Source organism: Streptomyces kronopolitis (assembly GCF_050953795.1).
GTDB classification, from domain to species: Bacteria; Actinomycetota; Actinomycetes; order Streptomycetales; family Streptomycetaceae; genus Streptomyces; species Streptomyces kronopolitis_A.
Window position 1 is genome coordinate 6,785,408 of record NZ_CP191850.1, and the last position, 57,168, is coordinate 6,842,575.

At 73.5% G+C, this 57,168-nt stretch carries 47 protein-coding genes (2 of these 47 only partly in view); 18 read left to right on the plus strand and 29 right to left on the minus strand.

From position 1 onward, the window contains the following. The 6 genes from ACQP17_RS29945 to ACQP17_RS29970 form a co-directional block, all read right to left on the minus strand. Positions 1–636: the 5' portion of a DUF309 domain-containing protein gene (locus ACQP17_RS29945; RefSeq protein ID WP_433859071.1), read on the minus strand. The gene continues 126 nt to the left of window position 1, outside the view; the window shows 636 of its 762 coding nt (coding positions 1–636); the start codon lies at positions 634–636; the stop codon falls past the left edge of the window. A gap of 32 nt (positions 637–668) precedes the next feature. Next, positions 669–1,001, minus strand: coding sequence for a DUF427 domain-containing protein (locus ACQP17_RS29950; protein WP_433859072.1), 333 nt, complete (start codon positions 999–1,001; stop codon positions 669–671). A gap of 140 nt (positions 1,002–1,141) precedes the next feature. Then, positions 1,142–1,627, minus strand: a complete 486-nt coding sequence (locus ACQP17_RS29955) for a thioesterase family protein (protein ID WP_433859073.1) — start codon at positions 1,625–1,627, stop codon at positions 1,142–1,144. Then, a complete protein-coding gene (locus ACQP17_RS29960; RefSeq protein ID WP_433859074.1) occupies positions 1,624–2,595 on the minus strand; it encodes a 3-hydroxyacyl-CoA dehydrogenase NAD-binding domain-containing protein in 972 nt (323 codons plus the stop codon). The genes ACQP17_RS29955 and ACQP17_RS29960 overlap by 4 nt, the downstream gene beginning before the upstream one ends. 50 nt (positions 2,596–2,645) lie before the next feature. Then, a complete protein-coding gene (locus ACQP17_RS29965; RefSeq protein ID WP_433859075.1) occupies positions 2,646–3,533 on the minus strand; it encodes a 3-keto-5-aminohexanoate cleavage protein in 888 nt (295 codons plus the stop codon). A 60-nt stretch (positions 3,534–3,593) separates the two neighbouring features. After that, positions 3,594–4,457 (minus strand): TetR family transcriptional regulator C-terminal domain-containing protein, encoded by an 864-nt coding sequence (locus ACQP17_RS29970; RefSeq protein WP_433859076.1) that lies wholly within the window; start codon positions 4,455–4,457, stop codon positions 3,594–3,596. A 206-nt stretch (positions 4,458–4,663) separates the two neighbouring features. On the opposite strand from ACQP17_RS29970, the gene ACQP17_RS29975 reads away from it, so the two are divergent. The 3 genes from ACQP17_RS29975 to ACQP17_RS29985 all read left to right on the plus strand — a co-directional run bounded on the left by ACQP17_RS29975 (position 4,664) and on the right by ACQP17_RS29985 (position 9,688). Then, positions 4,664–6,727, plus strand: coding sequence for a SpoIIE family protein phosphatase (locus ACQP17_RS29975; protein WP_433859077.1), 2,064 nt, complete (start codon positions 4,664–4,666; stop codon positions 6,725–6,727). 82 nt (positions 6,728–6,809) lie between these two features. Then, positions 6,810–8,210: a glutamine synthetase family protein gene (locus ACQP17_RS29980; RefSeq protein ID WP_433859078.1), complete on the plus strand. Its 1,401-nt coding sequence runs from the start codon at positions 6,810–6,812 to the stop codon at positions 8,208–8,210. A 203-nt stretch (positions 8,211–8,413) separates the two neighbouring features. Beyond that, positions 8,414–9,688, plus strand: coding sequence for an MFS transporter (locus ACQP17_RS29985; RefSeq protein ID WP_433859079.1), 1,275 nt, complete (start codon positions 8,414–8,416; stop codon positions 9,686–9,688). A 102-nt stretch (positions 9,689–9,790) separates the two neighbouring features. On the opposite strand, the gene ACQP17_RS29990 is transcribed toward ACQP17_RS29985, so the two are convergent. After that, positions 9,791–10,567: a L,D-transpeptidase family protein gene (locus ACQP17_RS29990; RefSeq protein ID WP_433859080.1), complete on the minus strand. Its 777-nt coding sequence runs from the start codon at positions 10,565–10,567 to the stop codon at positions 9,791–9,793. Positions 10,568–11,044: 477 nt separating this feature from the next. On the opposite strand from ACQP17_RS29990, the gene ACQP17_RS29995 reads away from it, so the two are divergent. Beyond that, positions 11,045–12,442: an NADP-dependent succinic semialdehyde dehydrogenase gene (locus tag ACQP17_RS29995; protein ID WP_433859081.1), complete on the plus strand. Its 1,398-nt coding sequence runs from the start codon at positions 11,045–11,047 to the stop codon at positions 12,440–12,442. A gap of 177 nt (positions 12,443–12,619) precedes the next feature. Here ACQP17_RS29995 and ACQP17_RS30000 read toward each other — a convergent pair whose 3' ends face one another. The 6 genes from ACQP17_RS30000 to ACQP17_RS30025 all read right to left on the minus strand — a co-directional run bounded on the left by ACQP17_RS30000 (position 12,620) and on the right by ACQP17_RS30025 (position 19,476). Further along, on the minus strand, positions 12,620–14,755 hold the full coding sequence (locus tag ACQP17_RS30000) for a SpoIIE family protein phosphatase (RefSeq protein ID WP_433859082.1): 2,136 nt from the start codon (positions 14,753–14,755) through the stop codon (positions 12,620–12,622). Further along, positions 14,752–14,928 (minus strand): hypothetical protein, encoded by a 177-nt coding sequence (locus ACQP17_RS30005; protein WP_433859083.1) that lies wholly within the window; start codon positions 14,926–14,928, stop codon positions 14,752–14,754. The genes ACQP17_RS30000 and ACQP17_RS30005 overlap by 4 nt, the downstream gene beginning before the upstream one ends. 84 nt (positions 14,929–15,012) lie before the next feature. Next, positions 15,013–16,236, minus strand: a complete 1,224-nt coding sequence (locus tag ACQP17_RS30010; RefSeq protein WP_433859084.1) for a metallophosphoesterase — start codon at positions 16,234–16,236, stop codon at positions 15,013–15,015. A 174-nt stretch (positions 16,237–16,410) separates the two neighbouring features. Further along, positions 16,411–16,920, minus strand: a complete 510-nt coding sequence (locus ACQP17_RS30015) for a DUF1990 family protein (RefSeq protein ID WP_433859085.1) — start codon at positions 16,918–16,920, stop codon at positions 16,411–16,413. A 124-nt stretch (positions 16,921–17,044) separates the two neighbouring features. Beyond that, positions 17,045–17,812, minus strand: coding sequence for a crotonase/enoyl-CoA hydratase family protein (locus tag ACQP17_RS30020; RefSeq protein ID WP_433859086.1), 768 nt, complete (start codon positions 17,810–17,812; stop codon positions 17,045–17,047). Beyond that, positions 17,812–19,476 carry an acyl-CoA dehydrogenase family protein gene (locus tag ACQP17_RS30025; protein ID WP_433859087.1) on the minus strand — a complete coding sequence of 555 codons (1,665 nt, stop codon included), beginning with the start codon at positions 19,474–19,476 and terminating at the stop codon, positions 17,812–17,814. The genes ACQP17_RS30020 and ACQP17_RS30025 overlap by 1 nt, the downstream gene beginning before the upstream one ends. 73 nt (positions 19,477–19,549) lie before the next feature. Between ACQP17_RS30025 and ACQP17_RS30030 the strand changes: the two genes are divergently transcribed. Continuing rightward, positions 19,550–20,323 carry a PaaX family transcriptional regulator C-terminal domain-containing protein gene (locus tag ACQP17_RS30030; protein ID WP_433859088.1) on the plus strand — a complete coding sequence of 258 codons (774 nt, stop codon included), beginning with the start codon at positions 19,550–19,552 and terminating at the stop codon, positions 20,321–20,323. A 2-nt stretch (positions 20,324–20,325) separates the two neighbouring features. Here ACQP17_RS30030 and ACQP17_RS30035 read toward each other — a convergent pair whose 3' ends face one another. Beyond that, positions 20,326–21,732, minus strand: coding sequence for an amino acid permease (locus ACQP17_RS30035; RefSeq protein WP_433859089.1), 1,407 nt, complete (start codon positions 21,730–21,732; stop codon positions 20,326–20,328). 158 nt (positions 21,733–21,890) lie between these two features. Continuing rightward, a complete protein-coding gene (locus ACQP17_RS30040; RefSeq protein WP_433859090.1) occupies positions 21,891–23,099 on the minus strand; it encodes a lactonase family protein in 1,209 nt (402 codons plus the stop codon). Positions 23,100–23,392: 293 nt separating this feature from the next. On the opposite strand from ACQP17_RS30040, the gene ACQP17_RS30045 reads away from it, so the two are divergent. Continuing rightward, positions 23,393–24,481, plus strand: a complete 1,089-nt coding sequence (locus ACQP17_RS30045) for a tetratricopeptide repeat protein (RefSeq protein ID WP_433859091.1) — start codon at positions 23,393–23,395, stop codon at positions 24,479–24,481. Here the strand turns inward: ACQP17_RS30045 and ACQP17_RS30050 are convergent. After that, positions 24,375–25,799 (minus strand): lipase maturation factor family protein, encoded by a 1,425-nt coding sequence (locus ACQP17_RS30050; protein ID WP_433859092.1) that lies wholly within the window; start codon positions 25,797–25,799, stop codon positions 24,375–24,377. The genes ACQP17_RS30045 and ACQP17_RS30050 overlap by 107 nt on opposite strands. Before the next feature lie 424 nt (positions 25,800–26,223). Here ACQP17_RS30050 and ACQP17_RS30055 point away from each other — a divergent pair, with 424 nt between their 5' ends. After that, positions 26,224–26,394 carry a hypothetical protein gene (locus ACQP17_RS30055; protein ID WP_159742382.1) on the plus strand — a complete coding sequence of 57 codons (171 nt, stop codon included), beginning with the start codon at positions 26,224–26,226 and terminating at the stop codon, positions 26,392–26,394. A gap of 295 nt (positions 26,395–26,689) precedes the next feature. Then, positions 26,690–28,252: an AMP-binding protein gene (locus ACQP17_RS30060; protein WP_433859093.1), complete on the plus strand. Its 1,563-nt coding sequence runs from the start codon at positions 26,690–26,692 to the stop codon at positions 28,250–28,252. 31 nt (positions 28,253–28,283) lie between these two features. On the opposite strand, the gene ACQP17_RS30065 is transcribed toward ACQP17_RS30060, so the two are convergent. Continuing rightward, positions 28,284–29,126 carry a nitroreductase/quinone reductase family protein gene (locus ACQP17_RS30065; protein WP_433859094.1) on the minus strand — a complete coding sequence of 281 codons (843 nt, stop codon included), beginning with the start codon at positions 29,124–29,126 and terminating at the stop codon, positions 28,284–28,286. Positions 29,127–29,979: 853 nt separating this feature from the next. Between ACQP17_RS30065 and ACQP17_RS30070 the strand changes: the two genes are divergently transcribed. Then, positions 29,980–30,198, plus strand: a complete 219-nt coding sequence (locus tag ACQP17_RS30070; RefSeq protein ID WP_364875874.1) for a hypothetical protein — start codon at positions 29,980–29,982, stop codon at positions 30,196–30,198. Positions 30,199–30,232: 34 nt separating this feature from the next. Further along, positions 30,233–31,957 (plus strand): DUF6895 family protein, encoded by a 1,725-nt coding sequence (locus ACQP17_RS30075; RefSeq protein ID WP_433859095.1) that lies wholly within the window; start codon positions 30,233–30,235, stop codon positions 31,955–31,957. A 256-nt stretch (positions 31,958–32,213) separates the two neighbouring features. Here ACQP17_RS30075 and ACQP17_RS30080 read toward each other — a convergent pair whose 3' ends face one another. Continuing rightward, positions 32,214–32,645 carry a hypothetical protein gene (locus tag ACQP17_RS30080; RefSeq protein WP_433859096.1) on the minus strand — a complete coding sequence of 144 codons (432 nt, stop codon included), beginning with the start codon at positions 32,643–32,645 and terminating at the stop codon, positions 32,214–32,216. A 159-nt stretch (positions 32,646–32,804) separates the two neighbouring features. After that, positions 32,805–33,218 carry a hypothetical protein gene (locus tag ACQP17_RS30085; protein WP_433859097.1) on the minus strand — a complete coding sequence of 138 codons (414 nt, stop codon included), beginning with the start codon at positions 33,216–33,218 and terminating at the stop codon, positions 32,805–32,807. 112 nt (positions 33,219–33,330) lie between these two features. On the opposite strand from ACQP17_RS30085, the gene ACQP17_RS30090 reads away from it, so the two are divergent. Continuing rightward, a complete protein-coding gene (locus tag ACQP17_RS30090) occupies positions 33,331–35,415 on the plus strand; it encodes a restriction endonuclease (RefSeq protein ID WP_433859098.1) in 2,085 nt (694 codons plus the stop codon). 89 nt (positions 35,416–35,504) lie between these two features. Here the strand turns inward: ACQP17_RS30090 and ACQP17_RS30095 are convergent, their stop codons facing one another. Next, positions 35,505–36,308, minus strand: coding sequence for an alpha/beta fold hydrolase (locus ACQP17_RS30095; protein ID WP_433859099.1), 804 nt, complete (start codon positions 36,306–36,308; stop codon positions 35,505–35,507). Between the two features lie 210 nt (positions 36,309–36,518). On the opposite strand from ACQP17_RS30095, the gene ACQP17_RS30100 reads away from it, so the two are divergent. The 4 genes from ACQP17_RS30100 to ACQP17_RS30115 all read left to right on the plus strand — a co-directional run bounded on the left by ACQP17_RS30100 (position 36,519) and on the right by ACQP17_RS30115 (position 42,118). Beyond that, positions 36,519–37,676, plus strand: a complete 1,158-nt coding sequence (locus ACQP17_RS30100) for a CapA family protein (RefSeq protein ID WP_433859100.1) — start codon at positions 36,519–36,521, stop codon at positions 37,674–37,676. A 250-nt stretch (positions 37,677–37,926) separates the two neighbouring features. Continuing rightward, on the plus strand, positions 37,927–39,327 hold the full coding sequence (locus tag ACQP17_RS30105) for an NAD(P)/FAD-dependent oxidoreductase (protein WP_433859101.1): 1,401 nt from the start codon (positions 37,927–37,929) through the stop codon (positions 39,325–39,327). Positions 39,328–39,347: 20 nt separating this feature from the next. Further along, on the plus strand, positions 39,348–41,822 hold the full coding sequence (locus ACQP17_RS30110) for an ABC transporter (RefSeq protein ID WP_433859102.1): 2,475 nt from the start codon (positions 39,348–39,350) through the stop codon (positions 41,820–41,822). 83 nt (positions 41,823–41,905) lie between these two features. Continuing rightward, positions 41,906–42,118, plus strand: a complete 213-nt coding sequence (locus tag ACQP17_RS30115) for an EF-hand domain-containing protein (protein WP_364875898.1) — start codon at positions 41,906–41,908, stop codon at positions 42,116–42,118. Positions 42,119–42,197: 79 nt separating this feature from the next. On the opposite strand, the gene ACQP17_RS30120 is transcribed toward ACQP17_RS30115, so the two are convergent. Beyond that, positions 42,198–44,570: a GH92 family glycosyl hydrolase gene (locus tag ACQP17_RS30120; RefSeq protein WP_433859103.1), complete on the minus strand. Its 2,373-nt coding sequence runs from the start codon at positions 44,568–44,570 to the stop codon at positions 42,198–42,200. A gap of 454 nt (positions 44,571–45,024) precedes the next feature. Here ACQP17_RS30120 and ACQP17_RS30125 point away from each other — a divergent pair, with 454 nt between their 5' ends. After that, positions 45,025–45,498 carry a hypothetical protein gene (locus ACQP17_RS30125; RefSeq protein WP_364875902.1) on the plus strand — a complete coding sequence of 158 codons (474 nt, stop codon included), beginning with the start codon at positions 45,025–45,027 and terminating at the stop codon, positions 45,496–45,498. A 65-nt stretch (positions 45,499–45,563) separates the two neighbouring features. Here ACQP17_RS30125 and ACQP17_RS30130 read toward each other — a convergent pair whose 3' ends face one another. The 4 genes from ACQP17_RS30130 to ACQP17_RS30145 all read right to left on the minus strand — a co-directional run bounded on the left by ACQP17_RS30130 (position 45,564) and on the right by ACQP17_RS30145 (position 48,800). Next, positions 45,564–47,018: an amino acid permease gene (locus ACQP17_RS30130; protein WP_433859104.1), complete on the minus strand. Its 1,455-nt coding sequence runs from the start codon at positions 47,016–47,018 to the stop codon at positions 45,564–45,566. Between the two features lie 170 nt (positions 47,019–47,188). Continuing rightward, positions 47,189–47,404: a dodecin gene (locus ACQP17_RS30135; RefSeq protein WP_364875907.1), complete on the minus strand. Its 216-nt coding sequence runs from the start codon at positions 47,402–47,404 to the stop codon at positions 47,189–47,191. Between the two features lie 110 nt (positions 47,405–47,514). Beyond that, complete coding sequence (locus ACQP17_RS30140) at positions 47,515–48,021, minus strand: universal stress protein (RefSeq protein WP_433859105.1); 507 nt, start codon at positions 48,019–48,021, stop codon at positions 47,515–47,517. A gap of 77 nt (positions 48,022–48,098) precedes the next feature. Then, on the minus strand, positions 48,099–48,800 hold the full coding sequence (locus ACQP17_RS30145) for a PAS domain-containing protein (protein WP_433859106.1): 702 nt from the start codon (positions 48,798–48,800) through the stop codon (positions 48,099–48,101). Positions 48,801–48,904: 104 nt separating this feature from the next. On the opposite strand from ACQP17_RS30145, the gene ACQP17_RS30150 reads away from it, so the two are divergent. Continuing rightward, positions 48,905–52,090, plus strand: a complete 3,186-nt coding sequence (locus ACQP17_RS30150; protein ID WP_433859107.1) for a cytochrome P450 — start codon at positions 48,905–48,907, stop codon at positions 52,088–52,090. Positions 52,091–52,374: 284 nt separating this feature from the next. Then, complete coding sequence (locus tag ACQP17_RS30155; RefSeq protein ID WP_433859108.1) at positions 52,375–53,409, plus strand: phosphatidylinositol-specific phospholipase C domain-containing protein; 1,035 nt, start codon at positions 52,375–52,377, stop codon at positions 53,407–53,409. On the opposite strand, the gene ACQP17_RS30160 is transcribed toward ACQP17_RS30155, so the two are convergent. The 4 genes from ACQP17_RS30160 to egtC form a co-directional block, all read right to left on the minus strand. Continuing rightward, positions 53,381–54,505 carry a trypsin-like serine peptidase gene (locus ACQP17_RS30160; RefSeq protein WP_433859109.1) on the minus strand — a complete coding sequence of 375 codons (1,125 nt, stop codon included), beginning with the start codon at positions 54,503–54,505 and terminating at the stop codon, positions 53,381–53,383. The genes ACQP17_RS30155 and ACQP17_RS30160 overlap by 29 nt on opposite strands. Before the next feature lie 245 nt (positions 54,506–54,750). After that, a complete protein-coding gene (locus tag ACQP17_RS30165) occupies positions 54,751–55,686 on the minus strand; it encodes a phosphatidylinositol-specific phospholipase C (RefSeq protein WP_433859110.1) in 936 nt (311 codons plus the stop codon). Between the two features lie 148 nt (positions 55,687–55,834). After that, positions 55,835–56,797: an L-histidine N(alpha)-methyltransferase gene (gene egtD / locus ACQP17_RS30170; RefSeq protein WP_433859111.1), complete on the minus strand. Its 963-nt coding sequence runs from the start codon at positions 56,795–56,797 to the stop codon at positions 55,835–55,837. Continuing rightward, positions 56,794–57,168, minus strand: the 3' portion of a protein-coding gene (gene egtC, locus ACQP17_RS30175) for an ergothioneine biosynthesis protein EgtC (protein WP_433859112.1). 381 nt of this gene lie beyond the right edge of the window; 375 of the gene's 756 nt are visible here — the last part of the coding sequence; its start codon lies off the right edge, out of view — the gene reads right to left on this strand; the stop codon is at positions 56,794–56,796. The genes egtD and egtC overlap by 4 nt, the downstream gene beginning before the upstream one ends.

Here is a 57,168-nt window from a genome sequence, read left to right on the forward strand (position 1 = left end):
CGCCTCCTCGTACGGTGCGAGGGCCGAGGTCCCCCGGTCGAGGAGTGCCCTGCCGCCCACGGCGTTGCCGCGTGCCGCATGGGTGAGTCCCACCGCGAGCTGGGCGAGTCCGCGCCACAGCTCGCGCTCCGCCTCCGGCGCCGCCTTCCAGGCGTCCTCCAGCACCTCGTGGGCGTGGAACGGCATCCCGTCGTCGAGCAGCCGCTGGGCTTCCGTCAGCGACTGTGCGGGCGTGCGGGACACCCCCTCGGGCTGGCGCGCCACCCCCGGGGACCCGTAGGGGAGCGGGCGGCCGAGCCCGTCGCGGGGGCGGGCGCTGCGCGCCCGGCCCTCCTCGTCACGGTCCCGGCGGGGCGCGGTCGGCGGCTCGGGGGCGCGGCGGGAGCCGGTCCCGGCTGCACCGTCGCGGGCGGTGTCCCCTGCTGGGCCGTCCGCCCCCTGCGTGTCGTCCGCCGCCCCCGCGCCGCAGTACGCACAGGCCCCGCCGCCGGGCCGTTCGCGGATCTGGCCGCAGGCCTCGCACACCTGGTCCAGCCAGCAGGCCGGGTCGCCGCCCTGCTCGCCCGCCCAGGGGGTGCCGGGCGTCCGGGACGGGGGCGGGTTCGGGGCGTCGGGGTTCTGGTCCGCGGGGTTCACCCTTCGATTGTGCGGGGTGGGGCCCGCCGGTGTCAGTCCCGCTCGACCTCGTAGAAGCAGAAGTGATCCTTGATCGGGGCGACCTGGTCGTGCGGCTCGGGGTAGGCCCAGACGAGGTCCTCGGGGCCGCCGGGCAGCGACCAGTAGGAGGCCGTGCCCTTGAAGGGGCACACCGTGTGCGTGTCGGAGGGGACCAGCAGCTCGGTCCGTACGTCCTCGGGCGGGAAGTAGTAGCGCACCGGGTAGCCGGTCTCCGTGAGCAGGAGCGGGCGGCTGCTCTCGGCGATCAGCCGGCCGTCGATCTCGACGCGGACGTGCTCGGTGCCCTGCGTGACGTCGATGTGGTGGCCTTGCGTCGTGCTCATGGTCGGGTCTCCTTGCCGGATCGGTGGGGCGTTGCCCGCCTCCCAGGATGGCACCGGGGCGGGACGGTGGCGCTCCCGCGCGGCATCCGGCGGCGGGACACGGGCGGCGGTCATGGCCACCGCCCGTGTCCCGCCGTGCCTCACACCTCGCGGATGCCGTGTCCCGCCCACGGCGGCGCGGGGGCGACCAGGCCGGTGAGGAAGGCGCGGGTGGCCTCCGGCAGGGGCACCGAGCGGCCCGCGGCCCGGTCCACATGCAGGGTGAACTGCTCCCCGGTGGCCACCGGTTCGCCCGTCGGCTCACCGTCGAACATCTCGTGGAGGAAGCGGAGCTTCTTGCCGTCCACCCCCAACACGGTCGTGCGGACGGTGAGTTCGGCGCCGCGGGACACCTCGCGGAGGTAGCGGACATGTGTCTCGACCGTGTAGAGGGAGCAGCCGGCGCGCTCGCGGTAGGACGGGCCGAGGCCGGCCGCCGCCATCAGGGCGTCGGTCGCGAAGCCGAAGACCAGGACGTAGTAGGCCTCGCTGAGGTGGCCGTTGTAGTCGATCCAGTCGTCCTGGACCGTGCGGCGGAAGAGCGGGAGGCCCTCCGGGGGGAGGTGCTCCGGCGGGTGGGTGCTCATCGGGCGGTGCCTCCCAGCCGGCCGGTGGCGCGCAGGACGTCTATGACGCCCTGGTCGCGCGCGGCGACCAGGTCCGCGTAGCTGCGGTCGCCCGCCGCCTGCGCGCAGCCCTCGACCATGGCGTCGCGCAGCGCGCGGTCCAGTTCGGGCGCCTCCAGCCGGGTCCACGGCGATTTCAGGGACGGGCCGAAGTGGTCGAGCATGTGCGCCATGCCGCCCTCGCCGCCGGCCAGCGCGAAGGTCAGGCAGGGGCCCATGAACGCCCAGCGCAGCCCCGGCCCTTCGGTGATCGAGGCGTCGATGTCCTCGACCGTGGCCTCGCCGTTGGCGACCATGTGCAGCGCCTCGCGCCACAGCGCCTCCTGGAGGCGGTTGGCGACGAAGCCCGGCAGTTCGCGGTCCATGGTCAGGACGGACTTGCCCGCCACCTCGTAGAAGCGGGACGCCCAGTCGACGGCCGCGCGGTCGGTCCGCTCGCCGCCGACGACCTCGACCAGCGGGATGAGGTACGGCGGGTTGAAGGGGTGGCCGACGACCAGGCGGCCGGCGTCGTCGGCCGCGGTCTGCATGTCGGTCATCGGGTAGCCGGAGGTCGAGGAGGCGATGACCACGCCCGGCCGGGTCGCGGCGGTCAGCTCGGCCAGCAGTGACCGCTTCAGCTCCAGCTTCTCGGGGGCGCTCTCCTGGACGAAGTCCGCGTCGGCGACGGCCTCGGCGAGCGACCCGGCCACGGTCAGCCGCTCCGGCGCCGCCCCCTCGGCCGTGCCCATCTGTTCCAGTGCGGGCCAGGCGGCGGCCACCAGGCGGCGGAGCTTCTCCGCGGCGTCGGGGGCCGGGTCCCAGGCGGTGACGTCGTAGCCGCGGGCGAGGAAGTGGGCGGCCCAGCCGCCGCCGATCACTCCGGCGCCGATACAGGCGACACGGCGTACGTCCTCGGGGGCGCAGGGGGCGGGGGTGGTCTCGGACATGACGGGCGGCTCCAGAAGGGGGAGGCGGGGAGGGGGGAAGAGCGTTCGGTTCAGCCGCGCGGCTTCAGCCCCAGGCGGGCGCGTGCCTGGTCGGGGGTGGCGACCGTGGCGCCGAGCAGCTCGGTGAGCCGGACGGCACGCTCGACGAGCTGACCGTTGGTGGCCTTGACGCCCTTGCTGAGGTAGAGGTTGTCCTCCAGGCCGACCCGGACGTTGCCGCCGAGGAGGATCGACTGGGCCGCCCACGGCAGCTGCATCCGGCCGAGCGCGAAACTCGCCCACTGCGCGCCTTCGGGGAGCATGTGCACCATGGACTGGAGCACTCCGGGGTCGGCCGGGGCGCCCCACGGGATGCCCATGCACAGCTGGAAGACGGTCGGGTCGTCCAGCAGCCCCTCGTCCAGCAGCTGCCGGGCGAACCACAGCTGACCGGTGTCGAAGATCTCCAACTCGGGCCGCACGCCCAGCTCCTGGATGCGCCGGGCGCCGGCCCGCAGCATGTCGGGGGTGGAGACGTAGAGCGTGGAGCCGTCCCCGAAGTTGAGGGAGCCGCAGTCCAGGGTGCAGATGTCGGGCAGCAGTTCCTCGACGTGCGGCAGCCGCTCCAGGCCGCTCACCAGGTCCGTGCCGGGCAGCTGCCGCAGCGGGCGTTCCGGGTCGATCACCAGGTCACCGCCCATGCCGGCGGTGAGGTTGATGACGACATCGGTGCCGGTCTCCTTGATCCGCTCGACCACCTCCGCGTACAGCCGCGGATCGCGGGACGGGTCGCCGGTCTCGGGGTCGCGGACGTGGATGTGCACGACGGCGGCGCCGGCGGCGGCCGCCTCCACGGCCGAGGCGGCGATCTGCTCGGGCGTCACCGGGACGTGCGGGGAGCGGCGGACGGTGTCACCGGCGCCGGTGAGCGCACAGGTGATGATGACCTCGTTGTTCACGGGGATCCCTTCGGTGGGGTGGGGTGCCTCGGGGGCGGGGGGGAAGGGCAGGAGGGGGCGTCAGTCGGCGGGGGTGAGTTCGCTCGTCACGAAGGCCAGCAGGGCGGTGTGCATGGTGTCGGGGCCGGTGCTGTCCGGCGCGGTGGCCAGCACCTGCGTGGCCAGGCCGTCGATCAGCGCGGTCAGCCGCAGCGCGGTGAACTCCGGGTCGACGGCCCGGAAGACGCCCTGGTCGACGCCGCGCCGGACGACATCGGCGACGGTGGTGCGCCACTGCCGGTAGTAGTGCTCGTGGAGCCGCCCGACGGCGGTGGAGCGGGCGGCCTGGGCCCACAGGTCCAGCCAGACCAGCCACTGGCGGCGCTGCTGCGCGGAGCGCGGGGTCTGCAGTGCGATCAGGTGCAGCAGTTCGGCGTGCGCGTCAAAGGCCTCGGCGAGGCCTGCTGCGCGGCGTTCGGTGTCCTCGTCCATGCACCAGCGGACCGCGGCCTCCAGCAGCTCGTCGCGGCCGGGGAAGTGATAGTGGACGGCGGCGGTGCTGGTGCCGCAGGCGGCCGCGATGTCGGCGACCCGTACGCCGTGGAAGCCGTGTTCGGCGATCAGCCGGACGGTCTCCCGCACGATCTGCAGCGGCCGGCCGCCCTCGGGGACGGCCGCCGGCTCGCGGTCGGGCGCCGGCGCGGGCCGGGCCGGGGCGCCGAGCAGCCAGCCGGTGTCGACCGCGCCGATGTCGGCGATCCGCACGATCTCGGCCAGCGTGAACCGCCGGGTGCCGCCCAGTGACCGGGAGAGCTTCGAGGGGTCCATCACGATCCGGCGGGCGAATTCGCGGTGGCTGCAGCCGAGCCGGCCGATCACCTGGCGGACACGGTCCGTGACATCGCCGCTGTCGTCGGTGACCCGGGCTCCGGGGGAGTCGTCCATGGTCCGGGACCGTAACAGCGTGTTGAGATCATCGCAATGGTGTGACGGAGGAGCTAGGGGCTTCATCAGCTTGTTGCGGCGGATTCCGGGCGTGGAGTGGGGGCTCGGCTGATGCTTGAGTCAGTGTGAAGCGAAGGCGTGCCTGACGGCTTCGCGCCGGTACGCTGGATACGCCGCAATCCGGGTGAATGTGGCAAAGTGACGTCATGGCTGACCGGGGAGCGAAGCGGCCCACCGTGTCGGTGCCGGACGACTGGCCCGCCCACCCGGACCTGACCCTGGCCCTCAACGGGATGGGCGGCTTCGACTGGGACCTCGACAGCGGGCTGATGCACATGGACGCGCCCGCCCTCGAGGTGTTCGACATGCTCCCGGGGGACTACGACGACCGCCCCGAAAGCCTGCGGCGCCACCTCCCGCCCCATGAGGCGGCCCGGCTGGACGCGCTGGTCGCGCGCGCCCTCAAGGACGGCAGCGACTCCTACGGCGCCTACTTCCGGGTGCGGCTGCGCGACGGCGAACTGCGCTGGACCCACAGTCAGGGCAGCATCCGCCGGGACGGCGGCGGCCGGCCCCGCCGCATCATCGGCGTGGTCCGCGACGCCAGCCAGGAGTACACGCACGCGGCGGAGCGGGTCGCCGGCGACGAGGAGCGCCGCCGGCACACCAGCGTCGTCGAGCGCACCACCGCCGCCCTGGCGCACGCCCGGACGGTCGGTGACGTGATCGCCGTGCTCGCCGACGAGCAGGGGCTGAGCCGGCTGGGCGCGGAGAACGTGATCCTCGGTCTCGTCGAGGCGGGCCGGATCCGGCTGATCTCCGAGGGCAAGGCGGGCAGCTTCGTACCGGACCTGGAATACACGCGGGTGGGTGACGAATTCCCGATGAGCGAGGTGGTCCGCACCCTCACCCCGCGGTACGTGGCCAGCCGCGAGGAGTTCCGGCACGGCTGGCCGCGGCTGTGGCCGGCCGTCGAGCCGCTGAACGTCAACTCCGCCGCCTATCTGCCGCTGATCGCCCAGGGCCGGCCGATCGGTGTGATCGGCCTGTTCTTCGAGCGCGAGAGCGACTTCCGCGACCAGGAACGCAGCGTCCTGCTGGCGCTGGGCAGCAGCATCGCGCAGAGCCTGGCCCGCGCCATGCTCTACGACCAGGAGCACGATCTCGCCGCGGGCCTCCAGCAGGCGATGCTGCCCCGCCGGATCCCCGGCGTCCCGCACGCGCAGATCGCCGTGCGCTACCGCTCCGCCCGCATGGGCCGGGACATCGGCGGCGACTGGTACGACGTCATCCCGCTGCCGGACGGCCGGGTCGCCGCCGTCATCGGCGACGTCCAGGGCCACGACACCCAGGCCGCGGCGCTGATGGGCCAGCTGCGGATCGTGCTGCGCGCCTACGCCGCCGAGGGGCACGCCCCGGCCACCGTCGTGGCGCGGGCCTCCGCCTTCCTCCACGAGCTGGACACCGAGCGCTTCGCGACCTGCACCTATGTCGACGCGGACCTGAGCACCGGCTCGGCCCGGATCGTCCGGGCCGGCCATATCGACCCGCTGCTGCGGCACGCCGAGGGCATCTGCCGCAGACTGCCGGTGGCCGGCGGGCTGCCGCTCGGCATCGCGTCCGAATTCCGCCGGCTCGACTACCCCGTGACCACCGTGCAGCTCGCCCCCGGCGACACCCTGCTGCTGTGCACCGACGGCATCGTCGAGCAACCCGGCACCGATCTCGACGTCGGGATGCGGCAGTTGGCCCGCGAGGTCCGCGACGGTCCCCAGGACGTCCAGCAACTCGCCGACCGGCTCTGCGAGTCGGCGGACGTGCGGACCGGCGAGGACGACATGGCGCTGCTGCTGCTGCGCCGCCTCGGCGTCCCGGAGCACGACACCGTCGGACGGTTCCGCCAGCACATCGCGCCCGCCGACCCCGACGGACTGTCGGCCGCACGGCACATGATCCGGGCCGCGGTGCGCGCCTGGGGCGCCGCCGAGCGGTCCGAGGAGATCGAACTGGTCGCCGATGAGCTGATCACCAATGCGCTGCTGCACACCGACGGCGAGGCCGTCGTCAACATCCGTATGCCGCACAGCGTCGGGCGGCTGCTGCGGCTGGAGGTCGAGGACCACTCCAGCAGCCTGCCGCGCCGCCGGGAGCCGGGGGAGGCCGGTGTCTCGGGCCGCGGTCTGCTCCTCGTCGACCGCCTGGCCGATGTGTGGGGTGTGGAACCGCGCGGCAGCGGAAAGTGCGTATGGTGCGAGTTCAACTGCTCCTGACCCGCGCGGCATCGGGCCGCGGCGGGCGGCAGTCGGCGCAGCGGGCGCCGAGGGTTCGGCACGGTCGAGTGAGGACGGTTCTATGGCATCGCGGGCACCGGAACAGCGCGAGGAAGCCCGCCGGCTGGCGGCGCAACTGACCGCGGAAGGCGTGCTGAACACCGCGCTGACCTGGGTGGACAACGCGGGCATCACCCGCGTCAAGACCGTTCCCGTGCAGCGGTTCGCGGCGGCGGCCCAGCGCGGCGTGGGGATGTCGCCGGTCTTCGACGTGTTCACCTCCTACGACGACATCACCGCCTCCGACCACGTCGGCGGACCCGACGGGGACCTGCGGCTCATCCCCGACCTGGACCGCGTCGTCACCCTCGCCGCCCAGCCCGGCTGGGCCTGGGCGCCGGTGGACCGCTACGACCAGCTCGGCCGGCCGCACCCCGCCTGCCAGCGGCAGTTCGCCCGGCGGATGGTGGAACGGGCCGCGGCGGCGGGCCTGCAACTGCGGATGGGCTTCGAGACGGAGTGGATCGTCACCCGCGCCCCGGCGGGGCACGGCCCGGCCGCCGGCGGCGCGGACGAGGTGCTCGATTACCCCTGCGCGGGCCCCGCCTACGGCATGACGCGCGTCGTCGAACTCTCCGACTACCTCCGGGACGTCACCGAGGCGCTCGGCGTCCAGGGCCTCGACGTCCTCCAGCTCCACCCCGAGTACGCCCCGGGCCAGTTCGAGGTCACCACCGCCCCCGCCGATCCGCTCCGCGCCGCCGACGACGTGGTGCTGGTCCGCGAGACCGTCCGCGCCGTCTCCGCCCGGCACGGGCTGCGCGCCTCCTTCGCGCCGTCGTTCGTCGCCGGCCAGGTCGGCAACGGCTGCCACCTCCACCTCGGCCTCTACCGCGACGGCGCCAGCCTGCACCGCGCCGCCGGCGCCGAATGGGGCCTGGCGCCCGACGCGGTGGCCTTCCTCGGCGGCCTCGTCGACGCCCTGCCCGCCCTGCTCGCCCTCGGCTGCCCCTCGCCCGCCAGCTATCTGCGGCTGCAGCCCTCCCACTGGGCGGGCGTCTACCAGTGCTGGGGGGTGGAGAACCGGGAGGCGGCGCTGCGGCTGATCACCGGTGCCCCCGACGACCCGGACGGCGGCCACGCCGAGCTGAAGACCTTCGACGCCGCCGCCAACCCGTATCTCGCCGTCGGCGCGGTCATCGCGGCCGGACTGCACGGCATCGAGTCGGCGACGCAGCTGCCCGCCCCGCAGACCGGCGACCCGGGCGTGCTCGGCGTCCGCGAACGGGCCCGGCGCGGCATCGTCCGGCTGCCCGCCACCCTCACCGAGGCCGCCGACCGGCTGGAGAAGTCGGCCCCGCTGCACGAGGCGATGGGGGAGATGCTGCACGGCGCGGTACTGGCCGTGCGGCGTGCGGAGGAGGCCCACTTCGCCGACAGCGAGCCCGAGGAGATCGCCGCGGCCACCCGCTGGCGCTGGTGAGGTCCCCGGGGCTCCCGCCGCGTGCACGGATCCGGGGGCCCGGGGGAGCGGGCGCGGAACCGGACGGCCGACGTCCGTGCGGCCACCGGTGGAGCGGCCGGGCGGCGCGCTGGAAGGCGGCGGGAGGTAAGGGGCGGGAGCCGTGAGTGGCTGTTCCCGCCCGGCTGCCCGTTCCGTTCCGACGGCATGCTTTACTGCGCTGCGTGGCCCCTACAACGACCGCCGAAAAAGGCGAAATACCCCTGCGTTCCCGGATATTCGCCGATCTGACCCCGCTGCGCACCTCCCCGGACTACCGCCGCCTGTGGTGCGGCAACACCATCTCCTGGATGGGCCAGCAGATGACCGCCCTCGCGGTCTCCCTCCAGGTCTACGCCCTCACCCACTCCACCTTCTCGGTCGGTCTGGTGGGCCTGTGCGCGCTGGTCCCGCTGGTGGTCTTCGGGCTGTACGGCGGCGCCATCGCGGACACCGTCGACCGCCGCACCCTGGGCCTCTACAGCGCCATGGGCGCCACCGCGATGTCCGTCGTACTGGCCGTCGCCGCCATGGCCGGATTCCACCGGGTCTGGCTGCTCTACGCCGTCGTCGCCGTCCAGGCCGTCTGCTTCGCCTTGAACTCGCCGGCCCGCTCCTCGATGATCCCCCGGCTGCTGCCCGCCGAGCAGCTGCCGGCCGCCAACGCGCTCAACTCCCTGACCAGCAACATCGGTTGGATGGGCGGGCCGATGCTGGGCGGCGTCATCGTCGGCCTGTGGGGCTACCAGACCGCCTATCTGATCGACGTGGTGGCGTTCGGCGGCTCGCTGTACGCGATGTGGCGGCTGCCGTCCATGCGACCGGACCAGGGGGAGGGGCCGCGGCGCCGGGCCTCCGTCCTGGACGGGCTGCGCTTTCTCGCCACCCGGCCGAATCTGCGGATGACGTTCCTCTCCGACCTGGCGGCGATGGTGCTGGCCCAGCCGCGGGCGCTGTTCCCCGCGGTCGCGGTGCTCTGGTTCGGCGGGGACGCCAAGACCGTCGGTCTGCTGGTCGCCGCGCCCGCGGTGGGCGCCGTACTGGGCGGGCTGTTCTCCGGCTGGCTCGGTGGGATCCGCCGGCAGGGACTGGCGATCCTGGTGGCGGTGGCCGCCTGGGGCGCGGCCGTGGCCTGCTTCGGGCTCTCCCGTCAGCTGTGGCTGGGCCTGTTCTTCCTGGCGGTGGCCGGCTGCGCGGACACCGTCTCGATGGTGTTCCGCAGCACCATGCTCCAGGCCGCGACGCCGGACGCGATGCGCGGCCGGCTCCAGGGCGTCTTCATCGTCGTCGTCGCGGGCGGACCGCGGCTGGGCGACTTCCTGGCCGGGTCGGTGGCCGATCTGACCTCCCCGGCCACCGCGGTGATCGGCGGCGGTCTGGCCTGTGTGCTGGTGGTGGCCGGCCTGGGCCTCGCCCGCCGGGGCTTCGCCCGCTACGACGCCCGCGACCCTCAGCCGTGAGGAGCGGGCCCGCCGCGGGGTCGCGAGGAGGCCCCCGGGACGCCGGACGGCGCGACGGCCCTTTGCCTGCCTCGCCTGCCTCCCCGTGCCGCCCGGACGGCGTCAGTAGCGGGTGAGCGCGGTCGGTCCGTGCGCCGTGCCGATGGCGAGGTGCGGGTGCCGGGACGGCCGCACCCAGGACAGGATCCGCGCCATCGCCCCGGCCGGTACGGACACACAGCCGGCCGTGGCGCCCTTCCCCTGGACGTGGAGGAAGATCCCGGCGCCGCGGCCGTGCACCGGGCGGTGGTAGTTGAAGCCGGTGACCAGGGCGTGGGCGTACTGCGTGGGATAGTCCGCCAGCCGTTCGGACTCGGCGGCCGCGCAGTCCGCCGGCAGGGGTGCCACCCAGCGGTTGTAGGAGGCCGAGGCGTTGTCCTCGCACCACCAGGCGTCCGCGCCGGCCCGGCGGTAGGGGACGGTGGTGCCGGGCGGCGCCGGGGCGAGGCCGAACGCGAACGGCAGGTCGTACAGCCCGGTCGGGGTGGTCGAGGTGCCCTGCACCCGGGTGCGGCCCTCGGTCAGTCCGCCGGCCCCGAACCGGGCCGGGGACCAACCGGCCCGCCACCAGCGGCCGTTGCGGCGTTCCCACCACGTCACCGTCCCGGTGGTGTCGCGCGGGGTGCGCGCCCGGGCGGTGATCAGCTGCCCGCCGCCCCCGGTGTCGGCCATACGGGCGGGCAGCGGACGGGCGGAGTCCGCGGGCCGGGCGGCCGCCGGGGCGGGCGCGCAGAGCGCGAGGAGCAGCGCGGCGGCGGCCGGCAGCACCGCGGCCCGGATCGTGCCGGCGGTGGTCCCGGCCGCGTCCGGGGGCGTCGTCCGGTGATGCGTCATGGGCATGACCGCACGGTAGAGCGCGGTGGGCTCCCGGGGCGCCGCCCGATCAGGTCACATCCGCCGCCCCGGCCCCCGCGCACTCCGTCCGCCGCAATCCGTCGTGCGCCGGGGCCATGGACGGGCGAAACTCGGGTACGGGGCCCATGTGCCACTAGACGTCTCATGCTGGAGGCCCACCGTGCAGCGGCAACCGCACACGCGCGGCGAGCGCACGCTCGACCGCGATCCGCAACCCACCCCGGATCCGGGAGGCCCGTCGCCGGACCCCGTCCCGGACCCGCTGCCCGGCCCGCCGAGCCCGCCCGGCCCGCCGGACCCCATCCCGCCGGAACCGTCCCCGATCCCACGGCCGCCCGGACCCGATCCCGACCCGGTCCCGGAGCCGTCCCCGGCCCCCTCGCCGCTCTCCTAGGAGTCGCCCGGACCGTCGCCCCGTCGTCCGCGGGCGCTTTCGCCCGCACCACCAAGGAGGTGCCGACCATGGCCATCGCCACGGTCAACCCGGCCACCGGCGAGACGCTGAAGACCTTCGACGCGCTCAACGCCGGCGAGATCGAAGACCATCTGGTCCGGGCGGACCAGGCCTTCCAGGAGCACCGCCGTACCAGCTTCGCCCACCGCCGGGAACTGCTCCACAAGGCCGCCGAACTGCTCGACGCCGACCTGGACGACATCGCCCGCACGATGACCACGGAGATGGGCAAGCCCCTGGCCCAGGCGCGCGCGGAGGCCGCGAAGTGCGCCAAGACCATGCGCTGGTACGCCGACCACGCCGAGGAACTGCTGGCCGACGAGCACCCCGACCCCGCCGATGTCCGCGACTCCGGCGCCGCCCGCGCCGTGGTGCGCTACCGCCCCCTGGGCACCGTCCTCGCGGTCATGCCGTGGAACTTCCCGCTGTGGCAGGTCGTCCGGTTCGCCGCACCTGCCCTGATGGCCGGCAACACCGGACTGCTCAAGCACGCCTCGAACGTCCCGCAGACCGCGCTGTACCTGGAGGAGCTCTTCCGCCGCGCCGGCTACCCCGAGGGCTGCTTCCAGACCCTGCTGATCGGCTCCGGCGCCGTCGAGGACATCCTGCGCGACCCGCGGATCGCCGCCGCCACGCTGACCGGCAGCGAGCCGGCCGGCCGCGCGGTCGCCTCCGTCGCCGGTGACGAGGTCAAGAAGACCGTCCTCGAACTCGGCGGCAGCGACCCGTTCATCGTCCTGCCCTCCGCCGACCTCGACAAGGCGGCCCGGGTCGCGGTCACCGCCCGTGTCCAGAACAACGGGCAGTCCTGCATCGCCGCCAAGCGGTTCCTCGTGCACGACGACGTCTACGACGCCTTCACCCAGCGGTTCACCGACCGGATGGCGGCGCTGACCGTCGGCGATCCGATGGACGAGTCGACCGATGTCGGCCCGCTCGCCAGCGAACAGGGCCGCTCGGACCTGGAGGAACTCGTCGACGACGCGGTCCACAAGGGCGCCACGGCGCTGTGCGGCGGACGGCGTCCGGCCCACCACCCGGCGGGCTGGTTCTACGAGCCGACGGTGCTCGCGGACATCACCCCCGGCATGCGCATCCACTACGAGGAGGCGTTCGGGCCGGTGGCCACGCTCTACCGCGTCGCCGACGTGGACGAGGCGGTGCGGATCGCCAACGACACGCCGTTCGGCCTCAGTTCCAACGCCTGGACCCGGGACCCCGACGAACAGGCGCGGCTCGCCCGCGATGTGCAGGCCGGCGGGGTGTTCTTCAACGGGATGACCGCCTCGCACCCGGGCCTGCCCTTCGGCGGCGCCAAGCGCTCCGGCTACGGGCGGGAGCTGTCGGGGCACGGCATCCGGGAGTTCTGCAACATGACGACGCTCTGGTACGGGCCGGAGGACTGAACGGCCCGTTCCGGCACGGTTTTCGTCGCGCGGCTCAGGGTGTACGGTCCCGTCAGGCCGAGTCGGCCCACGGCCAGGTCGGCCGGCTCGGCCACCCCTCCACGCGCCGGTGTCAGACGGCCGGAGGGTGACAACTGCGTTGTACCCAGCGGATTCTGACGCCTCATCGGGAGAGTCTCACTGCGCGCCGTCGGGGACCGTGAACTCACACCACAGTGCCTTGCCCGCGCCGCGCGGCTCCGCGCCCCAGCGGTCCGCGAACGCCTCGACCAGCATCAGCCCCCGGCCGGAGGTGGCGGTCTCCCCGGGGCTGCGCCGCCGCGGCCACCGGCTGGAGCGGTCCTCGACCTCCAGCCGGATCCGCCGCGGGGTGCCGGGCAGCAGCTCCACGGAGACCAGGGCGCCGCTCTCGGTGTGGGTCAGCGCGTTGGCGATCAGCTCGGACGCGGCGACCTCGATGTGGTGCGCGACGGCGCCCGCCCGCCACTGGTCCAGCGTGCGGCGCAGCGCCGAGCGGACCTCCGCCGTGCCCGAGGGGTCGGCCTGGTGGACGTGCAGCCGCAGCCGGGGAGTGGTGGCCGGCCCGGGGCCGGGGAGCCGGTGCAGCAGCAGGAGCGCCATGTCGTCCTCCGAGCCGGGCGCGGCCCACAGCTGGTCCGAGAGCAGGTCGGCGAGCGCCTCCAGCTCCGTGGGGCCCTCGCGGACGGCCTCGGACAGCGCGTCGATGCCCCAGGAGATGTCGTGGCCGGGCCGCTCGACCAGCCCGTCGGTGCACAGCAGCAGCGTCGAGCCGGGCTCCAGGAACAGCTGGGTCTCCGGGAAGTGGTCGTGCCCGAAGGCGGTGGCCAGGCCCAGCGGCAGTCCGCCGCGGACCTCGGGCCAGTCGATGTGCCGGGAGCTGTTGCTGATCAGCGGGCCGAGATGGCCGGCCCGGGCCAGGTGCAGCGCCCCGGACTCCAGATCGGCCTGGATGTAGGTACAGGTGGCGAAGCGTTCGGTGTCCAGCTCGGCCAGAAAGCGGGAGGCCCGCACCAGCACGGTCTCCGGCGTGTGCCCCTCGCTGGCGTAGGCGCGCAGCGCGATCCGCAGCTGGCCCATCACGGCGGCCGCGTGGGTGTCGTGGCCCTGGACGTCGCCGACCACCAGCCCGGTGCGGCCCTGCGGCAGCGCGATGACGTCGTACCAGTCGCCGCCGACGTCCCGCCCGACGCTCGCCGGGTGGTAGCGCACGGTGACCGCGCCGCCCGCCAGCGGCGGCAGCCGGCGCGGCAGCATCGTCGCCTGGAGCCCCGTCGCGAACTCCCGTTCCTGGTCGAAGAGGGTCGCCCGCTGCACCGACTGGGCGACCGCACCGGCCAGCGCCAGCGCCAGATTCCTGGCCTCCGGCGACTGCACCGCGGGCTCCGCGTTGAACAGCCCCAGCGACCCGATGACGGTGTCCTGCGCCACCAGCGGCAGGAACGCCGAGCTGCCCTTCGGCAGCACCTCGGTGTACGGGCGCAGCCGCGGAAAGCGGGCGATCAGTTCGCTGCGGCTGCTGAGGAAGAGCGGCCTTCGCGAGCGCGCAGTGTCGGCCAGCGGCAGGGTGTCGTCCAGCCGCGAGGTCATCATGTCGTCGGGCACCTCGCCCGCCAGACCGGCGGCGGCGATCACCTCGAACCGGTCGTTCTCGACCAGCCCGAGCAGCAGCCCGTCCGCGCCGAACCGCCGGGCGCCGCCGCTGTCGGTGAGCACCCGGGTGACGTCCTTGACGGACAGCGCGCGGGCCAGCTCCGCGGTCGTCTGCTGCACCATCACGGTCTGCCGCTGCCGCTCCTGCTGGAGCGAGCGCAGCAGCGCGGAGTCGGCCAGCTCGCTGGTCGCCTCCCGGACGATGCCGATGATCCGGTACGGCATCCCGTCCGCGTCGTGCAGGATCCGCCCCTGGGAGTGGGTCCAGCGCTGGGTCCCGTCGCGGCACTGGATCCGGAAGTAGGACCCGTAGGAGGAGTGGCCGTCCCGCAGGGCCTGGGCGAGCGCCTCGTCCAGCCGCAGGGCCTCCTCCGGAGGCACCCGCGAGACCAGCGACATCGGCGCGCCGTCGTATTCGTCCGGGCGCAGGTCGAAGACGTCCATGGCGCCGGGGTCCAGGTCCATGACCCCGTCGTCCAGATCCCAGTCGAAGGTGCCCATCCGGTTGAGTGACAGCCGCTCGCGCAGGCCGATGGGCTCGCGGTCCGACACCCCGGGGGCGTCCTCGGTGACCGGACGCCAGTCCCGGTCGGCCCGGGGATCGTAGTCCTCGCCGGGCGGTTCCACGAACCGGCCGGTCACGGCGCGTCACGCCTCGCGGCCCGGTCGTCGGCGGGGCGGGCGGCGGCGGGGCGGGCGGCGGCCGCCCCCGCCGGGCAGCCGCGCACCAGTGCCGGCCGCACCGCGCCGAGCACGTCTCGTGCCCACGGTCGCGGGCCGTTGACCGGGGCCGGTGTCCACCGGAACGCGGCCATGCGCTCACCCTAGGCGCGGGCCGGAAAACCCGCATTTCCGGCGCCGCGGCCCAGGAGTCGTGCCCCGTCAGGCGTGTGCCCCCGTCAGGCGTGCGCCCCCACGGGAGCGGACAGCGGACGGGTCTGCCGCGCGCGGTGCGCCAGGGTGGCCTTGCGGGTCGCCACGTCCACCGTGTACGCCTCGATGGTCAGCCGCGCCCCGGACACCTTCAGCAGCATGAACCCGTGGTCGGAGAAGTTCTGCCAGGCCGCCGGGTTCGTGAAGTGCGCCTTGCCGTCCTCCGTCTTGGCCGACGCCCCGCACACCACCTGCCGGGTGCCGCCCGTGCGCGCCGTCGGCTCCAGGATCTGGAGGGTGTGATCGTGACCGGAGAGGATCAGGTCGGCCCGGCCGGCGACCACGTTCTCGTACATGTCCTTGAGGTGGACGCCGCTGGTGTAGTTCCCGATCTCGAACCCGTCGTAGGAACCGGCGCTGCCGTGCTTGCCGTTGTTGAGGAACGGGTGATGGCCGAACACCACCTTCCAGCGGGCGCGCGAGGCCCGCAGCGCGCCGTCCAGCCAGCTCCGCTGCTCGCGCATGTACGGCCCGTCCCAGCGGTAGTGCGGGTCGAGCTGGGCGACGTAGGAGGACCACGGGATGGTGTCGATCGCGAAGAACTCCACCAGCGGGTCGGCGGCCGGCAGCGGCACGCTGTAGTAGCGGCTCGGCATGTACCAGCGCCGCGACGTGGCGGCATAGGCGACCTCGCGGTCACCGCGGGACGGGTCGCCGCCGCTGCCGGGGATCAGCCCCGAGCAGTCGTGGTTGCCCAGCACCATCAGCCACGGCACATCGATGCCGCTGTTGGGCTTCTCGAACTTGTCCTGGAATTCGGAGTCGTCGGCGGACTCCGGGCCGTTCTCGTAGATGTTGTCGCCCAGGCCCACCGCGAGACCCACCCGCTCGGCCCGGCAGACATCGCGGGCGGCGGCCGCCACCGCGTACTGCGCCTCGTCGCCCGTTCCCGCGTCCCCGGTGATCAGGATCGCGAACTCGCCCTTTCCGTTGGGGTGTTCGGGGAACGGGAAGGCGCCCGGCACTCCCGGGCGGGGAGCGGCGGAGGCGGACGACTGCCCCGGTGACGGCAATACCGCGAGTGCCGCGCCGGCCATCGCGCCGCCCAGCAGTGTCCGCCGGTTCACGAAGGACGGCGTGCGCCCCGTCGTGGGCATCGACGGCGCCCCGGTCGCCGTCGCCGAGCCGGTGCGCAGCCACTCCTGCTCGGTCATATCCGCCTGCGGCGGGATCAGTTCGTCCTCACACATGTCTGGATTTCTTTCACGGGCACCGGAGGTGATGGTGACGGTTCGATGAAGGCGAAGTGGACGTATCGAAACGGGGAGTCCGGAATCTACGCGTCGGTAACAAAGCGTGCTCAGGCGACCTGCAGGGAGTGGCGAACAGGGTGAACGGTGAAGGAATCGCCCCGCGCGGCGCGCTCACCGAGTGGGCGTCAGACGGCGCAGCGTGCGGCCGAGACGGCGCACGTAGCGGCGCTGGAAGACGGGGATCAGCGGGCCGGCGAGACGGGTGAGCGTCCGGGCGGGGCGGCTGAAGGCGGTCACCGTGAACCACACCGAGCCATCGGCGCGCAGCTCGGCGACGAACGACTCCTCACCGCACGCGGGGTGCCCCTCGCGGGTCCCGTAGCCGAAGCCGACGCGGTCCTCCTCGTCCGCCGTCCACACCACGGTGCACGGCGCCCGCAGCCGCAGCGGGCCGATGCCCGGCGCGACCTCGACCCGCACGCCCGGCGCGGCGCGCGGCGCGTCGGCCCGGACGCGGGCGCCCGCCGCGCGGTGCATCCGGAAGGTGCTGATCGCCTCGCCCGCCGCCGCCAGCGCCGCCCGCCCCCGGCCGATCGGCAGCTCCTCGTGGAGGTGGCGGTAGCCCGGCGGCAGCGGGGTGCGTCGGGTGCCGCCCTCCTCGGGGTAGTTCAGCTCGCTCATGCGGTGCTCCTGGCAGCGGGGCGGGGACGGCGCGACCGTACGCGGCCGGCCGTCCGCGGGCAACGCGCCCCGCCCGCGCGGAGGCGGGCGGGCGTCCGCGGCCGGCACCCGGCCGGGCGCCGTCTCACCCGTTCGGGTCCGCCGCCCCGTGCCGCCCCGCGCCCGCGGCGAACCGTGCCGCCCCCTCCTGGGCCCCGGCCAGGACGGCACGGCCGTGGACGAGTTCCGCGGCCATCGCCGACTCCTCGTCCCGGCCCTCCTGGTCCAGCAGGGAGGCGCGGTCGCTGCGCAGGCACGCCTGCGGGAAGCGGGCGATCTCCGCCGCCAGCAGCTCCGCCTCCGCGCGCGCCGAACCCGCCGGCACCACACGGTGGACCAGCCCGATGTCCAGCGCCTCCGCGGCCGGCACCGGCCGCCCGGTCAGCACCAGGTCCCTCGCCCGGCTCGCGCCGATCAGCCGCGGCAGCCGCACCGTGCCGCCGTCGATCAGCGGCACGCCCCAGCGCCGGCAGAAGACGCCGAGGACCGCGTCCTCCTCCGCCACCCGCAGATCGCACCACAGCGCCAGCTCCAGTCCGCCGGCCACCGCGTGCCCGGCGATCGCCGCGATCACCGGCTTGCCCAGCCGCATCCGGGTCGGCCCCATCGGCCCGTCCCCGTCCGCCGCCACCCGGTTGCCGCGCTCGGTGCCGATCGCCTTGAGGTCCGCACCGGAGCAGAAGGTCCCGCCCTCGCCCCACAGCACGGCCACCCGCGCCCTCTCGTCGGCGTCGAACTCCCGGAAGGCGTCCGCCAGTCGGCCCGCCGTCGGGCCGTCGACCGCGTTGCGGGACGCCGGCCGGGAGAGCACCACCGTGGTCACCGGACCGGCGCGCTCCACCCGTACGGACATCAGGCCCCGTCCCCGTCCCCGTGCGCGGTCCGCGGCCGCACGTGCTCCAGGATCGCCGACAGGTCGGCGCCGGCCGGCAGCGTGCCGAAGGCGTTGCCCCACTCCCCGTCGAGCCGCGAGGCGCAGAACGCGTCGGCGAGGGCCGGGTGGCTGTACCGCACCAGCAGCGAGCCCTGGAGCACCAGTGCCATCCGCTCCGCCAGCGACCGCGCCATCAGCTGTGCCCGCTCCGGGACGGCCGCCGCGCCGAGCATCTTGCGGACGCCGGCCACCGCCGCGTCCAGCCGGCGATCCGCGCCCGCCGCGGTCTCCACCTCGGCGAAGAACGCCTCCAGGGCGGCCGGTTCCCTGCCCAGGGCCCGCAGCACATCGAGCGCCGCGACGTTCCCCGAGCCCTCCCAGATGGACAGCAGCGGCGCCTCCCGGTAGAGCCGCGGCATGCCGGAGTCCTCGACATAGCCGTTGCCGCCCAGGCACTCCAGTGCCTCCGCCGCGTGCGCGCTGCCCCGCTTGCACACCCAGTATTTGCCGGCCGCCAGCGCCAGCCGGCGCAGCGCCGCCTCCCCGGCGTCCCCGGCCTGCGAGCGGTCCACCGCCGTCGCCAGCCGCATCCCCAGCAGCGTCGCCGCCTCCGACTCGACGGCCAGATCCGCGAGCACCGCGCGCATCAGCGGCTGCCGGTCCAGCTCCCGCCCGAACGCCCGCCGGTGCGCGGTGTGGTGCAGCGCCTGCCGCAGCCCGGCCCGCATCCCGGCCGCCGAGCCCAGCACACAGTCCAGCCGGGTCATGTTCACCATCTCGACGATGGTCCGCACCCCACGGCCCGGCTCCCCGACCGGCCAGGCCACCGCCTGGTCGTACTCGATCTCGGAGGACGCGTTGGAGCGGTTGCCCAGCTTGTCCTTGAGCCGCATCAGCCGCATGCCGTTGAGCGTGCCGTCCGGCAGCACCCGCGGCAGCAGGAAGCAGCCGAGGCCCTCCTCGGTCTGCGCCAGCGCCAGGAAGACATCGCTCATCGGCGCGGAGGTGAACCACTTGTGGCCGGTGATGCGGTACGTGCCGTCGCCGGCCGGCACCGCGCGGGTGGTGTTGGCCCGTACGTCGGAGCCGCCCTGCTTCTCCGTCATCGACATGCCCGCGATCAGGCCCGACTTGGTCAGCGGCGCCCGCAGCCCGAAGTCGTAGCTGCGCGCGGCGAGCAGCGGCTCGTACTGCGCGGCGAGATCGGGGGCGGCGCGCAGCGCGGGGACCGCGGCGTACGTCATGGAGACCGGGCAGCCGTGTCCCGGCTCGGCCTGCGACCAGACGTAGAACTTCGCGGCCCGCACCAGATGCGCGCCGGGGCGGTCGTCGGCCCAGGGCGCGGCGTGCAGCCCCCGCTCCACGGCCACCGTCATCAGCTGATGCCAGGCCGGGTGGAACTCGACCTCGTCGACGCGGTGGCCGAACCGGTCGTGGGTGCGCAGCTCGGGCGGATGCGCCTCCGCCCAGCGGGCCTGGTCCTGGACCGCCGCCGAACCGGCCAGCGCCCCCAGCTCGGCGACCTCCGGCACGCCCCATGCGGCACCGTCCCGGCGCAGCGCCTCCAGGAGGGCCGGCTCGTCCGCCGTACTGAACCCGGTCAGCGGCGGAGCCTGATTCACGACTTCATGGGTGACGGTCATACCCTGACGTTACAGAAGTCGAACAGCTGTGGGAAGACTGTAAGGGGAGGCCTCGCTAGAGTTTGGGGCACATATGAACGACGACGACACCGGCACCCGCGGCGACCCGGCGGTCGCCGCGCTCGCGCTGCGCCCGCTCACCGCCCGCTCCATCGTGCTCAGCACCCTGCTGGGGCATCACCCGCCACGGCTGCCCGCCCGTGCCCTGGTGCGGGTCGGCGAACTCTTCGGCGTCGCCGAGGGCACCGTGCGGGTCGCGCTCTCCCGCATGGTGGCCGCCGGTGACCTGCGCCAGAGCGAGGGCGCTTACGTCCTGACCCCCCGGCTGCTGGACCGCCAGACCCGGCAGGACGAGAGCCGCACGCCGAGCACCCGGCCCTGGCACGGGGACTGGGAGATCGCCGTGGTCACCACCCCGGAGCGCCGGCCGGCCGCCGAGCGCACCGCCCTGCGCCAGGCGATGGCGGGGCTGCGGCTGGCCGAGCTGCGCGAGGGCAGCTGGCTGCGCCCCGCCAACCTCGACCGGCCCCGCCCGGCCGTCGTCACCGCACAGTGCACCTGGTTCACCGGCACCCCGGACGACGACCCCGCCGCGCTCACCGGCCGGCTGTGGGACCTGCCCGGCTGGGCCCGGCGGGCCGGTGACCTGAGCGCCGCACTGGGCCGCGCCACGCGCCCCGCCGACCGCTTCACCGTCGCGGCCGCCGCCCTGCGCCACCTCCTCGCCGACCCGCTGCTGCCCGCAGGACTGCTCCCCGAGGACTGGCCCGGCGCGCGACTGCGCCGGCGCTACGCCGAGTTCGAGGACGAACTGGGCGCGCTGCTGCGGCAGTACGTGGGCGGGTAGCGCTACGGGCCGGCCGGGCCCTTGCGGCGGCGCAGTTCGTAGCCCGCGAGCACCACGGCCACCGTCAGCACACCGAGCCAGAACTGCGCCCGGCGCTCCGGCAGGAAGGCCATCGCCCCGATCACCACCGTCATCAGCGCGATGGTCAGCCTGCTCAGCCACGGGAACAGCCACATCCGCAGCGTCAGCCGCGCCGGGTCCGTGCGCTCCAGCTTCCGCCGCATCCGCACCTGCGCGACCGCGATCGCCAGATAGACGAACAGGGCGACGGCGCCGTAGGAGTTGATCAGGAACGAGAAGACGACATCGGGCGAGATCCAGGCCGCGATCACCGACAGATAGCCGGCGGACGTCCCGGCCAGCAGCGCCCGGCGCGGGACCCCGCTGCGGCCGACCTTCGCGAAGCCGCGGGGCGCGTCCCCGTTGCGGGTGAGCGCGAACAGCATCCGGGAGGAGGTATAGAGCGCGGAGTTCAGGCAGGACAGCACGGCGACCAGCACCAGGGCGTTCATGACCGTGCCGGCCGCGGGGACGGCGAGCCGGTCCAGCACCGCCGCGTACGGACTGACCTCGACCGCCTTCGAGGTCCACGGCACCACCGCGACCACCAGGAAGACCGACAGCACGTAGAACGCCACCACGCGCAGCACGATCGAGCGGATCGCCTCCGCCACCGCCCGCTCCGGCTCGGCCGATTCGGCGGCCGCGATGGTCACGATCTCGGCGCCGGTGAAGAACCCGACGCAGGGCACGACCCCGGCCAGCACCGCGCCGGCGCCCGCGGGCGCGAACCCGCCGTGCGCCGTCAGCGGGCCCAGACCGCCCGGCGAGCCCGGCCACAGCCCCAGCACGTACAGCGCCCCGAGGAAGAGGAACACCACGATCGCCAGGATCTTGACCGACGAGAACCAGTACTCGAACTCGCCGTAGGAGCGCGCCGAGACCAGGTTGGTCGCGGTCAGCAGCCCCATCAGCACCAGGCTGACCGCCCACAACGGGGCGCCGGGGAGCCACAGTTGGACGATCCGGCCGCCGGCCACCGCCTCGACGGCGACCACGATGACGAAGAAGTACCAGTACAGCCAACCCACCGTGAACCCGGCCCGCAGCCCCAGGGTCTCGCGGACATGGGCGTAGAAGGACCCCGGCGCCGGTCGGGCGACGGTCATCTCGGCCAGCATCCGCATGATCAGCACGGTGAGCACCCCGGCCGCCAGGAACGACAGCACGGCGGCCGGACCGGTGGCGCGGATGACCACTCCGCTGCCCACGAACAGTCCGGCCCCGATGACCCCGCCCAGCGCGATCAGCCGCATATGGCGCTGCCTGAGCCCCTGCCGCAGCCCGCCCGGCGCCGCCGGCGCCCCGGTCCCTGCCGTGGTGATGTCCCGTGTCGTTCCCGTACGCATGCAGACCGACGCTAATCGGCCAACCCTGCGGGGCCATTGCCGCAGTGTTTCAGCAGTCGGACATCGTCAGACGGGGACGGAGAGCGCGATACGGGGCGCGGACGCGGGCGGCGCCCCCTCCATGGCAGGGCGCGGAACGGACCGCCGGAGCCCCGCCCTCACAGCGGCAGCACGCACACCGGGACGGGCGCCGCGAACGGCGCACCGGCGCTGCGCAGCGCCCCGGTCCGGGCGTCCACCGCGAACACCGTCACCGACCCCGACTTCTGGTTCGCCGCGAACAGCCACCGCTGATCCGGTGAGAAGGCGATCTGCCGGGGGAAGTCCCCGCCCACCGGCACGGTGTCCAGCAGCCGGAGCCGCGCCCCCGCCGCCTCCACTGCATACCGGGTCAGGCTGTTGTGCCCGCGATTGGCGAGATAGGCGAAGCGGCCGTCCCGGGTCACCAGGATCTGTGCCGGGAAGTTCGTGCCCGGACCGGTCCCCGTGGACTGCGGCGCACCGGGCACCAGCCGCCCCGTCCGGCGGTGGTAGCGGCAGACCACCACCGTGTTGTCCACCTCGTTCGCCAGATAGGCGAAGGCCCCGGAGGGGTGGAAGGTCAGATGCCGGGGGCCGGCGCCGGGCCGCAGCGCCGCAGTCGAGACCTGGGCGAGCCGGCCGGCCGGCTCCTCCAGCCGGTAGGTGTAGACGGTGTCGTTGCCGAGGTCGACGGCCAGCACGAACCGGCCGTCCGGGCTGCTGAGGATCTGGTGGGCGTGCGGCCCGTCCTGGCCGGGACCGGGCGGCGGGTCGGAGTGGGTGACCAGATCCGTCCGCGCGCCCAGCGCCCCCGTGGCCGGGTCGATCGGATGGACCGCCACGCTGCCGGAGAGGTAGTTGGCGCTCAGCAGCCGGCGCCCGCCGGGATGCACCGACAGATGGCAGGGGCCGGCACCGCCCGTCGGCCGGGACCCCAGCACCACGGGCGGTCCGTCCGGCCGCAGCGCCATGGCCGTCACCGCGCCCCGCTCCTGCTCGTCGACCGCGTAGAGGGTGCGGCCGGAGGGCGCCACGGCGAGAAAGGAGGGGTCGGCGACGCCCGCCACGACCCCGGTGGTGGTGATCCGCCCCGTCGTGGTGTCGTACGTGCCGACCCCGACGCCGCTCCCGCCGCCGGGCGGGGAGGTGTACGTCCCCAGGAAGAGCGGCCGGGTACCGGGGTAGGGCCGGCCGGGCCGGTGGGTGGCGGGTGCGGTCCGCGCGTCGTTTCGCGTCGGCAGTCCCGCTCCCGTTCCGGCGGTCGCGGTCAGCCCGGCCGCGACGCCCAGGAGCCGCCGGCGGCCGATCCCTGCCGCGGCCCCGGATCCCCTACGTGCTGCGCTCATGCCACACCTCGTGGTCGGCGGCGCCGGCCGGTGAGCGGCCGGTCGGGGAAAGCCTGGCCCGTCCGGCCCGCGCAGGCAAGCGAGGCAGGGCGCGGCGGCCGGCGGGCCACCCGCCATGACGGCCGTGTCGGCCGGTCGACCCTGACATCCCCCTACATCCCCATGATGACCACTAGTCCCATCCGTAGCACTCGAGTCGTACGGCACAACACATACGCGGACGGATTCGCCGGGCGCACACCGCTCATAGGTTGGTGATCAAGGTACGGAGCCGATCGGGAGGCCACGGAAATATGTACGGCAAGGCATTCGCCCCGGAATACCAGGGCGAGTTGGGCTCGGCGCTGGGTGTGAACTCCTCCTACGAGGAGGTGTTGGCCACGGCGAGTCGCGCACACGCCGAGGCGGGCACCGCACTGGAGCGGGCCCGGGCCGCCCTCGCGGTCGCCGAGGCCAACCGGCGGCTCGGCCGTGTGACGGAGGCGGGCGACGCCTGGCGCGCGAGCTACCGCAGCGCCCGCACCGCCGACGATGCCGGCGCCCGGGCCTGGGCGTTGTGGAGTGGCGGCACCCTGGCCCGGCAGTGCGGCTCCCTGCCGCTCGCCCGCCGGCTGCTCGCCCACGCCGTCACCCTCGCCGAGGCCGGCGGCGATCGCCTCGCCCACGGCTACGCGCTCGCCGGCCTGGCCGAAACCGGCCGTATCCAGGGCGACTACGCCGCCGTCGCCGCACTCCACGAGGAGCTGCTGGCCCAGGCCCAGAAGCACGGCGAGGCCCGGCACACGGTCTGGGCGATGTCGGGCATCGCCCAGATGCACCGCAACACCGGCGGCTACGCCAAGGCCCTGGAACTCTTCGAGGAATCCGCCCGGATAGCCGCCGACGCGGAGGACCACCGCGGGCGCGCCTGGTCGCTGCGCGGCGTCGCCGACGTCCTGTCCGTACAGGGCGAGACGGAACGGGCGCTGACGCTGCTGTCCGAGGCGGAGGCGATCTGCCGCACCATGGACCTGGCGAGCGCGCTGGCCTACAACCACAAGATGCGCGGCAACGTCTACTACCGCGCCGAGCGCTACGAGTCCGCGCGCGAGACCTACGCGCTCGCGCTGCGGGAGTTCCGCGCGATGCAGGAGCCGCGCGGGGTGGCCCTCTCCCGGCTCGGACTCGCCAAGTCCCGCGCCCGCCTGGGCCGTGACCGGGACGAGACGCTGGCCGAACTCACCGCGCTGGAAAGCGACTTCCGGCGCATAGGGCTGCACCACGCCCGCGACATGGTCATCGCCTTCCGTGCAGAGCTGACCGCCCGACCGGCGCCAGGAACTCCCGCTCCTCGGTCCGGTGCCACCACGCTCCGGTCTCCCGCAGTTCCCGCCACGTCGTGAAGCGGTAGCGGAAGACCCGGGCCCTGATCCGGGCCGGCGGCACACCGGGGAACGGATTGCCGCGCAGCAGCCGCAGGGTGTCCCGGTCGTTCTCCAGCAGCCGCGCCACGAACGGCACGAACCACTCCCGCGCATAGGCGGGTGACAGCGCGGCGAACCACATCAGCCAGTCCAGACGCAGGTGATACGGCGCGAACTGACGCGGCAGCCGCCGCACCGCACCCGGCTTCCCGTGGAACTCGTACGCCCGCCAGACGGTCTCCGGCCCGGTCACCGCGTCCTCGGTCCCCTCCACCACGATCTCCCGGCGCACCCGGGTGATCGAGCCGAAGGCCCCGTACGCATTGACCAGGTGCAGCGACTCGTAGGAGGTGTTCATCATCTGCCGCCGGATCAGCAGATTGCGCGCGGGCCGGTAGCTGAGCGCCAGCACACCGGCGCCGGCGAGCAGGACCAGCACCTCGAACCACACCGGAGACGCACCGGACGGTGCGGACGGCCCGCCCCACAGCGGGGCGGCGGCCGACAGGGCGAGGGCGATGGTCACCCAGTTCAGCCAGGCGAAGTTCCCGGACAGCACCAGCCACAGCTGGGTGATCACCATCGCGACGGCGGCCCACCCGGCGATCGGCTGCGGAGTGAACAGCAGCACGGGGACGGCGAGTTGGGCGACGTGGTTGGCGGCCGTCTCGACCCGGTGCAGGGGCCGCGGCAGATGGTGGAAGAACCAGCTCAGCGGGCCGGGCATCGGCTGGGTCTCGTGGTGGTAGTACAGACAGGTCAGATCCCGCCAGCAGCGGTCGCCGCGCATCTTGATCAGCCCGGCCCCGAACTCCACCCGGAACAGCACCCACCGCAGCAGCCACATCACCAGCACCGGGGGAGCGGTGTCGGCGTTGCCGAGGAACACCGCCAGCGAGCCGGCCTCCAGCAGCAGCGATTCCCAGCCGAAGCCGTACCAGGTCTGTCCGACGTTCACGATGGACAGATACAGCACCCACAGCGCGGCCCACATCAGCATGGCCGCCCACAGCGGGACGGCATCCGCGGCCCCCGCCGCCACGGCCGCGGACAGCAGGACCCCGCCCCACGACCAGAGGGCGAAGAAGCGGTCCGAGTAGCGCCAGTGGAAGACCGAGGGCGCGGCACGGAACGGCACCCGCGCCACGTACGCGGGCACCGGCAGCATGCCGCGCGCCCCGATGAGCGCACGGAACTGGCGCACCGCCGCGAGGAACGCGACCAGGTAGAGCACGGCCAGCATGCGCTGGAAGACGAGCCGCCCGAGCCAGTAACCGGAATCCGAGAACCAAGCCACCCGCCCATGGGTAGCACTGCGGCCGCGCGCTCTGCGGCACGGCGCGCGGCCTCGACGGCGGGATCCCCGCTCACTCTTCAGCGTAGGGAGCGGGGCGAATGCAGCAACCCGGAGGCCGTTGAGGTGACCGCGGGCGGGGGTGAAGGGGGCCGTTCGGGTGAGTGACGTACATCACACAATCTGCCGGATTTCCCACTGCTCAAAGGGGACCGAATGAGCGCCTTACCGTCCCATTACCCTCGCGTGGCAAAACGTCGAGCGCGGCGCGTGCGGCGTAGTTACTCTGAGGGACGACGGACGACCTTTCTGGGAGACGCCAACACCATTGGCCCGTCGCGGGAACGCCACAAACCTTGGCTGACCTCCCGGTTTGTGAAACACGGCGCCACCGCGTCAGACCAATACCTCGATGAAGGAGTGCGTGGTGGCTTTGCACAAGGCTCAACACAAGCAGCCCCGCTTGAAGCAGGGCGAGCGGCCAGGCCGGATCAAGGAAGTCCGCAATCTGGAAGTCTGGGACCGCTGTGCCCCGGTGCGTCTGGCCGGCTGCGAGGACGACCCCGCCGAGCCCAACATCTTCCGCGGCATCGACTGACCAGCTGAACCCTGCGCCGGTCCTGCCCCCGGGTCCGTTTCCCCGGGGGCAGGGCCGGCGCCCGAGCGGGCAGCGGCGTCCCGGTGCGGTCGGCCGGGGCGCCTGCCGGGGCTCGGGCTGCCGGTGCCGGGAAGCACGGAACCGGTCGATCCCCACGGGCCGAGACCGGCGGGACCGGCCGCGGAAGAGCTGACCGGAAGTCGGCGTTTGGTCCGCCGGCCCGCCCTGGTCACCCTGGCGGACAGCGGGACGTGACGGTTCAATGAGCGGCCGGGTCGCACTCATTGGAGGCACCATGGAAGCCGTCGTCCCTTCCGCCGCCGGCATCCCGGCCATCCGCTGCGCGGGCCATGAACGCGACTACCGGGCCTTCCTCGACCGTGCGGCGCGGATCGCCACCGGCCTGCGGGACGCGGGCGTGTCCCCCGGCGACCGGATCGCCGTCGTGATGCGCAACGAGCCGGCCCATCTGGAGATCACCGCCGCTGCCGCCCTGGCCGGCGTCTCGGCGGTGCCCGTGAACTGGCACTTCCGGCAGCACGAACTGCGGCACGTGCTCACCGACAGCGGCAGCAAAGTCGTCTTCGCGCACACCGATCTGCTCGCCGGGGTGAGCGCGGTTCTGCCCGACGGCGTACGGATCATCGAGGCCGCCGTCCCGCCGGGTATCGCGGCCGCCTGCGGATTCGAGGCGCCCGCCCCCTCCGGCGACCATCCGCTGCTGGAGCGCTGGTTGGCCGGCCACCCACCGCTCGACCGGCCCGCCGCGGAGCACCCGCCCACCGTCATCTACAGCTCCGGAACCACCGGACGCCCCAAAGGGGTGCTGCGCGAACCGGTCGCCCAGGACCGGCTCGACGAAGCGGTCCAGCGGTTCCTGGAGTACTTCGCGGTCGCTCCCGGCGGCCGCACCCTCATCCCCGCCCCGCTCTACCACGCCTCACCCAGCCAGCACGCCGTCCTCGCCCTCGCCGCCGGGCTGGACATCACGCTGATGCCGCGGTTCGACGCCGAGGAGTTCCTGCGGCTGATCGCCCACCACCGCATCGAGCAGGTGCAGGTCGTCCCCACGATGTTCGTCCGGCTGCTGCGGCTGCCCAAGGAGGTCCGTGAGCGCTATGACCTCTCCTCTCTCACCTCGGTCGTCCACGCCGCGGCGCCCTGCCCGCCGCACGTCAAACACGCCATGATCGACTGGCTGGGACCGGTCCTGCGGGAGTACTACGGCGGCAGCGAGACCGGCGCCGTGACCTGGTGCGACAGCACGGAGTGGCGGGATCACCCCGGCACCGTCGGACGGGCCGCCGGCACCTGCGCGGTCGCGGTCCTCGGCCCCGGCGGGAAGCCACTGCCGGCCGGCGACACCGGCGACATCTACCTCAAGCCGGGCGACGACTGGCCCCGGTTCACCTACCTCGGCGACCCGGACCGGCGCGCCGCCATGGAAGCGCCGGACCTGCCCGGCTACGTCACCATCGGGGACGTCGGCCATCTCGACGCGGACGGCTACCTCTACCTCAGCGACCGCCGCAACGACATGGTCATCTCCGGTGGCGTCAACATCTACCCCGCCGAGATCGAGGGCTGTCTGCTGGCCCTCGACGGGATCAGCGACGCGGCGGTCTTCGGCATCCCCGACGAGGAGTACGGGGAAACCCTCGCCGCGCATCTGCAGACCGAACCCGGTGTGGTGCTCAGCGCCGAGGAGGTACGCGCCCACGTCGCCGGGCAGCTCGCCGGGTACAAGGTGCCCCGGGCGGTGGTCTTCGAGGAGCTGCTGCCGCGCGACGAGTCGGGCAAGCTCTTCAAGCGCCTGCTGCGGGACCCGTACTGGGCGGGTCACGACGGCGCGATCTGACCGAAACGTGCCCCGCCCGGCGGGACCGGTCTCAGCAGGCCGGTCCGTCGAGGACCGGTATCAACTGCTCCTCCTCGTAGTCCAGATGCCTTTCCACCTCTTCGGTCAGCCGCTCGACCTCGGCGCGCACCCGTGCGGGATCCGCGTCCCTCGCGGAAATGACCTGCTGTAGTGCGCCGAGGAGAACGGCGAGTTTCTCGTGTTCCCGGCGCATCCGCTCCAGGGCCGGGGCGAGTTCGGGGTGACCCTGGCCGAGCAGCGGAAACATTCCGGCGTCCTCGCCGGTGTGGTGATTTCGCAGCCCCTGGCAGAGCGTCAGGCAATTGATCCGGAGCTGGGCGCCGAGGCCGGGCCCCGAAGCGGCGATTTCCGCGCGGACCAGGGTGAGTTCCCGCCGGAACCCGTCGTGAACGGCCCTGAGCGCGGCGCCTGCCGAGGAAGCGGCGATGTTCGGCGGTCCCGCGGGAATTTCCCGGAGGGCGATGACGGGAAGAATCCGCTCGGTCCGGTCCTGATATGCCGACCATCCGGGATCGGCCTCGACCGCGCGGGCGAAGGCGCGGTCGCGTTCGGCGCCCTCCAGGACGAGGGCCTCCGCTTCGTAGGTGAAGACGCCGGCCTCGACCGTGACGCGAGGATGGGCCACCAGATTGTGGAACCAGGCCGGATGCCTCGGCGCCCCGGCGGCCGAGGCGATGACCAGGACCCGTCCGCCGTCGTCGGGAAGGTAGCCGAGCGGGGTGGTGTGCGAGGCGCCGGTCCGGGCTCCGGTGGTCGTCAACAGCAGCAGGCGGCCGCCCTCGAAGGGGCCACCGACCTGCCCGCCACGGGCGCGGAATTCCTCGATGACCCCTCGGTTGAAATCGTTCGGCATGGAGGGTGCTTTCTCCTTTGACGGTGAGCGCGGACGAGTCCGCGAAAGATGTGTGAACGGTGTGCGGGCAGGCTGGACCACCCGGGCGCATTGCCCGCGAGACGGCATGACGCAGTACCCGGCGAACGAGCCGCGAAAAGGCGTCAGTTGGCCCTGCAGAGCGGGAAGGTGAAAGGGAGGGCGGGAAGGGGAACGAGAGGGGCGCGGCAGGCACGCAAGGGCGCGCCGGGCTCGCGGAACGCGTGTCTCTCGCTCCGTGACCCACGGTGCGTATCCCGTAGGGAGAACGGCAGCGCCCACAGGCGGAATTCGCCTACGGATACGGAGAAGAAGAAGGCGCGAAGCGCGCGAATGGTGGAGGAGGGGAGGGGCGGGCCTCTGATCGCCCGCCTCGCGGTCACGTGGTGACCGGGAACCTCACTCGCTCGTGGCCCATGGCCGACCCGGTAGTCACGGCGTCAGGGTGCTGCCGTAAGGGAGCCCGGGCAACGGCGGAGGGGTACGGGAGTTCGGTTCCGTTGGGTTCGGGCGGGCACGAACCGGTCGGTGCGAGTCGGCCGGCCTCGGCGACCACTTCGCCCCCCATGTGCCCACCCAACTCCTGTTGGACGAGCGGCTGATGGGACCTCACCGGTCGGCCGCCACCCCGTTCCCGTGGAGTCAAGTCGCGCCCTTCTCTCCCGAACCCCTTAGCGATTCACCACCCCTCGGGGTGGTTTGGCGCGTTCGGCAGCGGCTCCGAACAGGTCTGATGGAGGCGCCCGTGCCGCGGCCTGGAGTGCATGCGGTGACCACTCAGTCATTCGTCGTGATACTCGCAATGTCCCTCCGAACCACTCAAAAGGAGCACATCATGTCCTGTCCCCCTCCGTCCGTCGATGCCAGGAAGGCACTCGACTTCCTGAGAACCAGCGGGCTCGTCGACCTCAACGTCCCGTTGGCGCGGGTCGTCGACCAGGTCAGCCAACTCGACGAGGTGGCCGGCTATGTCCTCGCCTGGGAGCGCTACGTACTGGTCGTCGCCAACCACGTAGCGGAGTCCGACGACGCCACCACCACCGCCGGTAACTGAGGTATCGACAGCACCGATCGCCGGGAGGCATTCGATGGACACGACGCAGCCCGGTGACGGATCGGCACAGAGGCGCGCGGTGGAGTCACGGGCAGTCGCCTGGCTCGCTGCGCGCCGCGATCGCATCGACCCGGCCCACGCGGCCCCGGACCGCGTGCTGTTCGCCCGTAAGGCCCTCCTCGAAACGGCCTTCCTCGTGGGGCTGCGGGCCCGTCTCGACCCGACACCGCTGGACGGCGACTACGCGGCCCTCCTGGACACGATCCAGGACATCGCGGCCCGGCCCTCCTACCGCGAGCTGATCGCCCGGGACGAGGCCGCCCTCCTGCTGTACGCGGGCACCTACGCCGCCCTGCGGCTGTGCGGGCGGGAGGACCCGGAGTTCCGGACCCTCATCCAGCAGTCCGTGTCGGGCGGCTATGCGGCCGCGTTCGAACGGATCCCCTACCGGCAGCTGGATCTGCTGCACACCCTGGAGTTGTGCGGCATCGCGCACACCCTGCCGTCGATGGCCGAGGTGATGCCCTTCACCCTGCTCCACAACGGCCCGAACGTCCTCAAGCTCGCCGACCGCGACATCTACGCCCTGACCCACACGATCTTCTACGCCACGGACTTCGGCCTGCGCCCGCCGAGCGGGCCGCGGAGCTTCGACCGTGGCGCGGCGGTGGAGCTGCTGGAGGCACTTCTCGTCCTCACCCGCGGTCAGGGCAATGCCGACCTGGTGGGGGAGTTGCTGTGCTGTCTGCTGTGCCTGGGGGTGCGGGAGTCCGAAGAGGCCGACAGGGGATGGGAGTTCCTGCTGTCGGTCCAGGAGGACGACGGGCGGGTGAACGGCCCCGAGGGCGTGGTGCACCCCGGGCTCACCGACGGCGACGAGGCCTACCGGCACTGGGCCGCCGGCTACCACACCACCATCGTCGCCGCCCTGGCCGCGCTGCTGGACCGCAGCCCCCGGGTACGCCGAGCGGCCCGGCCCGCCGACCCGCCCTCCCGCCAGGACGTGACGCGACCACTGCGACGGGCGGTGGAGTGGCTGGCCGGCACGGTCCGGCACCACGACCCGGCCCGGTGGCTGCCGGCCGCCGCGGCCGCCGCGCACGCAGCCGATGCCCTGGGCCAGCCGGGCCTCACCCGCCCGCTGCTCCTCGACTACTCCGCGCGCCTCGCCGAGGCGGACGCGGCCGTGTGGCAGGAGCACGGGATGGAGGTCGTCGGCGCCTTCGCGTCCGGTCTGCGCGCGCACGGCCTCACCTGCGGCTCGCTCGACGGATTCCTGACGTCCACCGCGGCCGCCGTCGACCTCCTCGACACCGTCCCCGCCCAAGCGGCGCCCAGCGTCCGGCGTCTGGCCGACCTCGGGCTGCTGTCCCCGGGCCGGGCCGCCGCGCTCACCGGCGGCGGAACCACGGCACCGCCCACGGCCCCGGAGGCGGCCACCGGCGACCTGCCGGGGGCTTGGAAGAACTATCACCTGGGAAAGATCGCCGGCATCGTCCGCGACCTGGCCCGTAGTGGACGGGCGGAGCACCGCCTCACCCGGGACGCGGTGGCGTTCCTGCTCGCCCAGCAGAGCCCGTCCGGCGCCTTCGGCCGTCCGGCCTGCGACGACCCCGAGGAACGGGAGCGGGCGATGCTGACCTGGACCCAGAGCACCGTCACCGCCCTGGCCGCCGTGCACACCGCCGTCGGACCGGGCCCGGCCGCGGCCATCGTCGAGGCGACCGCACCGGCCGCAGCCTGGTCACCGGTGTCGTGACGGCCCGCGGCTCAGCCGATCTCACGCACACGGCTGAACAGCCCGGAGCTGTAGGTGCGGTGCGCAGACACTTCAGAAGATGACCAGAGGCGTAGCCACGGCGAGCGCGGAGCGGCGTCGCATCCTATGAGGACACGGTGACGTCGGTGATCTCGGCTGTCACCTTTGTCGAACGGTCAGCGGTGGAAATGGAGACCGGGGTATAGGTGACCTGCTCTCCGTCGGACAGTTCCATTGTCTGGATGACGGTCCACTCTCATCGCCGTGGATCTCGTACGTGAGGGAGATGGTCTTCTCCGGGTCCAGCGACGTTGCGCTGACGTACGACACGTTCGGCTCCACCGTGATGTTGCACCCGGCGCTGCCGAAGCATTGCTTCTTCGTGGTTTTCATGGACAGTGCGAAGTCCGTGGAGGCAGGGGTGTCTGTTGTAGGTCTCCTCGGTCTCTTCGCTCGCCTCGGTCGGGTCCTCGGAGGGCGCCGCGGGCGCCGACTCGGCCGTCGTTGGCTTGGGGCCCGCGGCCTCCTTGTCGGAGCCGGAGACGAGTGTCGCGGTGATTCCGGAGGAGATCGCCGCGATGATCACGGTTCCTGCGATCGCCGCGATCACGGGACGCCTGCGCGTGGTCGTGGGTGGATACGGCGGGACCGGCGGCATCTCGGCGGTGGCTTCAGTCGTTTCGTCCATGTCATGGTCCCTTTCGACTCACAAGGCGCCATCCGGCTCAGGTATGCGCTTGGACCCGGGGGCGCGCCGTCAGACGTGCCGCATTCGCAATCGGGCATCGGGGTGCCACACGTGGGCAGGGTGCGTGGTGGCGCGCCCCCGTCACGAACTGCTTCGTGGCTACTTGCCGATGCGGATCTTCTCGCTGTCGAGCAAAGCGGTGTGCGTCGTCGCGGCAAGCATCAGCAGTACGAGCAGCAGCCCGGTCCAGTTTTTCGGGTCGTTGCCGGATGCGGCGGTGGAGAAGACGAAGATGCCGACCTCGACCACCACGTAGACGGCGGCCAGCCACGGCTTGATGACGCCTTTCACGGCGGCCACGACGAAGGGCACTGCGGAGAGCAGACTGAAACTGACCAGTGGCACGAGCGTCCACATCACCTGGGCGAGGATCGAGCTGAACATGCGTGGCCGGGAACCCATGGCGACGCCGGCCGCGAAGCTGCGGGCGGCGACAGTCGGATGACGCCGGACGCGCCCCGTCGCGGCGGTGGCCGGGGCGCGCTGTGGACAACCCGGTGCCTCTTCGTCCACAACCGGTGACCGGGCTCGCGCTCCCCCGCTAAAGTCGTATCAACAGCGCAGGTGAAGCCGCTTCCGCAGAGTCTGCGGGGGCAGCTGCCCCGGGGGGAGGACGAAGACCAGCATGAGCCGCCGTTCCCATGGATTAATGGCTGTCTGGGCCGAGGCGCAGCGACAGCAGCAGCGTCAGCAGGAAGCCCAGCGCCGCGCGCTGGCACAGCAGCAGCGCGACCAGGAGCGGCAGGCGCGGGACGCCGAACGCGCCATGGCGCGGATGCACCGCGAGCGGCAGACGGCCTACCGGCAGCAGCGCGAGGCGGACGCCCGCCGCCGGACCGAGGAGCTGGAGGCCCGGGTCGCGGCGCTCGCCGGTCTGCTCGCCGAGGGCTGCCGCGCCGCCGCCTTCACCGCCGACGCGCTGCTGCGCCCCGAACGGGTGGAGGAGTTCGCGCCCGGCGCCCTGGTCACCCCGGTGCCGATGCCCGACCCGACCCGTTACCACACACCCACCGGCGGCTGGCAGCTCGGCGCCCGCCGCGACCGCGCCCACGAAGAGGCCCGGGCCCGCTACGAGCAGGACTGGTATGCCGCCCAGGCCGCGGAGAGCCGACGGCAGGCCCAACTCGCCGCGTACCGCCAGCAGTACGACCAGTGGGCCGCCGGGGCGCTGCAGGACATCCGGGCCCACAACTCCGGCATCGAGGACCTGCGCCGCGGCCTGCGCGCCGGCGACGCGGACGCGGCCGTCGAATACTTCTCCGCCGCGCTGTACTCCTCCACGGCCTGGCCGGAGGGCTTTCCCCGGCAGGTCGCCGCGGCCTACGACCCGGCCGCCCGCCAGCTTGTCCTGGACTGGGAACTCCCCGGCTACGACATCGTTCCGCAGACCCGGTCGGTCCGGTACATGCCCACCGCCGACCAGGAGAAGGAGACCGCCCGGCCGGCCGCGCAGTGCCGGGCGCTCTACCGCGATGTGCTGGCCCAGAGCATGCTGCTGGTGCTGCGTGACCTCTTCGCCGCCGACACCCACGCGACGCTGGAATCGGTGGCGCTCAACGGCTTCGTGGACGACGTCGATCCGGCCACCGGCCGCCCCGCCCAGGTGTGCCTGGCGACCGTCATGGCACCCCGGGACGCCTTCACCCTGCTCCGCCTCGAACAGGTCAGCGCGGTGGAGTGTCTGACCGAGGGGCTGCGCGGCCAGCTCTCCACCCGCCCCGACCAGCGGACCCCGGTGCGCCCCGGACGGCTGCCCGGCGATGTCGACGGCGGGGCCGCGGTCGTCTCGCACGGCACGGACAGCGAGCCGGATCTCCACGAGATGGACCCGATCGCCTTCGAGAATCTGATCGCCGAACTCTTCCGGGCCATGGGCATGCAGGCCGTGACCACCCAGCGGTCCGGCGACGGCGGGGTCGATGTGGACGCGCTCGATCCCGACCCGGTCCGCGGCGGCAAGATAGTGGTGCAGGTCAAGCGCTACCGCCACACCGTCCCGCCCACCGCCGTCCGCGACCTCTACGGCACCGTCCAGTCCGAGGGCGCCAACAAGGGCGTGCTCGTGACGACCTCCCGGTTCGGTCCCGGCGCCCACACCTTCGCCAACGGCAAGCCGCTCGGCCTGATCGCCGGACCCGAACTCGTCGATCTGCTCGGGCGGTACGGGCTGCGCGGGCGGCTCGGTGCGGGACCCACGGACGCTCCCGACTCCGCCGAGGAGCCTCCCGACCACAACATCCTCGGCATGAACTGGTCCGGCGAGGTCGCCCTCGACGTCTGCGCCCTGGTGTGCAAGGGGAGCGGGGTGCTCAGCGACGACCAGTTCGTCTTCTACAACAACCCGCGGAATCCTGACGGTTCGGTGCGGATGCTGCCCGGCTTCGCCCCGGACCGGGCCGCGATGCAGGTGCGGTTCGAGGGGCTGCCGGCGGACGCCGACCGGCTGGTCCTGGTCGCCGCGATCGATCCACAGGTCAACCCCGACGCCGATCTCTCCGGCTTCACCGATGCCCGGATCCGGCTGCTGGACGCCTCGGGGGAGGAGCTGGGCCAACTGGAGGTCTCGGACGGGCGGCCCGGGGAGACCGCCCTGGTCCTGGGCTCGTTCCGGCAACGGGCCGGCGGCGACTGGGACTTCGTGATCGGCGGCAAGGGCTTCGCCGGAGGCCTGGAGGCGCTGGTGCAGGAGTACGGCATCGAGGTCGGGTGAGGGGCCGGGGTGGCTTCGGTCCGCTCCACGCCCCCGGTTCCGCCACCCGGCTCCGCCACCCGGTTCCACCGCCCCCGGTTCCGCCCCCGTCAGGTCTGCCACAGGCGGGTGAGTACCGCGTTCACCTGCTCCGGGCGGTCCTGGTGCGGGGCGTGGGCGGCGCCGCCCACCCGTATGTGCCGGGCGCCGATCGCCTCGGCGAGATACTCCCCGCAGGCCGCCAGGGCCTCGCCGGTGAACTCCCGGTACGCCGGGTGCGCGGTCTCCCACGTCCCGTTGATGACCGCCTTGGGCATGGTCGCCCTGGCCAGCGGGCCGAGCGGGATCTCCGCGTCCCACACCGGCCGTTCGCGCCTCGCCGAGCGCACCGCACGCAGCAGCCGCGGGGTCGGCTCGGGCACCGGCAGGCCGTACGGCTCGGTGGACCGCCGCAGGTGCTCGTGCGCGCTCCACTCCTCGGCGGGGCCCGCGAACGCCGCCCGGATGCGGTCCAGGGCGGCCGCCACGAGAGGGTGCCCGGCGGCGGTGCGCAGCACGGACGGCTCGATGAGGGTCAGTGACTGCACGGCCTCCGGGCGGGCCGAAGCGGCCAGCATCACGGCGGCCGCGCCGTAGGAATGCCCGACCAAGTGCGCCCCGTTGCCGAGCAGTTGTCCGAGGTCCTCGGCGTCGATCGCGTAGTCGCTGCGCTCGGTGTCCGGGCTGTCGCCGAAGCCGCGCCGGTCGGGGAGTTCGAGGCGGAACATCTCGGCCAGCGGCCGCTGGCCCGCGAAGCACTCCGTGCCCCAGCTCATGGTGCCGTGGACCAGCAGTGCCCGCGGCGCACCGGGCGTCGCCTCGTCCCACACCGTCACATGAAGCGGTTCACGGCCCGGAGGCGGTTCACAGTTCATACGGGCCGATGCTAGAGGGTTCCCGGCGGCTGAGGGCCGGGACGACGGGCCCGGCCGAAAGCGCCGCACGTGCGCCGGGCACGGGGCCCGCCGCGCGCTCCCGGGACGCTCCCCGAGCCCGCGGGAGCCATGGGTCCGTATGGGGGAGCGCGCCGGGCACCTGGGGGATCGGACCCCTTGGCAGCATAAATATGCTGATATGCATGGAGCATGAGCGCGTACCCCCGGTCTGCCGCCGTTGCCACGCTCGCCGTACTGGCCGTGGGCTGCGCGGGCCCGCACGCCGTCCCGCGGCCGGCGCCGCGGCCCTCCCCGGAACCCTCGCCGCGCGCCCACGCCGGCGCCCCCGTCGCCGTCGTCCGCCGGCCGTTCACGCTGGTCGTCACGGGAGCCGTGCTCCCCTCCCAGCCGGCGGTCCTCGCCACGGCACGTAAGGACGCCACGCACGGCGGCTACGACTACCGGCCGATGCTCAAGGGCGTGCGGCCGGTCATCTCCGGCGCCGGCCTGGCGCTGTGCCAGCTCGGGGCACCGCTCGGGCCGCTGGACGGGCCCTTCACCGGACACCCCGCTCTCCAGGCGCCGCCGCAGATCGCCACCGCCCTGAAGGCGACCGGCTACGACTCCTGCGCCACCGCTTCCGGCCACGCCCTCGACCAGGGCCTCCCGGGTGTGTGGCGCACCCTGGACGCGTTGGACACCGTCGGGCTGCGGCATGCCGGCTCGGCGCGTGACGCGGCCGGTCGCGGCACCCCTGCGCTGCTGCGGGCCCCCGGCGGTGCACGGGTGGCCCAGCTGTCGTACACCGACGGCGCCGGGAGCGCGCGCGGCGCCGCGGGCCCGCGCTGGGCGGTCGACCGCCTCGACGAACGGCGGATCATCGACGACGCCCGGGCGGCCCGCCGGGCCGGGGCCGATGTCGTGGTCGTCAGCCCGTATTGGGGCGCGGCGCACCGCACGGCCCCCGACGGCCGGCAGCTCGCGCTGGCGCGTGCCCTCACCGCCTCCAGGTCCCACGGGCGGCCCGACATCGATCTGATCGTCGGCACCCGGTCGCACACCCCGCAGCCCTACGAGAAGGTCAACGGCACCTGGGTCGTCTACGGCCTCGGCGACCAGATCACCGGTGCCGCGAAGACGTCGCGCGCCACCTGGAGCAGCATCGCCCGCTTCCGGTTCGCCCCGCCGTACCCGGCCACCGGGCGCTGGCGGGTCGTCAGGGCCGAGTACCTCCCCCAGCTCGTCGAGCAGGGGGCGCGGGTGCGGGTGCGCACTCCCGCCCGCGCGCACGGCCGGGCCGGCAAGAAGATCGCCCAGGCGGTACTGAGCCGGGGCGCGGCGGCCGACGGGCTGACGCGGGGGAGATGAGGGCAGGGCCCCTGACCACCGCTGGACAAGATCCCGTTCCGGGGTGATATGTCCCTCCATGGGCGTCATGCCGTGCCCGTTAACTGGTGACATCGGCACCGTCGACGGGTGATCGTGGTACCGGACCGGTCCGTCCGCTCCCGTACACCCCGACGACCCCACGGAGCCTCGTCATGAAGATCACCCCCGTTGCCGACCCGGCCCGCGCCGCCGTCGCCGTCCGACCGGCGCCCGTGCGCGAGGTGCGCGCATGACCGCCCTGCCGATAGCCGTCGTCGGCGCCTCGGCGGCCGGCCTCGCCGCGGTCGAGGCGCTGCGGCGCGGCGGCTGGCGCGGCCCGCTCACCCTCATCGGCGACGAACCCCACCTCCCCTACGACCGGCCGCCGTTGTCCAAGCAACTGCTGCACGGCGCCTGGGAGCCGGAGAAACTGCTGCTGCGCACCGAGGAGCAGCTCGACCCGCTCGACCTGGACCTGCGGCTCGGCACCCGCGCCACCGGCCTCGACGTGGCCACCCGCACCCTCACCCTCGACGGCCCGGCGGGCGCCGACCCGTCCGGCCGGGAGCCGGAGACGCTCGCCTGCGCCGGCGTGATCGTCGCGACCGGTGTCGCGGCCCGCTCGCTGCCCGGCGCCGACCGCATCGCCGGGGTGCACACCCTGCGCACCCTGGACGACGCGCTGACCCTGCGCGGCCTGCTGGCCAATGGGGGTACCCCCGGCAGTGAGGGCGCAGCCGCCGGGGGAGGCGGGCGGCGCCTGGTGATCGTCGGAAACGGCGTGCTGGGCTGTGAAGCGGCCGCGGTGGCACGCGAGTTGGGGCACGAGGTCACCCTCGTGGGCATGGTGGGGACGCCGATGGCCGAGGCCGTCGGCGCGGAGGTCGGCGCGCTGCTCGCCGAGGAGCACCGCGCCCGCGGCGTCGCGCTGCGCACCGGCACGGTGGAGGGTTTCGAGACGGTCCCCGCGGACCCGGCGGGTACGGGCGGCGAGCAGGTCACCGCCGTCCGGCTGGCCAGCGGTGGGGGCACAGCCGCCGGGGGAGGCAGCCGGCTGCCGGCCGACCTCGTGCTGCTGGCGATCGGCTCCCGGCCCGCCGTCGGATGGCTGGCCGACACCGCCCTGGACACCACCGACGGGCTGCGCTGCGACGCGTACTGCGCCGCGGCCCCCGGCATCTACGCCGCCGGCGACGTGGCGCGCTGGGACCATCCGCTGCACGGCCGTCCGCTGCGCTTCGAGCACCGGATGAACGCCACCGAGCAGGGCATGGCCGCCGCCCGCAACCTCCTGGCCGAACTCGCCGCGCAGGCCGCCCCCGCCGCCGGGGACGGGGAGCGCGCCCCGGCAGCCGAACGCCGCCCCTTCGCCCCCGTGCCGTACTTCTGGTCCGACCAGTACCACCTCAAGATCCAGGCCTACGGACTCACCGCGGGCGCCGACCGCGTCGAGACCACCGTCCTGGACCGTGCGCAGCGGCACGCCGTCGCGCTCTACGGCCGGGACGGCAGCGCCGTCGGCGTGCTGGCCACCGGGGTCCCGCCCCGCCGGCTGCGTGCCCTGCGCGCGGTCGTCGCCACCCCGCTCCCCTGGGACGAGGCCCGCGAGCGGATCCGCGCCGCCCTCGCGTCCGGCCCGGACACGCCCTGACGGTGCCCGATCATGGAGGGATGACCGACTCGTACGTACGGGTGCGCGGCGCCCGTGAGCACAACCTCCGCAGCATCGACGTGGACATCCCGAGGGACGCGCTGGTCGCGTTCACCGGGGTGTCCGGGTCGGGCAAGTCCTCCCTCGCCTTCGGCACCCTCTACGCCGAGGCGCAGCGCCGCTACTTCGAGTCGGTGGCCCCCTACGCCCGGCGGCTGATCCACCAGGTGGGCGCGCCGAAGGTCGAGGACATCACCGGGCTGCCGCCCGCCGTCGCCCTGGAGCAGCGGCGCTCGGCGCCCACCTCCCGCTCCTCGGTCGGCACCGTCACCACCCTGTCCAACACCCTGCGCATGCTCTTCTCCCGCGCCGGCGACTACCCGCCGGGCGCGCCACGGCTGGACTCCGACTCCTTCTCGCCCAACACCGCGGCCGGGGCCTGCCCCGAGTGCCACGGCCTGGGCACCGTGCACCGCGTCACCGAGGAGTCCCTCGTCCCCGACCCGTCGCTCTCCCTCCGGGAGGGCGCCGTCGCCGCCTGGCCGGGCGCCTGGCAGGGCAAGAACCTCCGCGACATCCTCGCCACCCTCGGATACGACCTGGACCGGCCCTGGCGGGAGCTGCCGCAGGCCGACCGCGACTGGATCCTGTTCACCGACGAGCAGCCCGTCGTCACCGTGCACCCGGTGCGTGACGTGGGCCGGATCCAGCGTCCCTACGAGGGCCGGTACATGAGCGCCCGCCGCTATGTGCTGCACACCTTCGCCGACTCCAAGAGCGACACGCTGCGCGGGCGCGTCCAGGGGTTCATGGTCGCCGAACCCTGCCCGGTGTGCCGCGGGCGGCGGCTGCGCCCCGAGGCCCTGGCCGTGACCTTCGAGGGGGACGACATCGCGACCCTCGCCGGTCGGCCGCTGAGCGCGCTGGAGCGGCTGCTGCGGCCCACCGCCGGGCGGGCGGACGACGGGGTCGCCCCGACCCTCGCCCGCGACCTGGTGGCTCGGATCGAGGTGCTCACCGAACTCGGCCTGGGCTACCTCAGCATGGACCGGCCCGCGCCCACCCTCTCGTCCGGCGAACTGCAGCGGCTGCGGCTGGCCACCCAGCTGCGCTCCGGCCTCTTCGGCGTCGTCTACGTCCTGGACGAACCCTCCGCCGGACTGCACCCCGCCGACACCGAGTCGCTGCTCACGGTGCTGGGCCGGCTCAAGGAGGCCGGCAACTCCCTCTTCGTCGTCGAGCACGACATGGCGGTGGTGCGCCGCGCCGACTGGATCGTGGACGTCGGCCCGCGCGCCGGGGAGCACGGCGGGCAGGTGCTGCACAGCGGACCGGTCGCCGGGCTCGCGGACACCGCGGCCTCCGCCACCCGCCGGTTCCTCTTCGCCACCGAACCGCCCCCGGCGCGCACCGTGCGCCGCCCCGCGGGCGCCCTGACGCTGCGCGGCATCACCCTGCACAATCTGCGCGGGCTGGACGCCACCTTCCCGCTCGGCGTCTTCACCGCCGTCACCGGCGTCTCCGGTTCCGGCAAGTCGACGCTGGTCACCCGGGTCCTCGCGGACGTCGTACGCGACCACCTCGGCACCGGCACCGGCGAGGAACGGCAGGGCGCGGCCGGCGGGGACGAGGCCGAGGCCGCCGGCGCCGGGGCCGGCGCCCGCGCGGAACTGGCCGGCGCCGAGGGGCTGGCGGCGATCGACCGGCTGGTGCGCGTCGACCAGAAGCCGATCGGCCGGACCCCGCGCTCCAACCTCGCCACCTACACCGGGCTGTTCGACGCCGTGCGCAAGGTCTTCGCCGCCACCGACGAGGCCCGCGCCCGCGGTTACACCGCCGGACGCTTCTCCTTCAACGTCGCCGCCGGCCGCTGCGAGACCTGCCAGGGCGAGGGCTTCGTCGCCGTCGAACTGCTCTTCCTGCCCGGCACCTACGCACCCTGCAGCACCTGCCACGGCGCCCGCTACCGCCCCGAGACCCTGGAGATCACCTACCGGGACCGCACCGTCGCCGACGTCCTGGAGATGACCGTGGACGAGGCCGCCGGCTTCCTCGCCGACGTCCCCGCGGCCGCCCGCAGCCTGCGCACCCTCCAGGACGTGGGCCTGGGCTACCTGCGGCTGGGCCAGCCCGCGACCGAACTGTCCGGCGGCGAGGCCCAGCGCATCAAGCTCGCCGCCGAACTCCAGCGCACCCGCCGCGGCCACACCCTCTACCTGCTCGACGAGCCCACCACCGGACTGCACCCCGCCGACACCGAGGTGCTGCTGCACCAGCTGCACGGCCTGGTCGACGCCGGTCACACCGTGGTGGTCGTCGAGCACGACATGGGGGTGGTGGCCGGCGCCGACCACGTCATCGACCTCGGCCCCGGCGGCGGCGCGGACGGCGGCCGGATCGTGGCCACGGGCACGCCGGCCGAGGTGGCGGCGGCCCCGGACAGCCGTACCGCGCCCTACCTGGCCCGGCAGAGGGCGCGGCCGGAAGCCTCTTGACGGTCCGCTAATGTACGCAGGTCAGATCACCAGGCAACAGCACCGCGCAGCACTGCGCACCATCACGAAGGGGGCACCCTCTCATGGCAAACATCGAGCAGGCCCGGGCGGCGTTCGACCGGTTCGACGCGGACGGCGACGGCCAGGTCACGCCGGACGAGTTCAAGCACGCGATGGCCGAGATGGGCGACCCCTACGTCACCGGCCCGATGGCCGAGGCCGTCATCAAGTCCAAGGACACCGACCACGACGGCAAGATGTCCTTCGACGAGTTCTGGCAGGCCCTCCAGGGCTGACGCCGGTCGCGCCCGCGCCCGGCGGCGCGGTGCCGGCCCCCGGGGGACGGGCCGGCACCGCGGTCCGGCAGCCCTGCGCTCAGTGCTCCCCGGCGCGCGCTACCGGGCCGCCCACCGGCGGCGGGGCGGCATGGGGACCGGTGCCCCAGGCGGACGGCTCCGGGCCCACGGCGAAGGACAGTTCGCGGGCCGCGCGCAGCTCACCGGTGGTGAGGTACGTGCGGTCGTGGTCGGCGCCGTCCAGGCGGACGGACTGCGCGTAGCGGTCGGCGGCGGACGTACCGGGCGCCGCGATGCTGAAGTGGCCGGACGGGTAGTAGCGCCGGTCCAGGGTCAGGTCCACCCGGTCGAAGACCGGCGTGCTCAGCCCCCAGGTGTCGGTGCCCGGCTGGACCGGGAACATCCCCATCGAGGAGAGCACCATCCACGCCGACATCGTCCCCAGGTCGTCGTTCCCGGTCATCCCGGTGGGGGCGTCGGTGAAGAGGGTCAGCGCGGCGTGCACCACGTCGGTGGTCTTCCAGGGACGGCCGGTGGAGAGGTACGTGTACGGCGCGATCAGGTCGGGCTCGTTCTGCGGGTTGTACTTGTCCGCGTTGTAGTAGTCGTAGGGGCCGTTGACCCACACCTCGCGGGCCGTCTTCGCCGGGTCCGCCAGCAACTTCGGGTAGGCGAAGAAGGAATCCAGGCGCGCGTCGGCCTTGTCCTTGCCGCCGATCAGGTCGAGCATCCCCGGCAGGTCCTGCGGCACCAGCCACTGGTACTGCCAGGACGTGCCCTCGTGGAAGCCCACGCTCTTGGCCGGGTCGGCGGGGCCGGTGAAGGCGCCCTTGGCGTCGCGGGCCCGGAAGAAGCCGGTCGAACCGTCGTAGAGCGAGCGGTAGTTGTGGGACCGGGCCGCGTAACGGTCGGCGTCCGCGGTGTGGCCCAGATCGCGTGCCATCCGGGCGAGCATGGCGTCCGACAGGGCGTATTCGAGGGTCGCCGAGGCGCCCTGCGCGAAGTCGGAGTCGCCGGACTTCGGTGGCCGGTGGTCCTTGAGGTACGGCACGAAGCCGTCCTTCACGTACGGCGCGTTGGCCTCCCGGCCGACGGCCGGGGAGCCGGCCGGGGGCACCCCGTCGGCGTTCTTCCTCAGCGCCGCGTACGCCTCCTCCTCATGGCCCCGCAACAGCCCCTGCTGATAGGCGTTGGTCAGGAAGGGCGTGACCGGATCGCCGGTCATGACGTTGGTCTCGACCGTGCCGTAGCCCCACTTGGGCAGCCAGCCGCTCTCCTTGTCGATCCGCAGCACCGACAGCGCCATGTCGCGGGACTCACCCGGCGCCAGCAGCGCCAGCAGCTGTGCCTGGGTGCGGTAGGTATCCCACAGCGACCAGTTCTGGTAGTACGTGAACCCCTCGGCCCGGTGGACGCGCTGGTCCCAGCCGGTGTACCGGCCGTCCGCGTCGCTGCCGACGTTCGGCGCGAGGAAGGACCGGTAGAGCGAGGAGTAGAAGGTGCGGCGCAGCGGCCGGTCGCCGCCCCGGGCGCGCACCAGCGCCAGGCGGTGCTCCCAGGCGGCATCGGCCGCGGCCCTCGTCCGGTCGAAGGAACGGCCGCCCTCGGCACGCAGATTGCCCGCCGCGCCCGCCGCGTCCACATAGCTGATCGCGGTGGTCGCCTCGACGGTGCGGTCCGTGCGGGTGTCGAAGCGGGCGTAGGCGCCGTGCCGGCCGGTGGCCGTGGAGTCCCGTGAGCCGGCCGTCACCTTGTCGCCCTCCCACGTCCCGTACGACGCGAACGGCCGGTCGAAGCGGGTGAGCGTGTGGACCGTGTACGGCTTGGTGTCCTGGCAGAAGCCGCGGCCGGTGATCGTCGTACGGATGGTGCGGGCGTCGAGCACCTCGACCCGCGTGGAGACCGTCCGGTGCAGCGACTGGCCCGCGTCGAGCAGCACATTGGCCCGGTCGGTGGCCGGGAAGGTGTAGCGCTGCTTTCCGGTGCGGGCGGTGGCCGTCAGTTCGGCGGTGATCCCGCCGTAGGACTTCAGGCCGACGCGGTAGTAGCCGGGGCGGGCCGACTCGTCGTCATGGCCGTAGGCGGCCGCGTACTTGGCGTTGTCGGTCTCGGTGATCTCGCCCGTGGTGGGCAGCACCGGCAGGTCACCGCCGATCCCGCAGCCGACACCGGAGAGATGCACCGCGCTGAAGCCGCGGATGTGGTCGTCGTCCCAGCCGTAGCCGGCGTAGTGGCCGGTGTCGGGGCTGAGCTGCACCATGCCGAACGGGACGGCGGCACCCGGGTAGGTGTTGCCGTCGTTGCGGGTGCCGATGAACGGGTTGACCAGATCGGTGAGCGGACCGCCGGGCGGCGCGGCCTGCGCGGCGGGGGCCGTGAGCGCACACCCGAGGAGCGCGGCCGCCAGCGCCGCGCCCGCGGTACGCAGCCGGGTACGTCTGAGCCATGGCATGGATTCGGACCTCCGGGGTCGGGTCGTCGTCGCACGAGAGCGCCGGGCGCGCGGGGACGGCAGAGGCACCCGATGTCCGACAACGTTGTCAAGGCGCGCTCATTCTTGGTGGCGGCCCGAGGCGCGTCAAGAGGGCGTGGGGGTAACTCCGGTGCGTCCGGGGCCCGGAGGTGGGGGCGGGTGTGGCCCCGGGGGCGCCGGTGAGGCAAGGGGTGGGGAGCGGTGAACCGCTGGTCGGAGCACCGAAAATCATGCGGTACCTGCCTTGCTCTCTTCAGGGGTGCATGCCTCAATGGGCAGCGTCATACGGGTTGGTGACTGGTCGTCAGGTCTTGCCGACCGATCGGCGCGGGGTCCGGCCGCGGCCCCCGCGTGGCTGCCTGCCGTTCCCTCGCGTATCCCCTCGGCGGCCGGTGGCATCGACCCGCACCCCCCTCATGAAGGCGGTACCCCCATGAGACACCTCAGACCCGGCAGACTCGGCTTCGGGACGGCGCTCGCCGTCGCCCTCGCCGCCGCGGGCACGCTCGCCATGGCGCCCGCCGCCACGGTGACCCCCGGCACCGCGACCCTCTCGTTCGACTGCGGTTGGTACGGCTCCGGCTCGGCGACGCTCACCGCGACCGAGAAGGGCACGACCGGAACCATCAGCCTGGCCACCAAGGCCATCAGCTCCCCGATACCCATCGGCGCGAACTCGGTCACCTCCACCCTCACCCTGACCAAGAACGGCTCCGGGACCACCCAGTTCAAGGGCAGCGCCAACCCGGCGATCCCGGCCGGCGGCGAGGTCTCCACCGGCCCGCTCACCGGCACGGTCGCCCCGGGGGACAGCCTGGCGGCCACCTCCCTGAAGGTCGTGGTGCTGGGCATCACGGCCACCTGCAAGGCCACCACCCCGCAGTCGCCGGGGCCGTTCGTCTTCTGACCGCGCGGGGACCGGCCGGGTGCGTCCGCCGGTCCCCGTCGTGTGCCGCCGCCCGGCCCCCGGCGTCAACGCGCCTCGCCGCCGCCGTCCGTACCGGAGGCGGCGGTCCCCGCCGCCCGCGCCAGGTTGGAACGGCGGTAGGAGTACGTGAAGTAGATGACCAGGCCGATCAGCAACCACACCACGAAGCGGACCCAGGTTTGCCAGGCCAGGAACGTGATCAGCCAGAGCGAGAAGCACACCCCGACGGCCGGCACCACCGGCATGCCGGGCGTACGGAACGTCCGCGGCAGCTCGGGCCGCTTGTAGCGCAGCACGATGACCGCGACACAGACCACCACGAACGCGAGCAGGATCCCGATGTTCGTCAGCTCGGCGGCCTCACCGATCGGCAGGAAGCCCGCGATGGCCGCGGAGGCGAAGCCCACGATCCACGTCACCCGGGTCGGTACCCGGTGCTTGGCGCTGGTCTTGGCGAACCACTTCGGCAGCAGCCCGTCCCGGCTCATCGAGAACCACACCCGGGTCACCCCGAGCATGAAGGTGAACATGACGGTCAGAATGCCGATGATCGCGCCGACCGCGATGACGTCCGCCAGACCGTTCAGGCCCACCGACTTGAACGCCGAGGAGAAGCCGCTCTCCGGGTCGATCTGCCGGTAGTTCTGCATCCCCGTCAGGACCAGGCAGGCCAGGACGTACAGCACCATGGAGATGGCCAGCGAATAGAGGATCGCCTTCGGCATGTGGCGCTGGGCGTCCTTGGACTCCTCGGCCGCGGTGCTCATCGCGTCGTAGCCGAAGACCGCGAAGAAGACGGTGGCAGCCCCGGTGAAGGCGCCGCTCACCCCGAACGGGAAGAACGGGGTGTAGTTCGCGGTCTTGATGTGGAAGAAGCCGACCGCGATGACCACGATCACCACGAGCACCTTCAGCCCCACCACGATCGTCTCGAAGCGCGCGGCGTTCTTGATGCCCAGGGTCAGCAGGTAGGCGATCAGCAGGCACAGCGCCGCGGCGAACAGGTCGACCCGGTGCCCGGTGCCCGTGCCCGGCGCGCCCAGCATCCAGGCGGGCAGATCGACGCCCAGCTCTCCGAGGAGGAAGCCGAAGTAGCCGGAGATGCCGATCGCCACCACCGCCACGATCGCGGTGTACTCCAGCAGCAGGTCCCAGCCGATGAACCAGCCCACCAACTCGCCGAGGACCGCGTAGCCGTAGGTGTAGGCCGATCCCGCCTTCGGGATCAGTCCGGCGAACTCGGCGTAGGAGAAGGCGGCCGCGGCGCTCGCGATGCCCGCGATGAGGAAGGAGATCACCACGGCCGGGCCGGCCTTGCCGTTCGCGACGGTGCCGGCCAGGGTGAAGATGCCCGCGCCGATGATGCCGCCGACACCGATGGCGGTCAGCTGCCAGAGGCCGAGTGCCCGGGTGAGCTGCTCGTTCGAGCTGCCTTCCGTCTCCTCGATGTGTTCGATCGGTTTGCGGCGCAATACGCCCTGTCCCGCGCGCAGCCCCATGCGTCATCCCTCCGTCGCTCCGATGTGGTCCGACGGCGGCTCATCATGGACCCTCGGGGACGACTAAGGAAGGCGACGCCACGGAGCGGTCCCCGTACGGCGGGGACCATGGCGTGTCGTTCGGATCATCGAGGGGCCGCGACGCCCTGCGTGGCCCCTCGCGGCGGGTGTCAGTCGTTCTCCTCCAGCCGGAACCCGACCTTCAGACCGACCTGGTAGTGATCGATTTCGCCGTCGACGATATGCCCGCGGACCTGGGTCACCTCGAACCAGTCGAGGTTGCGCAGGGTCTCCGAGGCGCGCTTGATGCCGTTGCGGACCGCGGCGTCCATGCTCTGCTGGGACGTTCCGACGATCTCGGTCACGCGATACGTGCGGTCGGTCACGGTGGTCTCCCTCGCCGGGGCGGCGCTCCGCCCGTCCACTTCCCACCGTGCCTCAGCCCGCCCGGCCCCACCAGCGGAGCAGCCGCCCCGGGGCGCCGGGGCGGACGTCGCTAGGGGACGACGGTGACCGGCCAGCGACCGGCCTTGACCAGGCGCACGGCGACCGAGCCCATGATGCGGTGCCCGGCCGACTCCGAGGCGCCGACCACCACCGCGTCGGCCTTGAGGTCGTCGGCCATCCGCACCATCCCGGTGTACGGGTCGCCCCGCAGGGTGTGGAACTCCCAGCGCAGGGGGTGCGTCCCCGAGGGCCGCTCGGTCGCCCGGCGGATCTCGGTCATCAGCTCCTCGGCCACCTCGTCCGTGGCGTCGGCGACCGGCGCCCCCATCGCCGCCCCGGCCGGCAGCACCGGCTGGACGTAGACCAGGGCGAGCTTCGAGGACTGACGCCGGGCCAGCCCCGCCGCGTAGGCGGCGGCGCGCCACGACGAGTCGGAGCCGTCGATGCCCACGACGATGACCTTCGGGCCGTCCGTCCCGCGCTCGAACTGCCCGGCCGCCCGCGCGTCGTGCCCGTCGTGTTCCTCGCGCTGCTCGTGCTGCTCGTTGTCCTCCACACGAGGGAGGTTATCCGTACACGCGTGCCGGCCGCCCGGCGGCCCGGTGGTCTGCCCGGGGCCTGCCGCCCGGGCCGTCAGGCGGGCTCCGGCGGCCAGCTGTCCGGTGCCAGCACGCCCAGCACGTAGGCCCTGGCCACCAGCGCGGTACGGCCCTGTACCCGCCAGCGGCGGGCCAGCCGGGTGAGGTGGTAGTTCACCCCGTCGACGGTCAGCCCCAGCGCCGTCCCGATCGACGCCGTGGTCGCGCCGCCCGCGGCCAGCGCCAGGATCCGCGCCTCGACCGGGCTGGCCGAGCCGCGTGGCGCGGGCGGCGGCCCGCTCTCGCGCACCCGCAGCAGCGCCAGCAGCGCCGGCGGGGTCACCGAGGGGTCGCCCACCGGGTCGATCGTCAGCTCCCCTTCCCGCGCGGTGCCGTCGGGGCCGGCCGGCCACCGCACCTCGATCGGATAGCGCGACCGGCGCCCCAGCCGCAGGGCCTCGGTGAGCCGGTCGAGCTGCGCCTTCGCCCGGGGCTCGAAGAGGTCCAGCAGATTGCGGCCGCGCAGCTGTCCCGGGTGCGCGCCCCACTCGGTGGCCATGGCCGGATTGGCGATCAGCACCTCGCCGTGGGCCGTGCACACCGCGATCGGCGTGGGGATGCGGTCCAGCAGGATCAGGAAGTAGTTGCGCCAGGGGCCGTCCGCGTAGGGTCCGGCCGGATCGACCGGGCGGGGTGTGCAGGGCGGCGTGCCGGGATCACCGGCAACCGGCGCCCCGTCGGCAGTCTCGTTGTCCATGGCCCTTCTCCGGTCCGTGTGCAAGAGCGCGTGGTGAAAAACCACTGCACAATCATGCAGTTGCCGGGGTCCGACCCGGGCTCCGGGCCCTGCACGCTGGAGTCATGACCGACACCATCGCGCTCCACAGTGACGAACTCGCCGCCGACGACGGCCTTCCGGTGGCCGACCTCACCGAGGTCGGGCTCACCGGGACGCCCATTCAGCAGGCCATGGACCTCACCCGGATCCACGGCCCGGCCTACCGGCGCAAGTACGGCGATCACCGGTCGCTGTTCGTCTCCTCGCTCGACCTGGTCACCGAGGTCGCCGACGAATCGCGCTTCAGCAAGGGCGTGTCGGTCGTGCTGGAGAACGTCCGGGAGTTCGCCGGTGACGGTCTGTTCACCGCCTACAACGACGAGCCGAACTGGGCCAAGGCGCACGAGGTCCTGATGCCGGCCTTCGCGCTCGGCTCGATGCGCACCTACCACCCGGCGATGCTCAAGGTCGCCCGCCGGGTCATGGCGTCCTGGGACCGCCGGGTGGCCGACGGCACGCCCGTCCACGTCGCCGAGGACATGACCCGGATGACGCTGGACACCATCGGACTGGCCGGCTTCGGCTTCGACTTCGAGTCGTTCTCCCGCGGTGAGGGCGCGCACCCCTTCGTCGAGGCGATGGTGCGCTGCCTGGAGTGGAGCATGACGAAGTTCTCCCGGGACCCCGACGCCGACCACTCGGCGGCGGACGCGGCGTTCCAGGCCGACGCGGACTACCTGGCCTCCGTCGTCGACGAGGTCATCGCCGCCCGCACGGCTGGCGGGGAGAGCGGGGACGACGACCTGCTGGGCCTGATGCTCGGCGCGCGGGGCCGGGAGGGCGGCGCGGCGGACGGTCCCACCCTCGATCTCGCCAACATCCGCAACCAGGTCATCACCTTCCTGATCGCGGGTCACGAGACCACCTCGGGCGCCCTCTCCTTCGCCCTGTACCACCTGCTCAAGGACCCGGTGGCGCTGCGGATGGTGCAGCGCGAGGCGGACGAGCTGTGGGGCGATCAGGCCGATCCGGACCCGACGTTCGAGGACATCGGCCGGCTGCCGTTCACCCGCCAGGTCCTCAACGAGGCGCTGCGGCTGTGGCCCACCGCCGCCGCCTTCAGCCGCCAGGCCCGCGAGGACACCCTGCTCGGCGGCCGCTACCCGGTGAAGGCCGGGGAGCTGATCACCGTGCTCACCCCGATGCTGCACCGCGACCCGGCCTGGGGCGACAATCCCGAGCTGTTCGACCCCTCCCGCTTCAGCCCGGAGGCCGAGGCGGCCCGCTCCCCGCACGCGTACAAGCCGTTCGGCACCGGTGAACGCGCCTGCATCGGGCGGCAGTTCGCCCTCCACGAGGCGACCATGCTGCTGGCCCTCCTCGCCCACCGCTACCGGCTGATCGACCACGACGACTACCGGCTGCGCATCAAGGAGACGCTCACCCTCAAGCCCGAGGGATTCACCCTGACCCTCGCCGCCCGTACGCCCGCCGACCGGGCGGCGGTCCGCGCCGCGCTGGCCGTGCTTCCCGGCGCCGGCGCGACCACCGGCGAGGACGCCGCCACCGACGAGGGGCTGGCGACCCGGGTGCGCCAGGGCACCGGACTGCTGGTACTGCACGGCAGCAACTACGGCACCTGCCGGGAGTTCGCCGAGCGGCTCGCCGACGAGGCCACCGGCCTGGGCTGCGCCGCCGAGGTGGCCCCGCTGGACGCGGCGGCCGGCGCGCTCCCGGACGACCGGCCGGTCGTCATCGTCGCCGCCTCCTACAACGGCCGGCCCACCGATGACGCCGCCGCCTTCGTGCAGTGGCTGAACACCGCGCCCGACGGTGCCGCGGCCGACGTGCCGTTCGCCGTCCTCGGTGTCGGCGACCGCAACTGGGCCGCCACCTACCAGCACGTCCCGACCCTCATCGACGACCGGCTGGACGCCCTGGGCGCGCACCGGCTGCTGCCGCGCGCCGAGGCCGACGCCTCCGGCGACCTCGGCGGCACCGTCAAGGAGTTCACCGCCGCGCTGCGCACCGAACTGCTGACCCGCTACGGCGACCCGGACACCGTCGGCGCCGCCGCCCCGGCCGCGCAGGACACCGGCTACACCGTCACCGAGATCACCGGCGGCCCGCTGGACGCGCTCGCCGCCCGCCACGACCTCGTCCCGATGACCGTCACCGAGGCCCGTGACCTGACCGCCGAGGGCTGGCCCCGGCCCAAGCGCTTCCTGCGGATCGCCCTGCCCGACGGCGTCACCTACCGCACCGCCGACCACCTCGCCGTGCTCCCGGCCAACACCCCCGCCGCCGTCGCCCGCGCCGCCCATGCCCTGGGCGCCGACCCCGACACGCTCCTGGCCCTGCACAGCGCCGGCCGGCCCGCCCGTGACACGCTACCCGTCGACCGTCCCCTGACGGTGCGCCAGCTCCTGACCCACCACCTGGAACTGGGGCAGCGGCCCACCCCCGACCAGTGCGCCGTACTGGCGGCGCACAACCCGTGCCCGCCCGAGCGGATCGCGCTGGAGCACCTCGCCGAGGACGACCCGCGCACCGTGATCGAGCTGATCGAGGCCTACCCGGCGCTGCGCGGGGTGCTGCCCTGGCCGGTGCTGATGGAACTGCTGCCGCCGCTGCGCATCCGCCACTACTCCCTGTCGTCCTCCCCGGCCGCCGACCCCCGGCACGCCGATCTGATGGTCTCGCTGCTGCCCGGCGGCACCGGCTCGACCCATCTGCACGCGCTGCGTCCCGGCGACACCGTCCTGGCCCGTGTGCAGCCCTGCCGTGAGGCCTTCCGCCTCGACCCGGCCGACGGGACCCCGGTCATCCTGGTCGCGGCGGGCACCGGCCTGGCACCCTTCCGCGGCGCGGTCGCCGACCGGGTCGCCGCCAGCCAAACGGCACCCGCCCGGCTCTACTTCGGCTGTGACGACCCGGACGGCGACTTCCTGCACGCCGCGGAGTTCGCCGCCGCCGAGGCCGCCGGCGCGGTGTCCGTGCGCCCGGTCTTCAGTGCCCGTCCCGAGCACGGCCACCGCTTCGTCCAGCACCGGATCGCCGCCGAGGGCGCCGAGGTGTGGGAGCTGCTCCAGGCCGGCGCGCGGGTGTACGTCTGCGGCGACGGCAGCCGGATGGCACCCGGTGTCCGGGACGCCTTCCGCGCCCTGCACGGCACCCGCACCGGCGCCTCCCCGCAGGAGTCCGAGGCCTGGCTGCGCGAACTGACCGCCTCCGGCCGCTACATCGAGGACGTCTACGCGGCGGGCTGACCTCCGCCCCGCACGGGGATTCGCAGGGCCTGTCCGAGCGGCGCCGACGAGGTCGGCGCCGTTCTCGTGTGCTTCCCCGGAGAGCGCCCTGGGCTCCGGTTGCGGGCCGCGTCGCCCGGCCGCCGCTCCACCGGCACCGGCCGTTCCTCCACTCTCCACCGTCTCCGTGGTCCCCTCACCGCGCAACTCCCGTACGCTGCTGCCCGATCGTCCGGGCGACCGACCGGACGGGCGGCCGCCGGACCGGTGCCGGCCGGCCGACGACCTCCAGGAAAGCGGGGAACATGAACGGCAAGCGGAGTGTGGGAACGGTCGCCGTCGCGGCGGCGGCACTGCTCGCGGTGAGCGGCCCGGCGGGCGCCGAGCCGGCCGGCACGACGTACGGCACCAGCACGTCCGTGGGCGTGCACAACGCCTACGACAAGGGGAAGTACCCGTACTTCGCGGACGCCCTGGACTCCGGCGCCGCACTGCTCGAACTCGACCTCTGGACCAACGGACTGGGCAGGTCCTTCCGGGTCGCGCACGCCAACCCGCTCGGCAACGACAGCAACTGCGAGGGCGCGGCCGACGCCTCCCAGCTGCGCACCAGGGCCCGCAACCAGGACTTCGCCGGCTGCCTCGCCGACATGAAGGCCTGGCACGACGCCCACCCCGGCCACCGTCCGATCCTGTTCAAGGTCGAGATGAAGGACGGCTTCAACGCCAAGGGCGGGCGCGGCCCGGCCGAGTTCGACGCGCTGGTGCGCCAGAAGCTGGGTGACGCGGTCTACGGCCCCGGCGACCTCACCGGCGGGCACGCCACCCTGGACGACGCGGTGCGGGCCGGCGGCTGGCCCTCCCGCGCCGACCTGGCCGGCAAGTTCCTCTTCGAGCTGATACCGGGCACCGTCGAGGAGAAGAACCCGTTCGACAAGCTGTGGACGGACGTGGAGTACGCCGGACACCTCAAGGACCTCGCGGCGCAGGGGAAGCTGGCGCGGTCCACGGCGTTCCCCGCGGTGCACGGCGCGGCCCCCGGCGACCCCCGCGAGCGCTACGCGGACCCGGCGCTGCGCCCCTGGTTCGTGGTCTTCGACGGGGATGCCGCGACCTACCTGAACGGCAGTATCGACACCGCCTGGTACGACACCCGCCACTACCTGCTCATCATGACCGACGCGCACAACGTGCCGCCGGCCATCGACGCCACCCACCCGACCGAGGCACAGGCGCTGGCCCGGGTCGGTCAGCTCGCCTCGGCGCACGCGAGCTTCGCCACCGCCGACTGGTATCCGCTGCCGTCCGTCCTCAAGACCGTGGTGCCGCGCGGGGCCTGAGCCCGAGCGCCTCGGCGCCGGGGGCCGGCCTGGCCGCCTTCGTGGCCGGCCCCGCGGTCGCCCGCCGGTAGAGCGCGGCGACATCCGCGCCGAACCGGCTGCTGTACGACACGAGGTCGTCACCGCCCTCGTCCAGACCGCCTATCACCCCGATCAGCGAGCCGGTGCCGGTGGCCGGGTCGAGGTCGGTGAGCATCGGCCCGCCGCTCGTCCCGTTCGGGAACCCCGGGCAGGCGAACCGGAGCTGGGTCGGGCTCTGGACGTCCGCCGTGTGCCGGCAGCTGACCGGTCTGTCCTGGTCCTCGGGGTAGCCGGTCAGCTGCGCCGGGCGCCCGGGCGGCGCGTCGAAGCGGATCCGTTCGGCGCCGGTGACGTCCTCGATCGGGCCGCCGGCCCGCCCCGCCCTGCGCACCCGCAAGAACGCCACGTCGTGGTCGGGGTCCCGGTTGCTGACCCAGCGCGGGTCGACGTCGATCCGGCTGGGCACCCACAGCCCGTACGGCGCGACCCCGTCGTGCAGACCGGGCGCGAACACCAGCCGGGTGCGGAAGCCGTCGTCGTGCACGCAGTGCGCCGCGGTCACCACCAGGTCGCCCGCCGGGGAGTGCACCACGCTGGCCGTGCAGTGGTGGACCGGATTGCCGTCGTCGTCGGGGGAGAAGAGCGCGCCGACCGCCGGGGCGGGCTCCGCCGGGGTCGCCATCAGCGGCCGGGACACCGACGTCGGGACGGCGGTGGCGGTGCCGCGCCGGACCGGCACCAGCGGCCCGGGCCGCTCCACGTACGGTCCGGAGAGCACGGCAGCGGCGGCCCGGTCGCCCTCGGCCGGCGGCGCGAGATACGCACCCGAGGCGGGGTCCCCGGCGGCCAGGTACGGGTCGTGCGAAGAGGAGCGCAGCGCCAGTGCCGCGCTGCCCACCACGATGGCCACCACCCCGAGCGCCAGCGAGGTCCGCAGCGGCACGCCGGGCCGGCCGCGCCCCGTGCACGGCGGGCCGCCGGGGGCCGGGCAGCCGGGGGCCGGCGGTGCTCCGGGGCCCTCGTCCGTCCGCCCGGGGTCGTCCGCCGGCGCGGTACCGCGTTCGCTCGTCGTCACCAGCCGCCGCCTCCCCGCATCAGCCGGTGTCACCCCGTCGGACGGGGGGCGTCACCGGAACCAGACATTTCACCCAGTCTGATGCAGGGCGGGGTGTCGCGGTTGGCTCACCTGGGCAAATCCTTCGCACCGAGGGGCGGCATTGCGTCCGGACGGCAGCGGAGCACCCGTCACATCCGGCGTCCGGTAGGCCGGATGGCCGGGCCGTGGCGTGCGGGACGGCGGCGGGGCGCGGCGCGTTTCCGTTAGGCCGGTCGGGTGAGCCGGATCCCCTGCCCCGCGAGGTTGTGCGCGATCAGCACCCCGGCCAGCCCGGTCTCGTTCGGGAAGTCCGTCGGGACGATGCCAAGCCCCGTCCAGCGGCTGCCCTCCGAGCCCGTCAGCAGCCCCTTGACCTGCGGGTTGAGGCGGTCCGCGTTGGAGCGGGGCGGGAGCCAGGCGGAGGTGCTGACGTAGTTGACGAAGAGCTTGCCCGGCTGGCTGACGGCCTTGCGGAACTGGGCCTCGACCTTCGGGTACTTCCCGAACGGCTCCGCCATGTAGTCGTCCTGGACGTCGAAGAGCTGCGGATCGGCGTAGCGGACGCCGCCCAGACCGTCGGAGTCCGCCAGCAGCACGACCCGGCCGCGGGCCTGCCCCAGCGTCGGCAGCCCGCCGTCCAGGCGGAACAGCGAACGGTAGCCCTTGGTGTCCAGATAGCTGACGAAGATCTGGCGGAAGTCCTCGGCGGAGACCTCCGAGTACTCCTGCTTGACCCGCATCAGCACCGTCTCGGAGGGGTGCGACTGGAGGAACGCCCGGCAGGCGTTGAGCACGTCGCCGAACATCAGCTGCTGGTAGAACGCGCCGTGGTGGATGGCGAAGACGCCGTCGATGGCCCGGCAGCGGACGTCCAGGAAGCGGATGCCGGAGGCGAGTTGGGCGTCCACGGAGGTGTTCTGGCAGGCGACCCAGGGGCCGCCGATCCGGGCGCCGGAGTCATGGGTGCCCGGGATCGTCAGCCGCTGGACGGGGGTGGAGTCGGCGAGCGCCGACATCCAGTCCTGTACGGACACCGCGGTGGGGCGGCGCTGTGCGGCGCCCGCCGTGAACTGCCCGCTGCCGATGCCCGTCAGCACCCCGGCGGCCGACAGTCCGGCCGCACCTCTGAGGAACCCCCGCCGATCCAGTCCCAGCCCCATGCCGCTTCCCCTGTCCGTCGAGTCTGCGTGGCCCCCGCACCGGCCGCTCCGGTACGAAGCTGCGATCGGGGCATCGAACCACATCGACCGTGGACATGACACCCAGCCGGCGGACCCGTCGGTCACACCGGCCGGGTGGGCGGGGCGCTCAGACGCGGAAGGCCAGGGACAACGCGAAACGGTCCGCGCTGTCCGTCCACCAGTTGTTCAACTCCAGTCCGGCCGCGGCGAGTTCCGCGCGCACGCCCTCCTGGCGGAACTTCGCCGAGACCTCGGTCCGCATCTCCTCGCCCGCGGCGAAGGCCACCGCGAGATCCACGCCGGGGATCTTCACCGTCAGGTCCTTGCGGGCCCGCAGCCGCATCTCGATCCACTCCTGCCCGGCGTCCCACACGGCGACGTGGTCGAAGTCCGCCGGATCGAAGTCACCGCCCAGCTCGCGGTTGATGACCTCCAGGACGTTCTTGTTGAACGCGGCCGTCACCCGCTGCGGATCGTCGTAGGCGGCCACCAGGGTGGCCTCGTCCTTGACCAGGTCCGTGCCGAGCAGCAGCGCGTCGCCCGGGGACAGCATGGCGTGCACCGAGCGCAGGAAGGCCGCGCGCTCCTCCGGCAGCAGATTCCCGAGCGTGCCGCCGAGGAAGGCGAGCAGCCGCGGACCGGGGGTGTCGGGCAGCTCGATGCCCCGCTGGAAGTCGGCGACCAGCGCGTGCACGCTCAGGCCGGGGTGCTCGGTGAGCAGCGCCTCGCCCGCCGCGGCCAGCGCCGATTCGCTGACGTCGATGGGCACATAGGTGTGCAGCGAGTCGAGCGCGCCGATGAGGTGGCGGGTCTTGTCGGACGAGCCGGAGCCCAGCTCGACCAGCGTGCGGGCCTGCGTGGCCGCGGCGATGTGGTCGGCCCGGGTGAGCAGGATCTCCCGCTCGGCGCGGGTCGGGTAGTAGTCGGGCAGCTTGGTGATGTCCTCGAACAGCTCGCTGCCGCGGGCGTCGTAGAACCACTTGGGCGGCAGCTGCTTGGGAGTGCGGGACAGCCCCTGCGTGACATCGGCGCGCAGCGCGGCCGCGGTGGCGTCGGCGGGGAGGGTGCGGGTGATGTTGAGGGGGCTCACGTGGCGGGCTCCTTGAGCGGGGTGAGGTGGACCTCGGTCCGGGTGGCCCGCAGCAGGGTGCGGTCGGCGACCTCGGTCCAGTGGGGGGAATCGTCGTACGGTTCGGAGGCGACGGCCTGGCCGCCCCCGGGGACGGCCAGGTGGCAGAGGGTGTCGCCCCAGGCGGTGGCGGCGATGGTGGTGCCGTCGGTGAGCAGCAGATTGAGCCGGGAGCCGGGTGCGGCGGCGGCGACGGCCGTGACGGTGGCGGCCAGCGCCTCACCGGGCTCGTCGCCGCGCTCCAGGCGATGGCGCACCAGCGCCCACAGGAACGCCGCGTCACAGCGGGCCGGCAGTCGCAGCAGCTCCCCGGCGGGCAGCTCGGCGGCCAG

Excerpts from the sequence above, each read along its gene's own strand:
- ACQP17_RS30080 (WP_433859096.1), bottom strand. The coding sequence starts at position 32,645 with ATGGACGAAACGACTGAAGCCACCGCCGAGATGCCGCCGGTCCCGCCG.
- ACQP17_RS30060 (WP_433859093.1), top strand. The coding sequence starts at position 26,690 with ATGGAAGCCGTCGTCCCTTCCGCCGCCGGCATCCCGGCCATCCGCTGC.
- ACQP17_RS30125 (WP_364875902.1), top strand. The coding sequence starts at position 45,025 with ATGAGACACCTCAGACCCGGCAGACTCGGCTTCGGGACGGCGCTCGCC.
- ACQP17_RS29955 (WP_433859073.1), bottom strand. The coding sequence starts at position 1,627 with ATGAGCACCCACCCGCCGGAGCACCTCCCCCCGGAGGGCCTCCCGCTC.
- ACQP17_RS29950 (WP_433859072.1), bottom strand. The coding sequence starts at position 1,001 with ATGAGCACGACGCAAGGCCACCACATCGACGTCACGCAGGGCACCGAG.
- ACQP17_RS30075 (WP_433859095.1), top strand. The coding sequence starts at position 30,233 with ATGGACACGACGCAGCCCGGTGACGGATCGGCACAGAGGCGCGCGGTG.
- ACQP17_RS29960 (WP_433859074.1), bottom strand. The coding sequence starts at position 2,595 with ATGTCCGAGACCACCCCCGCCCCCTGCGCCCCCGAGGACGTACGCCGT.
- ACQP17_RS30035 (WP_433859089.1), bottom strand. The coding sequence starts at position 21,732 with ATGCGTACGGGAACGACACGGGACATCACCACGGCAGGGACCGGGGCG.
- ACQP17_RS30040 (WP_433859090.1), bottom strand. The coding sequence starts at position 23,099 with ATGAGCGCAGCACGTAGGGGATCCGGGGCCGCGGCAGGGATCGGCCGC.
- ACQP17_RS30120 (WP_433859103.1), bottom strand. The coding sequence starts at position 44,570 with ATGCCATGGCTCAGACGTACCCGGCTGCGTACCGCGGGCGCGGCGCTG.
- ACQP17_RS30165 (WP_433859110.1), bottom strand. The coding sequence starts at position 55,686 with ATGGGGCTGGGACTGGATCGGCGGGGGTTCCTCAGAGGTGCGGCCGGA.
- ACQP17_RS30095 (WP_433859099.1), bottom strand. The coding sequence starts at position 36,308 with ATGAACTGTGAACCGCCTCCGGGCCGTGAACCGCTTCATGTGACGGTG.
- ACQP17_RS30145 (WP_433859106.1), bottom strand. The coding sequence starts at position 48,800 with ATGGACAACGAGACTGCCGACGGGGCGCCGGTTGCCGGTGATCCCGGC.
- ACQP17_RS29975 (WP_433859077.1), top strand. The coding sequence starts at position 4,664 with ATGGCTGACCGGGGAGCGAAGCGGCCCACCGTGTCGGTGCCGGACGAC.
- ACQP17_RS30005 (WP_433859083.1), bottom strand. The coding sequence starts at position 14,928 with ATGGCCGCGTTCCGGTGGACACCGGCCCCGGTCAACGGCCCGCGACCG.
- ACQP17_RS29995 (WP_433859081.1), top strand. The coding sequence starts at position 11,045 with ATGGCCATCGCCACGGTCAACCCGGCCACCGGCGAGACGCTGAAGACC.
- ACQP17_RS30100 (WP_433859100.1), top strand. The coding sequence starts at position 36,519 with ATGAGCGCGTACCCCCGGTCTGCCGCCGTTGCCACGCTCGCCGTACTG.
- ACQP17_RS30015 (WP_433859085.1), bottom strand. The coding sequence starts at position 16,920 with ATGAGCGAGCTGAACTACCCCGAGGAGGGCGGCACCCGACGCACCCCG.
- ACQP17_RS30155 (WP_433859108.1), top strand. The coding sequence starts at position 52,375 with ATGAACGGCAAGCGGAGTGTGGGAACGGTCGCCGTCGCGGCGGCGGCA.
- ACQP17_RS30070 (WP_364875874.1), top strand. The coding sequence starts at position 29,980 with ATGTCCTGTCCCCCTCCGTCCGTCGATGCCAGGAAGGCACTCGACTTC.
- ACQP17_RS30025 (WP_433859087.1), bottom strand. The coding sequence starts at position 19,476 with ATGACCGTCACCCATGAAGTCGTGAATCAGGCTCCGCCGCTGACCGGG.
- ACQP17_RS30090 (WP_433859098.1), top strand. The coding sequence starts at position 33,331 with ATGAGCCGCCGTTCCCATGGATTAATGGCTGTCTGGGCCGAGGCGCAG.
- ACQP17_RS29970 (WP_433859076.1), bottom strand. The coding sequence starts at position 4,457 with ATGGACGACTCCCCCGGAGCCCGGGTCACCGACGACAGCGGCGATGTC.
- ACQP17_RS30020 (WP_433859086.1), bottom strand. The coding sequence starts at position 17,812 with ATGTCCGTACGGGTGGAGCGCGCCGGTCCGGTGACCACGGTGGTGCTC.
- ACQP17_RS30105 (WP_433859101.1), top strand. The coding sequence starts at position 37,927 with ATGACCGCCCTGCCGATAGCCGTCGTCGGCGCCTCGGCGGCCGGCCTC.
- ACQP17_RS29980 (WP_433859078.1), top strand. The coding sequence starts at position 6,810 with ATGGCATCGCGGGCACCGGAACAGCGCGAGGAAGCCCGCCGGCTGGCG.
- ACQP17_RS29990 (WP_433859080.1), bottom strand. The coding sequence starts at position 10,567 with ATGCCCATGACGCATCACCGGACGACGCCCCCGGACGCGGCCGGGACC.
- ACQP17_RS30130 (WP_433859104.1), bottom strand. The coding sequence starts at position 47,018 with ATGGGGCTGCGCGCGGGACAGGGCGTATTGCGCCGCAAACCGATCGAA.
- ACQP17_RS30045 (WP_433859091.1), top strand. The coding sequence starts at position 23,393 with ATGTACGGCAAGGCATTCGCCCCGGAATACCAGGGCGAGTTGGGCTCG.
- ACQP17_RS30065 (WP_433859094.1), bottom strand. The coding sequence starts at position 29,126 with ATGCCGAACGATTTCAACCGAGGGGTCATCGAGGAATTCCGCGCCCGT.
- ACQP17_RS30110 (WP_433859102.1), top strand. The coding sequence starts at position 39,348 with ATGACCGACTCGTACGTACGGGTGCGCGGCGCCCGTGAGCACAACCTC.
- ACQP17_RS30150 (WP_433859107.1), top strand. The coding sequence starts at position 48,905 with ATGACCGACACCATCGCGCTCCACAGTGACGAACTCGCCGCCGACGAC.
- ACQP17_RS30030 (WP_433859088.1), top strand. The coding sequence starts at position 19,550 with ATGAACGACGACGACACCGGCACCCGCGGCGACCCGGCGGTCGCCGCG.
- ACQP17_RS30115 (WP_364875898.1), top strand. The coding sequence starts at position 41,906 with ATGGCAAACATCGAGCAGGCCCGGGCGGCGTTCGACCGGTTCGACGCG.
- ACQP17_RS30010 (WP_433859084.1), bottom strand. The coding sequence starts at position 16,236 with ATGTGTGAGGACGAACTGATCCCGCCGCAGGCGGATATGACCGAGCAG.